Origin of the sequence: Cohnella thailandensis, assembly GCF_014212135.1 — a bacterium.
GTDB lineage: Bacteria > Bacillota > Bacilli > Paenibacillales > Paenibacillaceae > Cohnella > Cohnella thailandensis.
Window position 1 is genome coordinate 230,686 of record NZ_JACJVQ010000024.1, and the last position, 57,671, is coordinate 288,356.

Consider the following 57,671-nt stretch of genomic DNA (forward strand, 5'->3'; position numbering starts at 1 on the left):
GACAACGGAGCTCTCTACGTCGACCTGTCCGACCAGATGGTTCGCAAGGCCGGCGGCGCCTACAGCCACGTTCATACGCTGGGAACGCCGATCAACGGGCAGTTCACGTCCGCGCCGAGCTATATGCTGAATGCGTTCGTCGACCATGTCCGGCTCGATACGGTTCCGGAATCGGGGGCGGAAGCCGGCCTTCTCAACACGAAGCTGGTCGACGCCATTCACCGGTCGGTCGTCACCGGTCAACCGGAGAAGCTGTAATGGCGCTCCTGTCCGGGGAAGACGAGGCCGGCAGGATCCGGACGGAATATCTGGGACAGCCCGCCGTCCGGCTGGAGAACGGGAGCTGGATCGCTCTCGTCGTTCCCGGCTGGGGAGGGAGAGTCGTCTCCTTAAGGAACAAGGAAGCGCGGGAGATCGAGCTCCTGCGCGTTCCGCCGTCGCTCGAAGCCTACGAGGCATCGCCGCTTCTGTACGGCATTCCCGTCTTGTTTCCTCCCAACCGAATCGAGAACGGGACCTTCGTCTTCGGAGAGCGCACCTATCGGCTTGCGATCAACGATCCGTCGACGGGGAGCCATTCCCACGGATTCGTGCACGATAAGGAATGGACGGTCCTACAGGTAGAGAGTCGTGCCGGCACGGTCTCCCTGACGATGGAGTTCGATTCGTTCTTGCATCCGCAGGTGATGGAGCAGTTCCCTCACCGGTTCCTTCTGAAGATGAAGCTGACGCTGGAGGAATCCCGGGTAACGCAGACGATGGAGGTTCATAACGCGAGCTGGGCCGCTTTTCCTTGGGGGCTCGGGTATCACACGGCGTTCCGCTTCCCGTTCGGGGACTCCGCGTCGCTTCGTTCCTGCGAGCTTCAAGCGCCGGTCGGGCGTTCATGGAAGCTGGACGAGCGGTTCCTGCCGACGGGGGAGCTTGCCGAGAATGCCCTTGGCGAATCGCTTCGCGGCGGGATGCCGATGGAAGGCGTCCTGCTGGACGACGTATTCGAGTCGTACGCAGGGGCTGCCAACGAGGCGGTTCTGACCGACCGGGAGGCGGGGCTCCGCTTGAGATACCGGGCGGACGAAGCGTTCGGGCACTGGGTGTTTCACAACGGCGACGGGCGGGGAGGCTTTCTCTGCCCGGAGCCGTACAGCTGCGTGACCAACGCCTTCAACTCTCCGCTGGATCCTTCCGTTACCGGCATGAAAGTGCTCGAGCCGGGGGAATCCTTCTCCTTGACCTGCTCCATCGAGGTTGAAAGGCTCTAAGCCGCAATAGAACGAGAGCAGGCGCTCGCCTGCTCTCGTTGAGTTTATAGGGAACCGTCACAGATCGGCACCGCTCCTTCTCAAGGTGAAGAGATCCTTCAGCTCCTCCGTGGAGAGCTCGGTAATCCAGCCCTCGGAGGCGGAGATGACGTTGTCGCTCAGCTGCTGCTTGCTCTCCAGCATCTCGTCGATTCTTTCCTCCAGCGTGCCGAGGGCGATAAACTTGTGCACCTGCACGTCGCGGGTCTGTCCCATCCGGTAAGCGCGGTCGGTCGCCTGATTCTCGACGGCGGGGTTCCACCACCGGTCGAAGTGGAAGACGTGATTGGCCGCGGTCAGGTTGAGGCCGACTCCCCCGGCTTTAAGGGACAGGATGAAGACGTTCGGCTGTTCCTCCGGAGGGAGAGTGCGCGATTGGAAGCTGTCGATCATCCGGTCGCGCGCCGTCTTCGAGGTGCTGCCGTTCAAGTAAAGGACGGGCTCGCCGAGCTCCTGGGCCAGAATCTTCTGCAGCATCTCGCCCATTCCGATGTATTGGGTGAAAATAATGCAGCGTTCCTCCTCCTCGCGAACCTCCTTGACCATAGCGAGAAGGCGCTCCAGCTTGGAAGAGCGGGAAGCGAGCAGTTCTACGTCAAGCGCCGGTTGGAGGGAGTCTTCCGTGTCGAGCAGCGGGAGGGACTCCTTCAGCAAGAGGACCGGATGATCGCACAGCTGCTTCAGCCGGGTAAGGGCGGACAGGATCGCTCCCTTGCGCTGAATGCCCTCCAGCTTCTTCATTTGCTCCATCAGCTCGTTGACGGTCTGCTCGTAAAGGGCGCTTTGCTCGCCCGTCAGATTTACGTAGGTCTTCATCTCGTTCTTCTCGGGCAGATCCAGCTGGATGGCGGGATCCTTCTTCTTGCGCCTCAGCATGAACGGCTTGACCAGCTTCTGGAGATCGGCGGTGCGGCGGGCGTCCTTCTCCTTCTCGATGGGATTCGCGAAGCGCTCCTGGAAGCCCTTCGAGGTCCCGAGAAAACCGGGATTCATAAAGTCGTAGATCGACCACAGCTCGGACAACCGGTTCTCGATCGGGGTGCCGGTCAAGGCGACGCGGTGCTTAGCCGGGAAGCTGCGGACGGCGGCGGATTGCTTCGTCTGGGCGTTCTTGATGTTCTGGGCTTCGTCCAGGCAAAGGGAGGCCCATTGGTACCCGCTCAGAAGCTCTTGATCGAGCGACGCCGTCGAGAAGGAGGTCAGGACGATATCCGTCTCGTTCGCCGCGGCGTAAAAGGCTTCGTCCTCCAGTCTTCTGCTGCCGTAGTGGAGCATGACCCTTAGCGAAGGGGCGAACTTGCCGACCTCCTTCTGCCAGTTGCCGAGAACGGAAGTCGGGCACACGATGAGGGAAGGAGCTTTGATTCCGGCGTTTTCTTTCCGATAGAGCAGGTAAGAGATCAGCTGCACCGTCTTCCCGAGGCCCATATCGTCGGCAAGGCAGGCTCCGAGCCCGAAGCTGCCGAGGAAGACGAGCCAGGAGAAGCCGTCCCGCTGATAGCCGCGAAGCTCGGCCCGAAGGCCGGCCGGAGCTTCGAGCTTGGGCCATTCCGATTGCTGGCTGAGCTGCCGGAACAAGCCGAGCAGCTGCTCGTTCAGCACGACCTCGAGCTCGAAGCGCTGCGCCTTCGCCTCGGCCGACTCGCCGGCTTCGGCGGCTTCGGCTTCGCCGCCGGCTTGCGCTTCCTCCGCTTGGGATAGCAGGTGGAGCTGCAGCACGTCCTGGAAGCTGAGGCCCTCGGAGCGATCCATTCCCTCCATCGCCCGGCTTATCTGGGCGAGCAACGCCGGATCCAGGGGAATCCACTGATCGCGGAAGCGGACCAGGCGTTCGCCGCGCGCGACGAGCTCCTTGAATTCGGCCTCGGACAGGTCGGCGTCCCCGATGGCCACGCGCCAATCGAAGTCGATGATCGAGTCGAGACCGAACAGCGACCGGCCGGCGCGCCGCCCTTCCCCGCCTTCGCGAACCTGGGCGCGCAGGCGCGGCTTCTTCCGGCTGGCGGCTTCCCACCACGCCGGAAGAAGCACGACCCAGCCGGCCTCGAGCAGGTTCCGGCTGTCGGTCGTCAGGAATTGCCAGGCCGCCTTATCGTCTAGAGGGGCGGCCAGCACGTCCTCGCCGCGGGCGGAAATCCGCGGCAGCGGCAGGGTAGCCCGAAGCCGCTCCAGCCAGCTTGCGGAACGCTCCCTTACGAACGGCGTCCAGCTCTCCGGCCACGTGCCGTACGCTTCGCCGTTCTCCGATAGCTTGGCGCGGAAGACGGACGCTTCCTGCTGCTTGTCCTGCAGAACGAGCCGCAGCCGCCATTGCGTCTTGCCCTCCCACGGCTCGATCAGTTGAAGCGCCGGGCGGAAGGGAGCCGAATCCGCTCTCCATCCGATGGACAGGAGCCACGTCTCGGAGTCCATCCCCTTCGCGGAGCCGGCCCGGTTCGAGACGAACAGCGCCGGGAATTCCCGGCGCAGGTCGGCGTCCGACGCTTCCGTGCCGTAATGCCGCCGATAGACCGCGGCGGAGAACGCCGCGATCATTCCCTTCCGGAAGCCTTCGTCGCGGAATCGGTCCGCGAGCAGCGCTTGATCCTCGTCCTCCAGCGCGGATTCGTCCCAGGTCCACTCCAGCTCGCCCGCTTCGAACGCGTCCAGGCTGGGGGCATACTTCCTCTCTTCCAGACACCTCGCCAGAAGCGGGGCCAGCTCGATCAGGTCGGCGGCGTTCGCCTCCCACGCCCAGGAGATGTGCTTCGCGGCTTGGCTTCGATCCGCGAAGAAGGGGATGACCTGCTCGGCGGGCAGCAGCACCATCTCGATCTCGCCCGCCGTCTGAACGGCGAGCTCCGTTCCGTATAAGGAAGGCTCATGCCAAGCAAAAAGCCGCTGCTTCAGCTGAAGTCCGGGAACGTAGCTGAAGCTGTCGTTCGATCCGTAGATCAGGGCGTCTCCGTATTCCGTCAGCATCAGATTTACTTTTATCGTGTCCATAAGCCTGGTCATGGGATGAGTTTTCCTCTCCTGAGTTCCTCCTGAAGCGCGCGAAGCCGGCTGTGCCGGAAAGTAAAGGAGGCGATAAACAGCTCCCATCGCTCTTCCTGCTTCAGCTTCTTGTACAGCTTGGCGGCGCGCTTGAGCAGCTTGACCGCCTGCTTGTAGCCGTGGCGGTTCTTCTGAAGGATGTAACGCTCGACCGCTTGATGATAGAAAGGAAGAAGCAGCTCCGGCGCTTCCTTCTCGATCGGCGCAAGCTCGCTGACGCGGAATTCGAGAGGGTCGCTTCCCATGCTGAGCTGGCAATCCATCCACTCCCGCCATTTTCCATGGTCGATCAGCTTCTGCTCGTACATTCGGCGGGTTCCAGGAAGCATGCCGACGAGCATCTCCCACATCTCCTCCTCGGCTTCGGGAAGCTTCTTCGCGGCCGTCTCCCAGAATCCGAAGTAATTGTCGAAGACGCCTTGCGTTCGGCTGCCCAGAAGGGGGCCGATGACTTTGAGCCAAAGAACCATCCGCTCCCACTGCTCATGATGCTCCAGTTCGGCCGGGTAATAAAGCAGCTCGTAGTTCAGGTAACCCTCCAAAGCGGAAACCTGACGGAGCAGCACCCAAGCCTCTTGATCCTCGCCCAGGTAGAAGTGCATGCGGGCGCGGGCCAGCAGCCATGGCGTTCTCTGCAGCGATTCTCCCAGCGCGTCTTGGGCTTCCTTAAGAGAGTCCAATTCCTCCCGAAGAAGAGCGGAGTCGGAGCCGAGATGCGGGCTGATCCAACTGGCCCAAAGCTCATAGTAGCAGGGTCCGTAGCAGAGCCTGTCCTTCGGACGCTCCTTAAGCATGTTGACGCGCAGATGCTCAAGCGATTGCTTCACCCGCGTCCATTGCTCCGGTTCTTCGTCCAGCGGCAGCTTCTTATCGAAGTAATCGATGATAGACTTCTGCAGGTCGGAGGCCGCCAAATCCGTATTGTAAGGAAGATAAGAACCGAAATGATGCTCCGTCGACCGGTACGGATTCATCAGCTTCGCCAGCACGAACAGGCGGGCATGCAGCTGGTAGAGCATCTCCGTCGCGGGCGACAGCTCGGGCCTCGGATCGAGCACGGCGTTCAGGGAGCTGGCCGCGTATTGCGGATTGCGGTGCATGTTCTCGTAGGGCTGGACCGCCCGTTGGAACCACTCCTGCCACTCCTTCACGCTCATCTCGGGGATCCGCTGCGCCTCTTGCTCGACGGCGATTTGCTCTTCGCTTTTGCGGACGATCGAAAGCTTCGACGAGGCTTTTGCTTGCAGCGTCATCGCGGATCGGGCATTCACCAGCTCGTGCAGAGGCGCGTTATATTCGTCGGCGTAGTCGAGCAGCAGGGCGACCATGTGCTTGCAGCCTCCCTGTACGGGACAGGTGCATCGGCTGTTTCGCAAGTTGTCCAAAGTAAGAGCGACTTTATAGTCTTCGGCTCCGTGAACGATCGCTTGGATGAGGGCTTCGTCGTCCTGCTCATAGGCGCGAGAAACTTTCCCTTGTTTATAATATTGATAGCCGCGTTTAAGAGTCAGGTCGTCGAAAAACTCCGCGGCGCTCCGGACGAGCTTATGCCATTGTTGCTCGGTGATCGAATCGGAAGGTACCATCGTGCGTTCTCCTGATTTCATAGTGTTATCATTATATCATGTCTGGGCAGGAATCAATGGCAGTCGTTTGACGGGAAAAGGATCGGTTCGCGCAGAATGGATTTTTGGGGTTGACTCTGCCATTGATGTCAGGGTGTATCGTAGAATTATCAGAAGGGAAGGGGGTGCCGTCATGAGAATAGGGGAGCTGTCCAAGGCGACCGGAGCGAGCATTCGATCGCTAAGGTATTACGAGCAGAAAGGGCTGCTGACGGCCTCGCGCCAGGTCGGCAGCGGATATCGCGAGTACCATGCGCTGGCTGTCGAGCAGGTGAATACCATCAAGCTGTATTTGTCGCTGGGCCTCAGCACGGAGCAGATCGCGGGGTTCCTGCACTGCGTGATGAAGAGCAAGGAGGCGTTCTGCGCCGAGATTATGCCCGTATACGAGCAGAAGCTTGCCGAGATCGAAGAGCAGCTCGCCCTGCTCGGCGCCATCCGCTCCAATCTGATCGAACGAATCGCGTCGATTCGCGAAGAACAGAAGGAGGGCGTAAAGCATGTCGCTCACGGTATTGAACCAAACTGAGGATCTAAAAGCGGTGGCTTCTTCCGGCATAACGATAGTAGAGTTCGGAGCCGTATGGTGCCCGCCGTGCAAGGTGCTGCTGCCTCTGCTGGAGGAGCTGTCCGAGGAGTACGGGGACGCGGCCAGCTTCGCCAAGGTCGACTGCGACGACTCGCCGGATCTGGCGTCGAGCTTCGGCGTCATGAGCATGCCGACCGTCGTATTCTTTAAGAATGGAGAGCCGACCGACAAGCTCGTCGGCCTGCGCCCGAAGCAGGCGTACCGGGAGGTCATCGACCGGCTGGCTCGGGCTTAAGCCTAATGGGCGGGGGAGATGTGCGGAAAACCCGCACAACGAAGCCCGCGGACGGGCTAGAGCGAAGGAGATGTGCGGAAAACCCGCACAACGGAGCCCGCGGACGGGCTAGAGCGAAGGAGATGTGCGGAAAACCCGCACAACGGAGCCCGCGGACGGGCTAGAGCGAAGGAGATGTGCGGAAAACCCGCACAACGGAGCTCGCTGACGGGCTAAAGCGAAGGAGATGTGCGGAAAACCCGCACAACGGAGCCCGCGGACGGCTAGAGCGAAGGAGATGTGCGGAAAACCCGCACAACGGAGCCCGCGGACGGCCTAAAGCGGGGGAGATGTGCGGAAAAACCGCACAACGGAGCCCGCGGACGGGCTAGAGCGAAGGAGATGTGCGGAAAACCGGCACAACGGAGCCCGCGGACGGGCTAAAGCGAGGGAGATGTGCGGAAAAACCGCACATCTCCTTTTTGTCTGGCGCAGCGGCTATGACAGCCGAGTCCCGATCGCCGCGCGCACCTTGCGCCACTCGGCGAGCTGCTGCTCGAACTCGGCGATCAGCCGGTCGACGTCGTCGCCGAGGTTGGCGAGCTGGTCGTACCGCAGGCTGTCGAGGGCCGGCAGGTCGTCGCCTTCGAGAGCGGCCGCGGTCGGGAGCGTCCCAAGCAGGCGAGCGATCTCCTGCTCGACGAGGGCGACCGGCGACTGGCCGCGCTTCGCCGCAGCGCCGGAGCCCGAAGGCTCGCCCGCCGATTGCGCGGCGACTTGCGGAACCTCGGGCAGCGGCGCCAGAAGCGGGTCTGCCGCGGACGAGGCTGCGGCGGACGCGGAGTCCGCGCCTTGAGCCGTCGCCTCATCTGCATTCCGCCTCGCGGCCACCCCTTCCGCCTCCAGCTTAGCCGCTTCCTCCGCCTCCAGCCGGGCGGCTTCTTCCGCTTCCGCCCGCTCCTTCTCCCGCTTCGCGCGCTCCTTGCGGTTGTGCTCGAACGTAGACCATGTCTCCAGCAGCTCGTAGCCCGACTTGTAGAGCAGCTTGCTCTTCAAGCCGTCCGAAACGCCGGGGTCCTTGAACAGCTTCGCGATCCGCTTGATGTCGGGAACGGGGGTCTCGTCCCGCGCGAAGGTGAGCGCGAGCGTGTCGCGATACTCCATCGGCAGATCCTTCAGCGGCAGCAGCTGTTCCTCGGTCAGCTTGTCCTTGCGGATCTCGGAGCCGGCGACGATCAGCTTCTTGACGGCGTTCCCGAACTTCAGCAGCTCCAGCTTGTTCTTGATGTAATTCTCCGGCTTGCCCAGCTTGCCGGAGAGGAACTTGACCGAGCAGCTGAACCTCGGGTCGTTCAGCATCTTGTGGAACGCTTCCGCTTCCTCGATCGGAGAGAAGCCTTCGCGCGTCAGGTTCTCGGCGATCTGCTCCAGGTAAATTTCCGTCTCGTCCGTCACGGAAGAAACGATGCACGGAATCGTCGCGAGACCGAGCATCGTGCACGCCTTAAAACGGCGGTTTCCATAAATAATCTTGTAGCGTCCGTTAGGCGTCGTCCGGACCTTGATCGGGGAGAGCAGACCGAGCTCTCCGATGCTGTTCATCAGCTCCTGAAGAGCCTCGTCGTCGAACTGGTAACGGGGCTGTTCGGTATCCTCGTCGATGAGGTCGATTCGTAAGTTTACGATGTCCATGGGGCAGCGTCTCCTGTTCCGGCAGCGCCAACCGGGCGCTCGCTCATCATTAACCCTATAAATAAATTATAGCGTAATCCATTAACCCGTGAAAACATCTATCGAGCCGAATAGGAGTCCGCGCCGCTGCGCATACCAATGGAGTATTACTCATCCGACAGATCAAAGGGAGTGCGAGCGCGACAATGGCCAACGTAAAATTAGCGATCATCTACTATAGCTCGACGGGAACGAACTACCAGCTGTCCAAATGGGCGGAAGAAGCGGGCAAGGAGGCGGGGGCCGAGGTAAAGCTGCTTAAGGTGCAGGAGCTGGCCCCTCAAGCGGCGATCGATTCCAATCCGGGCTGGAAAGCGCACGCGGAGGCGACGAAGGACGTGCCGGTCGCGACTCCCGCCGATCTGGACTGGGCGGACGCGATTATTTTCAGCGTGCCGACCCGTTTCGGGAACGTGCCGAGCCAGATGAAGCAGTTCCTCGATACGACGGGCGGCTTGTGGGCTCAAGGCAAGCTGGCCAACAAGGTCGTCAGCGCGATGGCGAGCGCGGGCAACCCGCACGGCGGCCAAGAGGCGACGATCCTGGCACTGCACACGACGTTCTACCATTGGGGCGCCATCATCGCGGCTCCGGGCTTCACCGATCAATCGGCCTATCCGGCCGGCGGCAACCCGTACGGGACAAGCGTCACCCAGAAGCAGGACGGAACGATGGCCGAGGACGTTCAAGCGGCGGTCAAGCATCAGGCGAAGCGCACCGTCACGGTCGCGGGCTGGGTCAAAACGGGCCTGGGCAAGTAACCGAACGGCAAGCATAACGGGGGCAACGAAGGATCCCCCCAAGCCTCGCAAAAATCCCCCAAAAAGCCGGTGCCGCTTTCGGCGCCGGCTTTTTCCACTATAAGGAAGAATAGAACGATTTGATGTTGCGTCTCCGCTATCGCCCTACATTTTTATGCAAATAAAGCCATTGCGCTTCCAAAAGGGATCGGGATGCTATAATGGGAGCATCTTGGAGCAAAGGAGACGCGAACGATGCGGAGCTTCCTGTCCCATCTGGTCCCCCACTCGCTGAAATACCGGATTTTCGCCGTGTTCGCTCTGATCATTCTCATTCCTTTCAGCGTCCTGAATCTCTATAACTATCAGAAAATCGAATCGCTCGTCCAAAAGAAGATCAGCGAGCAAAGCCACGAGCAGCTCGACAACCTGCACCGTTCCCTGGACGATCAGCTGAGCATCGCGTTCAAGACGCTGATCTTCCTCGAGCAGGATTCCGACGTCCGGTCGATCCTGCAGGAGCCTGCGCGTAACACCGTGCTGACGAACAAAGAGCTTATCGAAGACAAGTTCAAGGGGCTGAACAACAGCTTTTTCCTCTATAACCCGTCCGTTTACTTTACGCTGCTCGACCTGAACGGGAACGTTTACACGTCCTACCAGCCCAGATATCCGCTCGACTACGATCGGATTCTGGACAATCCGAGCTTCGCCGAGATGAAAGAGACCGGCTCTTCTTATCTCTGGATTACCGACGACGAGAATTACGTGTCCCGCGACATTACGAGAAGCCCGACCTTGCTCTCGCTCTACTCGGAGCTGAGAGACAACCGCAACCGCGCGTACGGATTGGCCCGGGTCAGCATCGACTTCTCGTTCTGGTTCCAATCGAACTTGCAGAAATCCGCCAGCGAACAAGCCTACTTCATCCTGTCGCGCAAAGGCGAGACGATCGCCCGGTCCGAGCCCGACGCCGAGCTGTCCGCTCCCGCGATTGCCGAGGTGTCCAAGTCTCCGTCAAGCGGCTACTGGATCGACCGAGAACGGAAGGAGCTCGTGAACTACAGCTACCTGGCTTCGCTCGATTGGTACATGGTGAACAGTATTCCTCTTAACATCCTTTTTAATGAGATCGAGACGCTTAAGAAGCAATACTTCCTCACCTTCTACGGAATTACCGCCGCCTTCATCGCGGTCGCCTTCATGATCGCCCATGCGTTCACCCGTCCGCTCGCCCACATGATGAGGAAGATGAGGGAAGCGGTGCGCAAGGACCTGCGGACTCGCCTGCCGGAGAAGAACTACAAGGGCGAAATCCTGGAGCTGACGCGAACGTTCAACACGATGATGGTGGACATGAACGGGCTAATCGAGCGGTTGAAGGCCGAGGAGAGGCAGAAGGATGCCGTTCACTTCCAGATGCTTCTTGCGCAGATGAATCCTCATTTTCTGCTGAATACGCTCAATACGATGAAGTGGATCGGAATGAGGAACAAGAACGAGGAGATCGTGGAGATCTGTTTGTCCCTGGGCAAGCTGCTCGAGACGAGCCTCAATTCGGACGTGGACCTGATCCATTTGCAGGACGAGATCGACTTGACGAAGGCTTTTATCTATATTCAGCAGATTCGCTACGGCAACCGGTTCGAGGTCGAGTTCAGTTACGACGAAGGCATCCTGTACGCGCTCGTTCCGAAGCTGAGCCTGCAGCCGCTCGTGGACAACGCGATCCGGCACGGCATCGCCAATATGGCCGACGGAGGCAAGATCCGGATCCGGATCCGGCTCGGAGGAGAGCAGGAGGAGCTGCTCGTGCTCGAGGTCGAGGATAACGGCATCGGCATCGAGAAGTCGAGGCAGGCCCAACAGGGCCGCAAGCGCCCGGGCATCGGCCTGTCGAACGTAAGGGAGAGGCTGCGCCTGCTGTTCAAGGACAAGGGAGAGTTGGAGATCGTCTCCTTGGAGCAAGGAACGCTGTCCCGCATGTATCTGCCGCTGCTCATATCCGAACCGTATGAGGGCAACCGTCAGTTTATATCGTGATCATTTTTGCGGAAAAAGGGGAGAGGGTCATGTGGAAGGTACTGCTCGTGGAGGATGAGACGTTCGTTCGGGAATCGGTCCGGGAGAGCATCCGTTGGGAGGACATGGGCTTCACCCTGACGGGAGAGGCAAGCAACGGCGAAGAAGCGCTCGAGATGATCAGGAACGATCCGCCGGATCTCGTGCTGTGCGACATCGTGATGCCTCAGATGGACGGCTTGGCTCTGCTGAAGGAGACGAGGAAGGCAGGGATCGGGTCGAAGTTCGTCATGCTCACCTGCTTGGGAGACTTCGAATCGATGAGGCAGGCGATGGAGTACGGGGCTTCCAACTACATTCTGAAGCTCTCGATGAGCGTGAAGGATCTACGAGAGACGCTTGGGAAAATCGACGCGGAGCTGAAGAACGCCACTGCCGCGTCCTCCTCTCAGGGAATCGGACTATCCCGGCAGGACAAAATTACGCATCCCGAAGTGAACAAAATCATCCAGTATATAGAACAAAACTATGACCAGGACATCACGCTGAAGTCGTTATCCCGTTACGTCATGATGGGAGAGAACTACGTCAGCGCCCTGTTCAAAAAGAAAACCGGGGAGACGCTCATCCATTACCTGCACCGGGTGAGGGTCGAGAAGGCGATCGAGCAATTGAAGAACACGGAGCTGCCCGTGAACCGGATCGGCCAGAGCGTCGGGTTTATGAACGACAACTATTTTATCAAGATTTTTAAGCGGATGACGGGCACGACGCCAAGCCAGTACCGGTTGACCCGATAGAACGATTATTCGCGATAGGGCGTCGGGCGAGGCTGCGGAATTGCGTATTTCTGTTCCATATTCAGCATGATTCTGTTCCTTACGGCGCTCCCTCCCGGCTTGCTATTCTAAACTTGCAACAATCAAACCAAGATGGTCAGGGAGGTCGCTCTTGTGAAAAAGAAAAGCTTGGTCCTAGGAATGGCATCGCTCGTTCTCGCCTCGGGCGTCATCGCCGGATGCGGCAGCAATAACGGCAACAAGAATGTGGAAGCGTCTTCATCTTCTTCTCCATCCTCTTCGTCGGGAGCATCGGCTCCGGCTAAATCGGGCGAGGTCGTCAAGCTGAAGATGTGGGGCGGCGTTCCGCCGGAGTCCGGCCCTCAAGCCGTCGTCGACAACTGGAACAAGGAGCATCCGGAGATCCAAGTCGAATACGTTCGCTACGTCAACGACGACGAAGGCAACCTGAAGCTGGACACGGCGCTGATGACCGGACAGGACGTCGACATCTACGTCAACTACACGATGAGCCAAGCGCAGAAGCGCGTGGAATCCGGCTTCTCGATGGATCTGGGAACGTTCGGCGATTACAACATCGACGAGAAGATGGGCGCGGACGCGGCGAACTGGAAGATCGACGGCAAGTACTACGGCATGCCGACGACGATGAGCTCCTACTTCGTCGCCCTGAACAAGGACGCTCTCGACGCGGCCGGCCTTCCGGTTCCGAAGGAATGGACCTGGGACGAGCTTCGCGAATACGCCAACAAGCTGAAGAAAGGCGACGGCTACGGCTTCATCCAGAACACGGAGCCTTACTCCGACCCGCTCGACTCCGCGCTCTCGAAGAACGGCTACACCAAGGCGGACGGCACGTCCAACCTGGACGATCCGCTCGTGAGCAAGTGGCTGGAGACGCTGAACGCCATGATGTACGAAGACAAGACGACTCCTCCGCTCGGCGAGCAGCTCACCAGCAAGATGCCGGTCGAGCAAATGTTCCTCAGCGGCGAAGTGCCGATGCTGAACATCGGCGCATGGCTTCTCCGCAGCGCCAACAACTTCACCGATTACCCTCGCGACTTCAAGATCGCGTTCGCCCCGGTGCCTAGATTGATGGAAAATGAAGCCGACTACGTCACCCGCGGCGGGCTCGGCGACTTCATCTCGATCAACGCCAAGTCCAAGAACACGGCCGCGGCTTGGGAGTTCCTGAAGTGGTACGCGGACGGCGGCATGGCTCCGATGGCGGAGGGCGGACGGGTTCCGGCTTCGAAGGACGCCGACCGCGACGCCGCCCTGAAGAGCATGCTCGGCTCGAAGCCGGAGACGTATGACGAAGCGTCGCTGATGTACGTGACCTTCGAGGACGCTACTCCGAAGTTCGTTCGCTCCGTGCCTCAGGAGGTCGTCGACCTGCGCGCCCAAGAATACGAGAAGTATTTCCTCGGCTCGCAATCGCTGGAAGACACGCTTAAGGCGATGGTTTCCCGCCATAACGACTATTTAAAGCAGAACGCGAAGTAAGGACGGGATGGGAATAGAGAAAAGGGATTGCCGCTTTGGCGGCGGTCTCTTTTTTTGTCGTTTCGGCGGTTTCGAGGGTGCGGCAATTATCGACATTTCCCGTGCAATAGGAGAGGATTTCCCCATTTTATGGCGAATTAATAATCCTTTGGCAAGATTTACCCATTGGAATGGTCAATTTAAGGAGCGAATCCTCTTATGAAGAAACGAATCTCTATCGGATTATCGATGCTGCTGATTGTCTCGCTGTTGGCGGGGTTGTACGGGCCCGTGCCGCAAGCTGCCGCCGCGGACGAAGTGTGGATCGAGGTTGGTACCGCGACGGAGTTGAACAATATTAGGAACGACCTCGACGGCAATTATCGACTCACGGCGGATATCGATATGTCCTCGTTTGGCGATTGGGAGCCGATCGGAGACAATATCGATCCGTTTATTGGCAAACTGGATGGCAATGGTCATACGATTTCTCATCTGACCATCGATAAGCCGAATATGAACAATGTTGGCATGTTCCGCAACGTTAAAGAAGCGGAGATCTTCAATGTTCACTTTGCCGACATCCAAGTAAGCGGAGGCGACTATGTCGGAGGCATCGCCGGAGACTTGATGAGGTCTAATCTTGTCGGCTCGTCCGTCGAAGGGTCGGTGACGGGCAATGAAGCAGTCGGCCTGCTGGTTGGGTATAACAATACCAGTGCCCTAGAAGATAACTTCGCGGCGGGCCAGCTTCAATTCGGCAAGTTGCCTAATCAAAACTTCGGCGGTATTGTTGGCTACATGGCAGGAACAGGCTCCCAATTCGCAACGGTTACGCGTTCATATGCGGCCGTATCGATTCCGTCGGGCATGTCTTCCGGCGGTATGATCGGATACTTGGAAGCTAACGGAAGGGTCACTTCTTCCTATTGGGATACGGAAGCAAGCGGCGTGCCTGATCTCGGGGGCGCCAGCGACAAGACGACGGCCGAGATGAAGCTCAAATCCACCTATTCCGGATGGGACTTCGCGAACACTTGGGGGATGATCGAGAAGAGCACGTATCCTCTCCATCGCTCCGATTATCTGAAAGTGGCGCTGGATACGCTCTCGGTTCAGAATCCGGACGACGATACCGAGCTGACCCTGGATCGGCCCTTCTCAAGCGATTACGGCGTCTATTCCGCGCACGTGGAGAACAAGGTCGATCGGATCGACGTGAAAGGCATCGCCATGGATGGCAGCTCAACCGTTTCCGTAAATGGGGGAACCGGCTCGGAGCTAACGCTCGTTCCGGGACCTAATGACTTCGAGATAAAGGTTGTTGCCAAGAACGGATTGCAGGCGTCCTATCAGTTAACGGTCAATCGCGATGCTGGCACCGAGGAATATCCTCACCGCATTACGACCGCCGAGCAACTGGTGAAGATCGGAGATTCGGCAGAGGGCTACGGCTTGGATCAAGTCTACCGCCTCGACGCCGATCTCGACCTGTCCTCGTTCGGGGCCGGCGAAGGATGGGAGCCTATCGGCTCCGCCTCCGAGCCGTTCGCCGGGACCTTCGACGGCAACGGCCATGTTCTTCTGAACCTTGCAGCGAATCGATCGGGCAGCGACGACGTCGGCTTGTTCGGCTATGCCTCCGGCGCGGCCGTAAAGAACGTCGTCCTGGAGGACGCGCAACTGACGGGGAATCGTAACGTCGGCGCATTGATCGGACATGCGGTCGATTCCGACGTCAACTCAGTTTCGGCAAAAGGGGCGGTAAGCGGCAACGAAGCCGTAGGCGGTCTCGTTGGCAGCTTGGATTCGGACAGCTCAGTGGTCGAATCGCTCTCCGCCGTTTCGGTAGAGGGAGATACTTCGGCCGGCGGCCTCGTCGGAAGCGGTCCGGACGGAACGGTTTCCGCCTCCTTCTGGGATAAGGAGACGAGCGGACAGGCCGCTTCGGCCGGAGGCGGCCTTGGCAAGTCCACGGCCGAGATGATGGCGAAAACCACCTACACCGGAGCAGGCTGGTCGTTCGGCAGCGGGAGCTGGGGGCTGATCGAAGGAACCACGTATCCGATGCCGATGGCCGTCTTAAACAGCGTGCTTCTATCCGGCCTGACGGTTACCGCAACCGGAGCGAACGTATCGCCTAGTTTCGACCCGCTGAGCGGCACTCCTTTGTTCAGCTTAGATAGACCCGTCGGGAACGCGACGGTGTCCGCGACGGCGGCGAACGCGGGGGCGACCGTCACCTACAACGGAGACAGCGCGGGGAACGTTGCATTGTCGCTTGGCGAGAATAAGGTCGACATTCGGATCGTTGCGCCCGGCGGCTTCGGGCAAGCTGTATACCGCCTCGCGATTATCGTTCCGACGCCGAAACCGATCTCCGTGCAAGCTCCTTCTCCCGGGTCTTATCTTCTCGGAGATACGCTTGATTTTACCGTCATTTACGACCACCCCGTTGAGGTAGAAGGGACCCCGATCTTGCCGCTCTTCATCGGCATCGGGACCAGGATGGCCAAATTTATCGGGCAGCCGAGCGGCCAGCACGAGAAGCTGAACTTCCGCTATACGGTTCAGCCGGGCGATCTGGATACGAACGGAATCGGCCTAGATGCCGACATCGAATTAGGGGAGGACGGCTCGATTACCGCGCTCGGAAAAGCCGTTTTGTTAAGCCTTCCCGCGCCGCCAACTCTTACCAATGTAATAGTGAACGGCCTCGCCCCAATCATTACCTTGACGCCTTCGCCTATATCGCCTACGACCGGAGTCGTCACGGTGACCGTAGCCGCGACGGTCTCGAACAATGTCCCGAGCAACGCTCTTGCCGTCCTGAAGTGGGCGAAAGGCTCGCATACGGTTGCCGACTTCGCCGATTCGGCGTTCGGAACGGATATCCTGACGGCGCGCGCTTTCCAAGCAACGGAGAACGGTACCTATACGGTCTACGCGGCCGATTCGGCCGGCAACAAGAAGACCGAGACGATCGAGATCGCGAACATCGTGACCGGCGCGCCGTCGATTGCGCTAATCCCTAGCACGACAACGCTCGGCAACGCCGCCGTGCCCGTCTCCGTCGTCGCGTCCGTTCCCGGCGAAAGTTCCGGCAACGAGCTCGCCGCCCTGAAGTGGGCGAAAGGCTCCTATACGGCAAGCGACTTCGCGAATCCGGACTTCGGAACGGATATCCTAACGGCGCAGGCTTTCCAAGCGACGGGGAATGGTACCTATACGGTCTATGCGGCTGATTTAGCCGGCAACAAGACAGTCAAGACGATCACGATCTCGAACATCGTGACCGACTTGCCGACGATCGTATTGAACGTTAGCACGACTTCGCCTGTCAGTACCCCCGTGGAAGTTACCGTTTCTGCTTCCGTCTCCGGAGAAGACTTAGACAACAAGCTTACCGCCCTGAAGTGGGCGCCAGGTTCGCATACGGAGAGTGATTTCGCCGATCCGGACTTCGGAACGGATATCCTGACGGCGCAGGCTTTCCAAGCGACGGGGAATGGTACCTATACGGTCTATGCGGCTGATTTAGCCGGCAACAAAACAGTCAAGACGATCACGATCTCGAACATCGTGACCGACTTGCCGACGATTGCGCTAAGCCCGAGCGCAACGATGCCTGTCAACGACGCCATAACCGTCACGGTTACCGCGACAGTCTCCAGTGCTGCCTCCGGCAACGAGCTAACAGCCCTGAAGTGGGCGCCAGGTTCGCGTGCGGCGAGCGACTTCGCCGATCCGGACTTCGGAACGGATATCCTGACGGCACGTGCTTTCAAAGCAATGGAGAACGGCACATACACCGTGTTCGCGGCCGATTCTGCCGGCAACAAGACGGTCGAGACGATCGAGATCTCGAACATCGTAACCGATCAACTGACGATCTCGCTGACCCCGAGCGCGACTTCGCCTGTTAACGCCGCCGTGACCGTCACCGTTACGGCATCGGTACCCGGCGAAGCTTCGGGCAACGAGCTAACCGCCCTGAAGTGGGTCCAAGGCTCTTATGTGGTCGGCGATTTCGCCGACCCGGACTTGGGGACGGATATCCCGGGAACGAGAAAATTCCAAGCGACGGAAAACGGTACCTATACGGTCTATGCGGCCGATACCGCAGGCAACAAGAAGGCCGAGACGATCGAGATCAAGAACATCGTGACCGACTCGCCGACGATTGCGCTGATCCCGAGCGCAACGACGCCGGTCAACGACGTCGTACCCGTCACGGTTATCGCGACAGTCTCCGGTACTGCTTCCGGCAACGAGCTCATCGCCCTGAAGTGGGCGGAAGGCTCGTATGCGGCCAGCGATTTTGCCGATCCGTCCTTCGGCACGGATATCCGGGAAGCGGGCGCTTTCCAAGCGACGGAGAACGGCATTTACACGGTTTACGCAGCCGACGCCGCCGGCAACAAGAAAGTCGAGAGGATCGAGATCTTGAACATCCTGAGCGAGCTTCCGACGATCACGCTGAATCCTGGCACGACTTCGATCGTGAATACCCCGGTGGAGATTTCCGTTGCCGCAACCGTCTACGGCGAAGAAGCGGGCAACGAGCTTGCCGCATTGAAGTGGGCGGAAGGCTCTTATACGACCGGCGACTTTGCCGATCCGGCTTTCGGAACCGACATCAAGGAGGTTCGTACCTTCCAAGCGACGAGGAACGGCACGTACACCGTTTATGCGGCCGACTCGGCAGGCAACCGGAAAGCGGCTGTCCTCTCGATCTCGAACATCGTGACCGAACTGCCGACGATCTCTCTGGATTACAGTCCTAAGGAATCCAATCAGGCGAGAGTGGACATCTCCGTGTCGGCGGCAGTTTATGGCGAAGAAAACGGGAACAGAATTGCGGCCTTGAAGTGGGCTGAGGGAGAGCTCGGTGCGAGCGCCTTCGATGACACGGCCTTCGGGACGGACGTGCCGGAATCGGGCCTGATCAGCGTCTCCCGGAACGGCAAGTATACCGTTTATGCAGCCGATAGGGCGGGCAACAAACGGACGTCAACGATCGAGATCTCGAACATCGGTACGGCCGTGACGCCATCGATTCCTTCGTTGCCGGTGGATCCGTCCTTGTTGGATGATTATCGCTTCTACCTAGTACCCGGACAAGAATATACCTTGCGGATCAAGGGGATCACGCTGCAGATCCCTGCCGGAGCAATCACGCAGAGCATGTCGATTGCGATGAAGAAAGCAACGGGTGACGCGAAGAAGCTGCTTGGTTCCGATCAGACTCTGCTTAGCGACGCTTTCTCGCTAACGAAGGACGTGGAAGGCAGGTTTGCCCTTCCGGTTCGGATTAGCATTCAATGGACGGCCAGCGAGCTAGGCGCCGACGAGCGGCCGGGACTGTTCTATTATGACGAGACGGCCGGGCAATGGGTGGAGATTCCGAGCGAATACGACGGCAAAACCGTTACCGGACAGACCGATCACTTCACCTTGTTCGCCGTTCTTCCTGTTGCCAAGAACGAGCAACCGACCTTCGGCGATATCGCTGGCCACTGGGCGGAGAAGGAGATCCAAGACGGCTTGGCCCGCGGCTGGGTGAACGGATACCCGAACGGTACGTTCCTTCCGAACAAGGCCGTCTCCCGCGCGGAATTCGCGGTCATGCTGAGCCAAGCTCTGAATTTAGCGGACGGAGAGCCGCTTACGTTCGCCGACCGGGTGAGCATTCCGGCTTGGGCATCCCAAGCGGCGGCAAGCGTGGTGAAGGCGGGAATCCTCAGCGGCTATGGCGACCATACGTTCCGCCCGAACGAGAACATCACCCGGGAAGAAGCGACCGCAATGCTGGCAAGAGCGGCCGGGCTGGCCGCGGCCTCGACTCCTCGGACCTCGTTCGCGGACGATGCCGCCATCGGCAACTGGGCCAAATCTTACGTCCAGGCCGCGTTCGACGCCAAGCTGGTTCTGGGCCAAGCCGGCAATCGGTTCCAACCGCAGGCGTCCACCACTCGCGCGGAGGCGGTAGTGCTTCTGCTGCGGCTGGCCGCATACCTCAAGCTTTCTTAATTCGCCAGACGGCGGCTCCTATCGATAGCCCCTCTCAGACGAGACCCTTGGCAACAAGGCTCGTCTGCGAAGGGCTATTTTACTAGCCTGATGATTACTGAGCGAAGGGGAGAAGAAGCCTAAGTCAGGCAGACGTAAATCAAAGAGGTGCACCGGATGCACCACATATGCGAAACTAGCAGACAAAGAGTCAAAGAGGTGCACCGGATGCACCACATGCGTGAGCGCCGAAGCAACTTCACTCTCCCTGAGCGAAGGGGAGAAGCGGCCTAACGGAGCCCGATCGAGCCCGCTGAATCCATCGCGGCAACGACATTCTCCCGCAGTACGCAATAGAACAAAATGATGCATTTTCCTCTGAGGCTGCCTTACGGGCGGCTTTTTTTACATGGATTTGTAGCATGAAGTCGATGGTTTTGTTCCTTATTGGAACACGGCTCGCTTGATAGACTGGACGTATCCCAAGAAGAAGCGAGGATGAAACGATATGAGAAACAACTGGATGAGGAGACAGCGTCTGCTGGGATATGTATTCATCGGACCGAGCATGCTCGGCATTCTGCTCTTCTTCTTGATCCCCGCGGCTTACTCTTTCTACCTGATGTTCACGAATTACAAGTTCATGAGTCCGAACGTGGATTTCGTGGGTTTCGATAACATCAACCGGCTGCTGCACGACGATCTGTTCTACAAGTCCCTGAAGAATACGATCGTATTCCTGCTCGCCGTTCCGGTATCGGTCGCGCTCGGCTTTCTGGTCGCGGTCGTCCTGAACGAGAGAATCTACCTGAAGAAGCTGCTCCGCGGGTTGTACTTCATGCCTTACATCACGAGCGGTGTGGCGGTCGCCTTCGTCTGGATGCTGCTGTTCCAGCCGAAGCAAGGGCCGATCAACGGCCTGCTCCGAAGCATCGGCATCGATAATCCGCCGGGGTGGCTGTCGACGACGACTTCCTCGATGTACGCGATCGATATCATCTGGGTGTGGTTCATGCTCGGCTATAACATGATCATCTACCTGGCGGCGCTTCAAGAGGTGTCTCCGGAGCTGATGGAGGCGGCGAAGATCGACGGGGCGAGAAGAAGCCAAATCCTGCGCAAAATCATCTGGCCGCTGGTCAGCCCCACGACGTTCCTGCTGCTCGTCACCGGCCTCATCATGTCGATCAAGACGTTCGGCATCATTCAGGCGATCACCCAAGGCGGGCCGGGCAACAGCACGACGATCCTGTCCCTCTACGTCTACCAGAACGCCTTCCGCTATTACGATATGGGATACGCTTCGACGATCTCGTGGGCGCTGTTCGCGATTATCCTGATCATTACGGCGGTCCAATGGATCGGTCAGAAAAAATGGGTTCACTATTAAACGCCGAGACGAAGAAAGGAGGAACCCCGCATGGAGCTTAAACGACGCATGAACTGGGATGTGCCGAAGCGTCTGGTTATCACGGTCATTATGCTGGCTTTTGCGATCATCATGGTCGTTCCGTTCATTTGGATGCTGACGACTTCCCTTAAGACGCCTACCGAGGTGTTCGAATATCCGATCAAGTGGCTTCCCGCCCATCCGACCTGGGACCACCACGTCAAGGTGTGGACCGGCGCGAAGAGCTTCGGAACGTACTATCTCAACTCGCTCAAGATCGCCGTTATCGGCACGGTCGGGGCGACCTTCATCTCGGCCTTCGCCGCGTACGGGTTCTCCCGGATCGAGTTCAGGGGGCGCAACGCGCTCTTTATGGTCTACCTGTCGATGATGATGATTCCGCCGCAGGTGCTGTTCGTGCCGAAGTTCATCATGTTCGAGTGGGCGGGCATCTACAATACGCATTGGGCTCTGATTCTCCCGGGCTTCTTCACGATCTTCGGCGTGTTCATGATCCGGCAGTTCTTCCTGTCCATTCCGCACGAGATCTCCGAATCGGCCTTCATCGACGGAGCGGGCCACTTCCGCATCTTCCTGCGGCTTATTCTGCCGTTGGCGAAGCCGGCTCTCGCGACCCTGGCGATCATCGACTTCTCCTGGCAATGGAACGATTACGAGAACGCGCTGGTATTCCTTATCGACGAGAGGCTGTACACCGTGCCGCTGGGCCTGCAAAACTTCATTCTCGAGAACATGATCGATTACAACGGCATGATGGCGGCCGCTTCGGCGGGCATCGTTCCGATGATTCTGGTCTTCATTATCGGCCAGCGCTTCATCATACAAGGCTTGACCAATTCTGCTGTCAAAGGGTGAGTGCCAACATGCGTAGCGAGACGATTCAATCCGATATCACGGTCGTCGGAGGAGGCTTGTCCGGCGTCTGCGCCGCCGTCGCGGCCGCGCGGCTCGGCAGGAAGGTAGCGCTTGTCACCAACCGCCCCGTGCTCGGAGGCAACTCCAGCAGCGAGGTTCGGGTATGGGTGTGCGGCGCTACCGCCCACGGGACGAACCGGTACGCCCGGGAGACGGGCATCATGGGCGAGATGTTCGTGGAGAACCAGTACCGCAATCCGGAAGGCAACCCTTATCTATGGGACCTGGTCGTTCTGGAGACGGTGCGGGCGGAGCCGAACATCCGGCTGTTCCTGAACACCGACGTGCACGAGGTGGAAGCGGAAGGCGGCGAGGACGATCGCCGCATCCTGTCGGTGACGGGCTGGATGATGGGCTCGGAACGAAGAATTCGATACGAAAGCCCCATCTTCCTCGATTGCACGGGCGACGGACTCGTCGGGTTCCTGGCGGGCGCGAAGTATCGGCTGGGGCGCGAGGCGTCGCACGAGTACGGCGAGGAGTGGGCGCCGGAGACGGCGGACGACATCACGCTCGGCAGCACCTTGCTTTTCTACACGCAGGATGCCGGCAGGCCGGTCAAATTCGTGCCCCCTAGCTTTGCGAAGGACATCACTCAGACCCCGATCCCGATCAAGCGAGTTATCCGCAGCGGGGATTCCGGTTGTCATTATTGGTGGATCGAGTGGGGCGGCGAGCTGGACACGGTCCACGACAACGAGCGCATTCGCGACGAGCTCTGGTCGGTCATTTACGGCATCTGGGATTATATCAAGAACTCCGGCCAGTTCGACGCGGAGACGATGACGCTCGAGTGGGTCGGATCGATTCCCGGCAAAAGAGAGTATCGCCGCTTCGTCGGGGACTACGTGCTGAACCAGAACGACATCATCGGGCAGCAGCCGTTCCGCGACCGGATCGGCTTCGGAGGCTGGTCGATCGACCTGCACCCTCCGCAAGGAATGTACGCGGCGGAGAGCGGCTCGAAGCATATGCACGCCGACGGCATCTACCACATTCCGTACCGTTCGCTCTACTCGGCGAACGTCTCGAACATGCTGTTCGCCGGCCGGAACGTGAGCGCCACGCACGTGGCTTTCGGCACGACGCGGGTCATGGCGACCTGCGCCGTCATGGGCGAAGCGGCGGGCACGGCGGCTGCCATCTGCGCGGAGCTTGGCCTTACGCCTCGCCAGGTTCACGAGAAGGAGCTCGGCCGGCTGCAGCAGACGATGCTGAAGCAGGACGCTTCGATCGTAGGAGTGGCTAACGAGGATGCAGAGGATTTGGCTCGGCAGGCGAAGGTGCGGGCTTCCTCGACAAGGACCCGGATCGCGGTGGAGCAGGGCGCCGCTTCGTATCCGCTCACGCAGGACGCGGCCATTCTGTTCCCGGTCGATCCGGAGCTTAAGGGGTTGGAGCTGCTGGTCGACGCGGATTCGAACACCGAGCTGACCGTCGAGCTGTGGGACACGGGACGGCCGGAGAATTATGTTCCGCATCGGCCGGTAGCGAGCGCCGTCGCATCGGTGGCTGCCGGATCGAACCGATGGGTCGCGTTCGACCTGGAATGGAAGCCGGATCGGGCGCAGAACGCGTTCGTTATCGTAAGGGCTAACGAGAAGGTACGGCTGTACCAGTCGGAGGAGCCGTTCACGGGAGTGCTTGCCTTCGAGAACAAAGCCGTTCTTAACGCGGTTAAGGACCTGGAGGATAAGGACGACAGCCAGCTCGTCGTCGCTTGGAGCATGAAGAAGCTCGTGCGCAGGCCGTTCTGCTTCCGGACGGGCTCGGCAACGTCCGCCTATGAGCCGACCAAAGCCGTTGGCGGCTATAAGCGGCCTTACGGCGGCCCGCAAATGTGGGTGTCCGAGCCGCTTACCGACGGCGGCGAAGAGTGGTTGGAGCTGAGCTGGGATCGTCCGGTCGAGCTTCGGGACGTTCGGGTTACGTGGAACGACGACGTCAACGAGGACCTGATCAATCTGCATCACCACCGGACCCCGTTCGAGGTCATTCCGGAGCTGGCGAAGGCGTACCGGGTAGAAGCGAGAGTCGCCGGCGAGTGGAAGACGATCGCTTCGGCGGACGGCAACCGCCGCCGGACGGTGCGCCATGCGCTGGGCGAAGCCGTCGCCGCGGACGCCGTGCGCGTCGTCGTCGCGGAGACGAACGGAGCGGCCTGCGCGGAGCTGGTCGAGATTCGAGTTTATTCGTAAGACAACAGGCACGGAAGGTGGGGATAACGACCTTCCGTGCCTTGTCGTATTTTAACGGAACGTAGAGCCCTTATATGGCACAGAATGGTTCGTTTACGATTTTAACGGAACCTACAGCCCTTATTTCGATTAAAAACCATCCAATCGAGGCGATTACGAAAGAATAACGTCTCTAGCTTCCGTTAGAATTCAAAGCGACTCCATTTAGGGCAAATAAGGGCCGTCACTTCCGTAAGCCGCAGTTGTCGAAGGAGCTAGTCCGGCAACTTAATGTGCTAGCGCTTCGATCGGCCGGCGGATGAGCTCAGACAATCGTTCCGCTTCGGCGGCGAGGTAGTCGTCCGTCCCTTTATCGGCATTGTAGGTGACGAATACGGGGAGATAAGTCCCGTTGCACTTGGTAATCGTGCGCTGAATGGGCCTGAGCAGCTCGCTGATCGTAAACTCGTTATCTCCTCCCGACCGGTAGGATTCGGCCGTGCCTCCGGCCGCCGTTACGATCATGAACTCTTTTCCCCTCAAGCGGTCGCCCCCCGTTCCGTAAGCCCAACCGAAGGTAAACACGTCGTCGAACCATTTTTTCAGAAGCGGCGGGCAGCTATACCAGTACAAGGGGAATTGCAGCACAATCCGATCGTAAGCCAGCAGCAGCCGTTGTTCTTTCTGCGCATCGATATGCCAGTCCGGATATTCCGTATAGAGATCCCGGTACAGGAGGTTCTTTTCTTCCTTCAGCTTCTTCGCTAAGGTCCGGTTCGCCCGCGACCTGCTTAAATCGGGATGCGCGGAAATGACCATGATATTCATCGATGTACTCCTCCCTTACTTTTCGTAAGCCTTGATTCGTTTCCCATTATCGGGGAGATCCCGCCGATTGAGAAGTACGCATATTTATCGTACTAGTACGGAGAAACGTACTAGGTCCTTTTCAGGGGAGTACTCCTGGCGCCGAAGGATTTTTGGTAAAATGAAACCATCGATTACCGGACGGGAGATGAGAGCTTGGAGAGGGACAACGGCAAAACCGTCAGAACGCAGGGAATCCTATCGACGCTTCAGGTTATCGGTGGCAAGTGGAAGCCTCTTATCTTGTTTATTCTGCTGAATGAGGGGACCAAGCGGTTCGGGGAATTGCGAAGGAAACTTCCGAAGGTGACGCAGGGCATGCTGGCCAATCAGCTTCGGGAGTTGGAACAAGACGGGTTGATTATTCGTACGGTCTACCCCGAAGTTCCGCCCAAAGTCGAATATTCCCTATCCGAGCATGGGAGCACCCTCAGTTCGATCCTGACCGACATGTGCGGTTGGGGCTTCGGGCATATGGCTTTTATGGAGGAAGAGAACGGCAAGACGGATTCGAAGAAGGTTAAGGCTCGGGGCTGACCATGGCGGTTGCCCGCTTGGAGGCAGTCATTGATCTTAGGTGCGTCTAAACTCCCGATTTTGTCCAAGATAGTGGCAGAAAGAACCATTGAACCGAGACCCGAATTCCTCCGTCTAATGGTTAAATAAGCGTTACTGCAAAGGGAGATGGATGAGGATGCGCGCTGTCATCGGAGATCAATGGGCAAACAAGAAAAAAGCGGCTAAAAAGGCGATTCCATTCGCATTGGCTCTATCGTTATCGGCAACCTTATGGATGGGCGCGATGGGCCAGGCTTCGGCGGATGCTCCTTACAAAACCTTGAAACAGTCGTTCGTCATAGGCGGCGTCTCGTCCAATATTTCGGTATTGAACTCTTACGATACGACCTATGTCGGGCTTAGAATGCTGAACGATAAGCTCGGGCTTCGCACGGCATGGAACAAAGCGGACGATTCGGTCACGGTAGAAGGCAACGGAAGAAAGCTCGTTCTCGGGCTCAAGTCGGGGGATATGACGCTTAACGGACAGAAGATCTACGGGCTTCCTCCGATCGTCAACAACGACTCGACTTATCTTCCTTTGCGTTTTCTGCTGGAGCGCATGGGGTACGAGATCGTTTATAATTCCACGAGCAAGGGAATCGAGATCACGAAGCTCGAAGAGAACGCCGTCGGAATCGAGACGGGGAGCATCTCGTATAACGACGCGGCGAAGCGGCTCGAGCTGTCCGTGAACTATCCGCGCGTGACGGGCCTGGCAAGCGAAGCCGCCCAGCGGAAGATCAACGACTATCTGAAGCAAGAAGCGGAGTCCCAAGCGGAGGCGGGCAAGAAGCAGCTCCTGGAGGCGGCTAGCCAAACCGGCGAATGGGCCGTGGAGTTCAGCGGCACCTACACGGTATCCTATAACGAGCAGGGGCTCCTCAGCCTCTATGTGGACTACTATGTCTACTCGGGAGGGGCGCATGGAGGTACCCTCAGAGTGCCCTATACGTTCGATTTGGCCACCGGCAGCCTACTGACTTTGAAGGAAGCGGCGAAGGGCAACCCGAATTACGTGTCGATTATCAATAACGCCATCAAAGCCCAGTTGAAGTCGAGAGGGCTGGATCAAGACCTGATCGCTCCGTTCGAGACGATCGAACCGGATCGTCCGTTCTATCTCAATCATAACGGTCTCGTCATCGCGTTCCAGCAATATGAATATTTGCCGTATGCGGCGGGCATTCAGGAATTCGTCATTCCGTTGAAATCCTTCGAATAATAGGCCCCGGACAGAGGGAGCGGACAGCCTGACGGTTGTCGGCTCTCTTTGTGTTATAATGACGGCAACCAATCGATTCCCGTTCATCGGGACAATGGAGGACTGGAATGCTTAGTTTCGAAGAGAAGCTCGCCATCGCGGATTCGTTCGCCGAGCTCGCGCGCAAGGACGTGTCCATGGGACGCGTGAATTATCATTATGAAGGCAGCGCTTTCGAAAAGAAAACGGTCGTGTATCATCTGCATCGGAACGGGAACGGGTTCGTCTACGTCGGGCGGCTTCGGGAGTTCGACGGCAAGGCCGACGACAAGGGAATGGTCAGCATCCGGGACTACGGGGCGGAGGAATTCCGCGAGCTCGTCGCGAAGTCGATCGCTTCCCTGTCTCTCGGAGGAGAGGCGGCGGCTTCTACGGCCAAGCCTTCCAAGGAAGAGCGCTGGATCAACGACAAGAAGCAGACGCTGGAGCTGAAGCTCGAAGACGAGGAAGAGGGGCTGGGCGGCATGTGGTACGTTTACGCGGGCCTCAATCTCGACGGCGTCTTCGATTCGTATCGGGAAGCGGTCGAGTACCTGGAGGAGGAAGGCTTCACCCGAGCGTGAGGCCGTTAGGAGGATTCGCCGATGCCAATGGAGACAACCGCCCAGCAGGTGGCGGAATGGATGGTTAACGAGATCCGCGAGCGCGGAATGCTGCGCCAGGAGGAGGCCATCGCTTACGTGAAGGAGAACTTCGGCGAGCAATTCGTGTTCGTGAACGAGGCGGGCAACGCCTCCCTCGAGAAGGAAGTGAAGAAGGCGTTCCGCAAGCTGCACCGCGGCCGGATCGCTTGGGACCGGGACGGGTTCTTCTGGGGCTGGACGTAGTTCGATTTCGCATGACGAGCTTAAAGGACCGATGAGCGATCATCGGTCTTTTTTGCTGCACGCATAGTTCTTTTATATCGTTCGATTCAATTCTTCTATAACCAATCGGCTTCCGCATCCCTTATAGTAGCAATTAAATAAATATAATTCATACCAGAATACAGGGAATTAACTAACGATAAGGGATGAGGAGTGGGACATATGACGGTAAAACGCAAGCTGAGATTGGGAGCGGTCATTCACGGGGTAGGGTCCAGCGTATCGGCATGGAGGCATCCCGAGATCCAGTCGGACGCCAGCATCAACTTTTCCTATTACCAAGGTCAGGCTCGGAAAGCGGAGGAGGGCAAGTTCGACTTCGTCTTCATCGCGGACGGCTTATTCATCAACGAGAAGGCGATCCCGCACTTCCTGAATCGCTTCGAGCCGGTCACTCTTCTGTCTTCCCTGGCTGCGATCACCTCCAACATCGGGCTGGTGGGCACGCTGTCCACCTCCTACAGCGAACCGTTCACGGTAGCCCGGCAATTCGCTTCCTTGGATCATATAAGCGGAGGCCGCGCCGGGTGGAACGTCGTCACTTCTCCGGGCGAAGGCGCCGCGTCCAACTTCAACAAGGGAGCGCATCCCGACCATTCGACCCGGTACGAGATCGCCGAGGAGTACCTCGAGGTCGCGAAGGGCTTGTGGGATTCCTGGGAGGACGACGCGTTCGTACGAGACAAGGAGAGCGGAGTGTTCTTCGATCCGGAGAAGCTCCATCGCCTTAATCATAAGGGCAAGCACTTCTCCGTGGCGGGCCCGCTGAATATCGCCCGCTCGAAGCAGGGCCATCCGATCGTGTTCCAGGCCGGCTCCTCGGATTCCGGGAAGAACCTGGCGGCCAAGACGGCGGACGCGGTGTTCACCGGCCACGAAACGCTGGAAGAAGCGAAGCGGTTCTACGCGGACGTGAAGCGCCGGGCCGCGGAATACGGCCGTTCTCCGGACAGCGTCCTGATCTTCCCGGGCATCGGGCCGATCGTCGGCCGGACGGCGGAAGAAGCGGAGCGCAAGTACGAGGAGACGGCGAACCTCGGGTCCATCGAGGACGCGCTGCAATACCTGGGCCGTTTCTTCGACCATCACGACTTTACGCAGTATCCGCTCGACGAGCCGTTCCCGGAGCTCGGCGAACTCGGCTCGAACGGCTTCCGCAGCACGACGGACCGGATCAAGGCGAAGGCGAAGGAGCATAATCTGACGCTTCGCCAGGTCGCGATCCGCTCCACGACGCCGAGAGGCGACTTCATCGGCACGCCGGAGCAGGTCGCCGACCGGATCCAGGAATGGTTCGAGGCGGGAGCGGCGGACGGCTTCATCATCGGCTCGAACGTTCCGAACGGGCTGAACGACTTCGTCGAGCTCGTCGTTCCGATCCTGCAAGAGCGCGGGCTTTACCGCACCGAATACGAGCATGACACGCTGCGCGGCAATCTGGGGCTGAGCTTCCCGGTCAACCGCTACGCCAAGCAGCCGGTCGCGAGCGGCGGATCGGAGAGTGCTAAGCGATGAGACGAAGGAATTCCTATTCGGGCGCCGCGACATTACTGCTCGCGGTCGCGCTGGTCCTGTCGGCTTGCGCCGGCGGCGGCAATAACGGAAGCGGCGGCAACAATAACGGCGCTTCGGGAGGGGAGGCGGAGGCGTCTTCGGCCGCTCCCTCCGCCGGGCAGGCTTCGGCGGAGACGCCGGTTCAGGGAGGAGAGCTGACGTACGCGCTCGCCACCTCTCCCGATACGCTCGATCCGGGCCGGAGCGGCCTTGCGGTCGCGTCCCGGGTTTACCGGACGATCTTCGACAACCTGGTCGTCAAGGACGAGAACAACGAGATCAAGCCATGGCTGGCCACGGAGTGGACCGTGTCCGACGACGGGCTCAGCTATACGTTCAAGCTTCGGCAGGACGTGAAATTCCAGGACGACACCCCGTTCAACGCGGAAGCGGTCAAGTTCACGTTCGACCGCATTCTGGATCCGAGCACGGCGGCGGGCAATTCCGCCGCAGCGCTGTCGCCGTATACCTCCTCCGAGATTATCGACGACTATACGATCAAGCTCAACCTTGCCTCTCCCTCCCGGGCGTTCCTCGTCAACTTGACCCAATCGACGCTGGCGATCGTCTCGCCGACGGCGGCGAAGAAGTACGGCGATCAGTTCGGCAAGAACCCGGTCGGCACCGGTCCGTTCAGGTTCGTCAAGTGGGAGGAGAACGCCGAGATCGCGGTCGAACGCAACCCCGACTACCATTGGGGGCCGGAGACCGTCAGCAACCAAGGACCCGCCTATCTGGATAAGATCACGTTCAAGATCGTTCCGGAGGAAGCGACGCGGATCGGAAGCGTCCAGAGCAAGCAGGTGCTGGCCGCCGAGACCGTCCCGCCGCAGAATATCGTCGCGCTGAAGAGCGATCCGAACTTCCAGCTGCTGCAAGCCGACACCGGCGGCCTGCCGTACACGCTGTTCATCAATCAGAACAAAGAGCCTTGGAACGAGTTGAAAGCCCGTCAAGCGCTTCAATACGGCGTCGACGTGGGAACGATCGTCAAGACGCTGTATCTGGGTACTTACCAGCAGGCTTGGTCCGCGCTGACGCCGGGCATCTTCGGCTACGACGCTTCGCTGGAGAACTCGGTTCAGCCGGACGCGGCCAAAGCGGGCCAACTGCTCGACGAGCTGGGCTGGACCGTCGGCGCGGACGGAATCCGGGAGAAGGACGGCAAGAAGCTCACGCTTCATTACGTCGACGGATCCCCGAACCGCGAGAAACGCAACGACATCGCCGTTATCGTTCAACAGCAGCTGAAGAAGATCGGCATCCAAGTCGATGTCGAAATCACGAAAGACGTTCTGACGAAAGTATTCAAGAACGACGACTACGATATCTACGGCAACAGCCAAGTGAACGTCGATCCGAACGCCTTATACCAGTTCTACCATACCGCCGCTCCCGGGGCGCTCGGCAACCTGGCGCACGTGTCCGATCCGCAGCTCGACCAATGGCTGGAACAAGGGGCCGTCGAGAAGGACGAAGCGAAGCGGGCGGAGATTTACAAGAACGTTCAGCAGTTCATCAAGGACAATGTCGTTATCCTTCCGATCTACGTGTTCCCGTATACGGTAGCGGCTTCCAACTCGGTGAAGGGCCTTGCGTTCGACTCGGTGGGCTATCCGCAGTTCGGCGGCGTGTACATTCAGAAATAAGGACGGAAAAGAGGTGGCAGCCATGGTTCGAGCGATCCTCGGCAGGGCGCTGTCTTCGCTGCTCGTCGTCGCGGGTTCCTCCCTGCTTGTCTTCGTCATCATGTATTTGCTTCCCGGGGATCCGGTCGACTCCTTGATCGATCCCTCCTCCGCCACTCCCGAGCAGATCGCGAGCCTTCGCCATCAGCTTGGGGTCGATCGGCCCCTGTACGTACAGCTTGCCGACTATTTCGGCAAGCTGCTGCAGGGCGATTTCGGCAAGTCGCTGCTCAACTCCGAGCCGGTGCTTCCGAAGATCGTCGAGCATTTTCCGGCCACGTTAGCCCTTGCCGCCGCCAGCGCCCTCCTGTCCGTCGTCGCCGGGGTGCTGCTTGCCGTTCTGTCCGCCGTTCACCGGAACCGATGGATCGACGTCGTCGCCCGGATCGTGGGCTTGCTGGGAATCTCGATGCCGACGTTCTGGTCGGGAATTCTGCTGCTGCTGATCTTCTCGGTCCATCTCGGCTGGCTGCCGGCGATGGGGTCGGACGGCTGGAGAACGCTCGTGCTGCCCGCGGCGACGCTCGGGCTGATCGGCGCGGGGTTCATCGTCCGGATGGTTCGCAACAGCATGCTGGAAGTGGTGAACGAGCATTTTATCGTGACGCTTCGTTCCAAGGGATTGTCCGAGAGGTCGGTCATGTACCGGCACGCCTTGCGCAATGCGCTTATCCCGGCCGTGACGATGATCGGAATGCTGGTCGGGGAGATGCTCGCGGGCGCGGTCGTCATCGAGACGGTCTTCTCCAGGCAAGGGATCGGCCGCATTGTCGCGGACGCCATCCTGGCGAAGGATTTGCCGGTCGTGCAAGGCGTTATCGTGTTCTCGGCTATCGTCTATGTTCTAGTGAACCTGCTTGTCGATATCTCGTATTCGTACATCGATCCGCGCGTCAGGCGCGCTGCGTAAGGAGGAGTTTTGGATGAGGGAATCGGCAACGGCGAAGGCCGTGCTGCAGAAGCGGAAGTGGGAGCTGCCCGCGCTTCGTTCGTCCGGGCGGCGGTTCGAATTATCCCGGCTATTCGTGGCGGGAGCCGTTGCCGTTATCGCGTTTATCGCGTTATGCGCCATCGCCCCGCAGTGGATCGCGCCCTATTCCCCTACGGAGATGCTGGCGGACAGCCTGATGCAGGCACCAAGCGCCGCCCATCCGTTCGGCACGGACTACTTCGGAAGAGACGTGTTCAGCCTGGTCGTCTACGGAAGCCGCGATTCGCTGTTCATCGGCTTGATGTCGGTCGTGGTCGGAGGGCTCGTCGGCGGGACGATCGGCGCTCTGTCGGGGTATATCGGGGGATGGTTCGATACGATTCTGATGAGAATTATCGATACGCTGATGACGATTCCGGGCATTCTGCTGGCGCTGGCCATCGCCGCCGCCATGGGTCCGAGCTTGACGAACATCGTCTTAGCCGTCGCAAGCAGCGCCATTCCCGGCTATGCCAGGGTCATGCGGGGGCAAACGATGAGCATTAACGGAAGGCCGTACATTACGGCGGCCCGCTCGATCGGAGTGTCGCGCTTCGGGATTTTTCGGCGTCACGTGCTTCCCAATTCCCTGTCCCCGCTGCTCGTGATGGCGACGCTCGGAATCGGAAGCTCCATTCTGGCGGGATCGGGACTCAGCTTTCTCGGACTCGGCCTGCTCAAGGAGATTCCGGATTGGGGCACCCTTCTCTCCCAAGGGAGGGGCTATCTGACGGTAGCTTGGTGGATCTGCACGTTCCCGGGACTGGCGATTACGCTGCTTGTCCTGGCCGTCAACATTCTCGGAGATTGGCTGCGGGACCGCTTGGATCCGAAGAGGAAGGAAGCTTAACAGCATTGGGGAAAAGAGGGATCGGACGTGGAGCGACTTCTGGAGATCAACGATCTGTCTGTCGACTTTCATACGAGGAGAGGGCTGCTGCGGGCGCTCAGCGAGGTGTCCCTGACGATACGCAGAGGGGAGACCGTCTGTCTCGTCGGAGAATCGGGGAGCGGGAAGACCATCACCTCCAAAGCGGTCATGAGGCTGCTCGACTACGAGAACGGCCGCATCGCGGGCGGCCGCATCCGGCTGGACGGTCTCGATCTGACCGCCCTGTCCCAGAACGAGCTTCGTTCCCTTCGCGGCAAGAAGATGGCAATGGTATTTCAGGAGCCGATGGCCGCTTTCGACCCGGTGTACACGATCGGTTATCAGCTCGTCGAGACGATTCGCCGGCATGAAACGAGATCCAAGAAGGAGGCATGGGAGCATGCCGTATCGCTGCTGGCCCGGGTCGGCATTCCGGAGCCGCGCATCCGGATGAAGCAGTACCCGGGCGAGCTGTCCGGCGGGATGCTCCAGCGCGCGATGATCGCGCTCGCCTTGTCCTGCGGCCCGGAGCTGCTCATCGCGGACGAGCCGACGACCGCCCTCGACGTCACGATCCAGGCGCAGATTCTGCAGCTGCTGCAGGAGCTGAAGGAAGAGTTCCGCATGTCCATTCTGCTGATTACGCACGATCTGGGCATCGCCGCGGAGATCGCGGACCGGGTCGTCGTCTTGTACGCAGGAAGGGTGGCGGAGCAGGCGCCCGCGGCGGAGCTGTTCGCGCGGCCCCATCATCCTTATACGCGGGGATTGCTGGACTCCGTCGCCGCGTTGGACACGGAGAAAGGGGAGAAGCTGCGTTCCATCGCCGGTTCGATCCCGAGCCTGTCCGCGCTGCCGGACGGATGCCTGTTCCACCCGAGATGCCCGTTCGCTTCGGACAAGTGCCGGAACGAAGCCCCTCCGCTCATCTCCCGGAACGGCAGAGCGGCGGCATGCTGGCATACGGATAAGCTGCTGACGGCGACGAATGCGGAGAAAGGATCGGCCAGGCAGGAAATCGAGTTGCTCTCGGAGAAGTTGATCCTCGCAGAGAAGAATCCGTCGGCGTCTCCATTCGAATCGCCGGAAGCATCGCCCGACCTCTTCCAGGTAAGCGGCTTGCGCAAGTTTTACCGGCTCAAGGGCAGCTTGCCCGGCCGTGCGCGCGCCCATATTCGGGCCGTGGACGACGTGAGCTTCGCGATCCGCCGGGGAGAGACGTTCGGTCTCGTGGGCGAATCGGGAAGCGGCAAGTCGACCTTGGGCCGGGTGCTGCTGCAGCTGGAGAAGGCGACGGCCGGCCGGATCCGCTTCGGCGACCGGGAGCTGACCGGGCTGAGGGGGGCGGCCCTTCGCGAGGTCCGCAAGGACATGCAGATGATTTTCCAGGATCCGTACGGCTCGCTTGACCCGCGATGGAACGTCGGCGACATTATCGGAGAACCGCTGCGCGTCCACGAGAGGCTGACCGCATCCGAGAAGAAGGAGCGCGTCGCCCGGCTCCTCGAATCCGTCGGTCTTGACGCTTCCTATGCGAACCGCTATCCCCACGAATTCTCGGGAGGGCAGCGTCAGCGCATCGGCATCGCCCGGGCGATCGCGCTGAGCCCGAAGTTCGTTCTGGCCGACGAAGCGGTATCGGCGCTCGACGTCTCGGTGCAGGCGCAGGTCGTCAACCTGCTTCAGGAGCTGCAGGAGAAGCTTGGGCTGACCTACCTGTTCATCGCCCACGGCCTCCAAGTCGTTCGCCATCTGTCGGATCGAATCGGCGTCATGTACCTGGGCAAGCTCGTCGAGATCGCGCCGAGCCGCGAGCTGTTCCTTCGTCCGGCGCATCCGTATACGAAGGCGCTCATCGCCTCCATTCCGAGCGCGGACATCGGGGCGAAGCGAGAGAGGATCGCGCTGCAAGGGGAGATCCCGTCTCCGGCCCGTCCTCCGTCCGGCTGCCGCTTCCACACGCGCTGTCCGCTGGCCACGGCCAGGTGCAAGGAGGAGGAGCCGGAGCTTAGAACGATCGGCTCGGAGCACGTCGCGGCCTGTCATTACCCGCTCTGATTTATGCAAGCGATGAAGGAGGCAAGGATATGTCCGCAAGTCTGCTGGATACGTGGATTGAAGAACTGGAGAAGGAAGAAAGCGAGCTTATCGGTGTGCGCAGGTATCTGCATCAGCACCCCGAGCTGTCATTCGAGGAGCGGAAAACGTCGGCGTTCATCGCGGATCGCCTTCGCTCCCTGGAGGGAATCGAAGTGAGGACGAACGTGGGAGGCGGCGGCGTTCTTGGTTTTCTTCGGGGAAGAGCGCCGGGACCGACCCTCGCCTTCCGCGCCGACTTCGACGCCCTGCCGATCCAGGACGAGAAGGAGACGCCGTACAAGTCGACGGTGCCGGGCGTCATGCACGCTTGCGGGCATGACGGCCATACCTCGACGCTGCTCGGCGTAGCGAAGGTGCTCAGCCGGTTCCGGCAAGAGCTGAACGGGAATATCGTTTTTATTTTCCAGCATGCGGAAGAGAAGCCCCCCGGAGGGGCTAAATTCATGATCGAGGACGGAGCTCTGGACGGAGTCGACGAGGTGTACGGCATCCACGTTTCGTCCGAGGTTCCTTACGGCCGGATCGGCCTGAAGGAAGGCTCCGCGATGGCGGCCGTCGACGCGTTCGGGATTACGATCCGCGGCAAAGGCGGGCACGGGGCGCGGCCGCACGATGCGATCGACTCGATCGTCGTCGGCAGCCAAGTCGTTAGCGGCCTCCAGCAGATCGTCAGCCGCAGGGTCAATCCGCTTCAGCCCGTCGTGATCACCGTGGGCGTGTTCCAGGCGGGAACGGCGTTTAACGTCATCGCCGATACGGCCAAGCTCGAAGGAACGGTCCGGACCTTCGACAAGCAGGTGAGGAGCCAGGTGGAGAAGGAGATCCGCCATGCTGTTCAAGGGATTTGCGAATCCGCCCACGCCCGGGCGGAGATCGATTACTTGAACGGCTACCCGCCGCTCGTGAATCCGAAGGAAGGGGCTGCCCGCGTGCGCGAGACGGTCGGCCGCCTGTTCGGAGCCGAGGCTTTCGTCGAGCTTCCGGCCGTGATGGGCGCGGAGGACTTCGCTTATTATTTGGAGCGCAAGCCGGGAGCGTTCATTCACGTCGGAGCCCGCAACGACGAGGAACGGACGCATTACCCTCATCACCACCCCCGGTTCGACTTCGACGAGAGAGCGCTGCTCGATGCCGGCAAGGTGTTTCTGGCGCTCGCCGCGGAATCGCTGCTGGAGTAGAAAGGAAAGGCGGAATGAGTCTATTTAGGCATCCCCGGTTATTGGCTGAAGCGATTATTCATTAGACTATCACTGCCGTATAAGGCTTATCGCATTTTCTCATTGCTAGTTTCCTTGCTCCGCCAAATAAGAGGCGGGGCTTTTCTATATACACAACAGTTGGAACGCGGCACGTTTCTCAGTGTAACGGAACGCAGAGCCCTTATTTCAAGCAAAATGGCGCTTTTACGATTTTAACGGAACCTGAAGCCCTTATTCAGGTCAAAACCGTCCAATTCGAGCGATTGCGAAAAAATAACGTCTCGTGGTTCCGTTAGAATTCAAAACGGTTCCATTTCAGGAAAATAAGGGCTGTGAGTTCCGTTAGCCGCAGCTGTCATACGGTTGGGACAAGAAGGATGACAACCGTCTACCCAAGGACGAGTCGTGAAGGCAATACTTCAGGCTAGGATATCTGCTTCGCTATTGCAAATGTAAGCTGCTTAATATGGTTTGTAAATACATATATGAGTCATAAAAACTTCTTATCAGCCGATATATTGCGTTATAAATGAGTAATAATTATAATTATGACATACTATTTAAGGAGGAGGCGGATCGTGAACGCAGGGATCGGAGGAACCGGAAGAACCGGAAAAAGCGGAAGAATCCGCGTCGCAAGACCGAATACGCTAACCATGAGGAGGACAAAACATGCTTAACTATCACGGCGTGACCGATGCCGCTCCGGCGGCGAACGAGCTGGGAGTCGTCATCTGCAAGGTGTGCGGCGAAGTCATGCATACGCTTCCGACGAACGGTTACAAGAAGATTTCGGGGATTTGCGGCAAGCCGGAATGCCGGGGGGCAGATCGTGAGGACGAGCGCGAATAGAATCGGATAGAATCGGATGACGATCGAATGCGTTCGACTCCCCGGCGGCGAAAGTGGTGTGAAAGCAGGTCCATTTCGGTTACAATGGAGAGAAATGGATGGCCGCAACGGGCGCAACGGGAGGGAACAACGATCGAACTGTCATCCCGTCAATTGGAGATTGTCGATCTGGTACGGAAGCATGCTCCGATAACGGGGGAGCAGATCGCGGAGCAGCTCGGGGTAACCCGTCCTACGATCCGCTCCGATCTCGGTTTATTGGTCATGCTGGGTTATATCGATGCCAAGCCGAAGGTAGGGTATTTTCTAGGAAGCATGGTCAAGAAGGAGCATTCGGAAGCGGATTCGATCGCAGGGATCAAGGTTCGCGAGGTCATGGGAATTCCGGTCGTCCTGCGCGAAACGGCCACCGTCAGCGATGCGGTCGTCGCCATGTTCCTGGAGAACGTCGGCAGTCTCTTCGTCGTCGATTCCGCCAAAGCCCTGGTCGGGGTCGTTTCCCGCAAGGATCTGCTTAAGGTGACCTTGGGGAACGCGCAGGCGGGGAACGTGCTGCTCGGCATGGTCATGACCCGGTACCCGAACGTGGTGACGGCGTTTCCAGAGGATACGATTCGCGAGGCCTTGAGGAAGATGATCGCGCACGAAGTGGACAGCTTGCCGGTCGTTCAACCGATGAGCGCGGAGGAGGCGGCAGCCGGCGCGGAAGCCGGAGCGTCCAAGCTGGAGGTCGTCGGGAGAATGACGAAGACGACCCTGGCCAAGCTGTTATTCGACAGAATGGAGCAGCCGTAGCGATAAGGGTTAACCAAGACAGACGAGATTCGGTCCGCCGATCTCGATCTGTCTTTTTTAATTCATATTCAGTTAATAATCGAACGATAGGATTCCTCCATAACCGGTTAACGAATAGAGAGTGTGGAGGGAACGGAATGACAAATGGCGAATGGGCCGTGGAGGCCAACGGGCTAGTCAAGCTGTTCGGGGAAAACCGGGCCGTGGACGGAGTGGACCTGAAGGTTCGGGCGGGAACGATTTACGGAGTGCTGGGGCCGAACGGAGCGGGCAAAACGACGACGATCCGAATGCTCGCCACCTTGCTGAGACCGGACGGAGGCTCGGCCCGGATTTTCGGCCATGACGTGATGAAGGAATCGCAGATCGTCCGGCAGCTGATCGGCGTGACGGGGCAATACGCTTCGGTCGACGAGTCGCTGAGCGCGACGGAGAACCTGATTATCTTCTCCCGGCTGCTCGGCTTGGGGCGAGCCGAATCGAAGCGGAAGGCGGCGGAGCTGCTGGAGGAATTCGGCCTAACCGAAGCGGCGAAGCGGCCGCTGAAGAACTTCTCCGGCGGGATGCGCCGCCGGCTCGACCTGGCGGCCAGCCTGATCGCGCAGCCGCCGCTGATCTTCCTCGACGAACCGACGACCGGACTCGATCCGCGCACGCGGAACCAGATGTGGGACACGATTCGCCGTCTGGTGAAGACCGGCTCGACCGTGCTGTTGACGACGCAATATCTCGACGAAGCCGACCAATTGGCCGACCGGATCGCGGTCATCGACCGCGGGCGCGTCGTCGCCGAAGGGACCGCGGACGAACTGAAGGCTTCCGTCGGCACCTCGTCGCTGCACTTGCGGCCTCAGAAGCCGCTCGACATCGAGCGCGCGCGCCAAATCGTCGAGAGAGTGCTGCAGGTTCCGTCCAGCGTCTCCCCGGAAGCGAGCAAAATCACCGCGCCGATGGACGACGCCGACCGCGTGACCGATCTGCTGATCGCCCTGCGCGAATCGGGCATCCGCCTGGCCGAGATGAGCGTTCAGAAGCCGACCTTGGACGAAGTGTTCCTCACGATCACGGGGCACGGAGTGCCGGAGGAAGAAGAACCGGAAGCAGGCGGCTTGGCTAAGAAGAAGGAGGCGGCAGGATGAGCGCGGGAACCACTTATCAAACGGGGCGGAAGCTGAGAAACCGCACGAGTCTCATGCAATCGATCCGCAACTCGCTGACGATGGCCTATCGAGGATTGTTGAAAATCCGGCGCACCCCGGAGCAGCTGTTCGACGTTACGCTTCAACCGATCATTTTCACCTTGATGTTCACTTATATTTTCGGCGGGGCGATCTCGGGAGACGTGGCTTCGTACCTGCCGGTCATCATTCCGGGCATTCTGGTCCAGACGGTCATCACGACTTCCATCGTCACGGGAGTCCAACTGAGAGAGGACATGGACAAAGGCGTCTTCGACCGCTTCAAGTCGTTGCCGATCGCCCGGATCGCGCCGCTCGCGGGAGCGCTGCTGGCGGATACGATCCGCTATACGATCGCGACGGTGCTGACGTTCTCGATGGGGTATATCATGGGCTATCGTCCGGACGGCGGTTTAGGCAACGTGGTTCTGGCCGCGCTTCTCGTCATCGGCTGCTCCTGGGCGATAAGCTGGATTTTCGCTTTCTTCGGGGTCATTGCCCGGACCGCTTCCAGCGTGCAGGGCATCTCGATGCTCGTGCTGTTCCCGCTCACCTTCCTATCCAATGCCTTCGTTCCGGTCGACACGCTGCCGAATTGGCTGCAGTGGTTCGCCAAGATCAATCCGATCTCGCATCTGATTACGGCCGTCCGCGATCTGACGAATTCGGGCACGGCGGGCAGCGATCTCGTCATCTCGCTTATCGGGGCGGCGGTTATCGTGCTCGTCTTCGCTCCGCTGACGGTTAAAGCGTACATGCGCCGGACTTAAGTCGGCCAAGACATGCGGATCTTGGGACGGGAATGGCGAACCTCGGCCATGAGCTCCGCCAGGCTCCGGCCGCGCTCCCGGATCTCGTCCATGTAGACGTCCGCTCCAACGAGGCCTTTGTCCAGAATGACCGCCCGGTCGATGACGTTCTCGATCTCGTCGATCAGGTGGGTGGACAGAAGCACGGTCTCGCCGCCGTTCAGGCTGGAGATCAGCCGCTTGATCGACTCCTGCCGGATGAAAATATCCTTGCCGACGAAGGGTTCGTCGAGAATCAGGTAATCGGCTCTCTTGGCCAGGCCGGCGCAGATCTCGAGCTGCAGCTTCTGGCCCTTGGAGAAAGTCCGCATCTTCCGGCTGACCGGGAGCTCGTAGTCATAGAGAAGTTCCGCGTAATAAGCAGGATCGAACCGAGGGAAGAATTCCCCGAGCCAGCGTCCGTACTGCACCGGATTCAGGTTCGGCAGGAAGCTTCCCTCTTCCGTTATGAACGCGATCCGATCGAACTGCTCCGTCACGGGCCTCCCGTCGATTCTAACCTCGCCGCCTTGAATCTCTCCCAGCCCCATGATCGTCTTGAGCAGGGTCGTTTTGCCGCTGCCGTTCTCCCCGAGGATGCCGACGATTTCCCCGGCAGGAATCGCGAGCTCGTTGACGTACAGCTTGGACGGGCTAGCGGGGTAGCGTTTATCGACATATTTGAGTTCGAGCATGCGGGTTTCTCCCTTCTTGCGCCATTAATCAATTGCGAGGTTGCGGAAGGCCCGGTATCTCATCGGATCCTCCGAGATCCCGCGCGACGGATCGGGCCGGGTCGCAAGCTCGATGGAATCGTCGTTCAGATCGGTGACGAATTCGCCTTGGTAAATCAACCTCGAGTCTTCATAAACGTAGATGTAGGCGTGCAGAGGAAGCATTAAGCGGTAGAAACCGGGGAGATCCTCGTTGATCTCCCGCACCGTTTTCACGACATACAGCTTTCCGTTTCGTTCTCTCGCATAGGTAAAACCTTGGAAGGAGTCCTCTTCCTGTTCGTCTCCTAGCTCCATCCGAACAGCGGTCTCCACTTCCGCGCCGTCGGTTAGGTTCACGCTAAGCAGCAGAGGGCGAGTCAAGGAGAGATTCTGAAAGTGAAGGAGCAACCGATTCGATTGTTCTTCCGCATCCGATAGGTAACTCGCCCTATAGAAGCTTTTGTTGGTGGGAAGGATATCCGCGCGGAAGTCCGGCAGCCGGGCGTCTCCAAGCAGGCTCCCGCTTGCGCTGTCATAGCTTCGGATGCGCAATGTCTCGTCTTCTTCGGTCAGAAGGACAAGCTTGTCGCCCACGGCCTCGAGGCCGAGCACGCTGATGCCGCGATCGGAATCTTTCTCAGAGATCAGGCTATACTCGACGACGGCGCGGGACGCGAATTCACCGGACTGCATCCCGTTCGAACCGAACCAGTCGTAGAAGTTCACCTCGTAAATGATGCCTTTCCCTTTAACTCCGGCGGCTGCGGGCACCGTGTAGAAGACCCGCTCTCCTATAACGGCAACTCCGTAATTAAGCGGATTGGAATAAAGGACTCCTTCAGGAAAAGAGAGGGGGGGACTCACGCGAGCCACTTTGAAAAATCCGATGCTCGAGCCGCTCTCATCCGAATCATGGGACGATAGGCTGAAGGCTCCTCCCTCGTTCTGAACATTATAGAAGCGTCCAGGGATCGTCTTGCTTCCGGTTCTCATCGTCCATGAAGTCCCTAGCCACTCCGGCTGCCCGTTCCAGCTCGCGTGCGTATCCAATCGGCCATCCGTAAGCTTAAACTCCGTCCGCTGATAACCGTCGCTCAGTTCCCCTCTGATGGTCACGCCGTCCAGAGCTTTGCGGCTGCCGGAGATATCCTTCAAGGAGAAGATTCCGCCGTTCTTGCTCGCGTCGACGTCGATGGCAGCGCCCAGCACGAGAATGACCGCGACGGCGAGCGCGAGCAGGGCGGCGTGTTTTTTGACGAAAGGCATGGTCGTTCCTCCTCTCTAAGCGATAGCTCCGCGGCGAATGATCCGGCTGCCGTGAACGATAAAGAAAACGGCGAACGCCAGCAGCAGCAGGCTGCTCGGGTACAAGCCGGTCGGATTCAAGGCATGCGAGGCTTCGTTCATCCGGTAGAGGAGCACGCGAACGACGAGGTACGCCGAGATTCCGACGGGGACAAACCCATAGAATTTACGGCTGCGCTCGCATAGCGCTCCGTAATAAAGCCCCGTGGAGATGACCATGAACAGGCATAGAGACGAAAGAAGCCGGCTAAAGCCCAAGGGAAGCAGGATGCGGCAGAATTCCGAACGAACGTGAGCGAGATAAAAGCCGTTGTTCATGAGGAAGTTAATGTCCTCGGAAGTTAGACCGCTGTTCAACAGCCGGATTCCGCTTAATCGACCGGCCATTATCGAATAGCCTAACCGATAGACGAGGAATTGCTCGCCGATAAGAAGAAGCAAGCTGATGGCGAAAACGGCCAACTTGCTCCAGTAGAGAGAAAGCCGTCCGACGGGAAGCGTAAGATACGTATAAATGCTTTTGCTGCCCCAATAGCGAGCATAGATCGTTACCAGAAAGTACAGGCAGAGCAAAACGAACGCGATCAGAAAAACGAGCTCGCTGCCCGAAGCGGCATATAAGTCTTCGTAACGCTGAAGGTAGGAGCTGCGGAATTCGTCCGTTATAGCTGAATTTATGAGCATGATCGGCAAAATAAGCGAACCTGCCAGCAGGCAAGCCAAGAATGGGGTCCAAGAGACGAACTCCCTATTGAGAAGACGATAGAAGCCCTTCAGAATGTCCACCTCGCTCGCAAAATAATGATGTCCCCGCTAGTCCCAATATTCCTGGATCAGATCGACGACGTTCCGCAAGGACATGCGGCTCTCCTTGGCCGATTCGACGAACGACCGAACCAGCTCGCGGGTCAGTTCCTCCTCGATGCGGCGGTAGATCGCTTCATCCACGTAAAGAACGCTGCCGGAGGTGCTGCTCGTGTGGACGAAGCCTTCGTCCTCCATGGCTTTGAAAGCTTTTTGCGCGGTATTAGGATTGATGTTCAGCAGAGAGGCGATTTCCCTGCGGGAAGGCATCCGGTCTCCCGATTGAACGGCGCGCAGCAGGATCTGCCGCTTCACGTATTTAACGACCTGCAGATAGACGGGATCCCGGTTGTTCAGCTTTAGCTCCTGGATATTCAGCACGCGATTTTTCACCCGCTTTTTGTTGCGTAATTGTATTATGGTAGTAATACAATTGGCTGTCAATGAGTGGATAAACAGGAAATAGGAAAAACCTAAGATCGAATAGATAATTTCGATTGGGCGTCTCGTTGACTGGGGGGACGACAGCCTCTATAATCGGCTTAACCAATAGGACCCGCCGGACCGCCGGAGGTCAAGACGCAGGCCGATTCCCGGAATCGTGCGCCTGTTTCTTGGCCTCTTTTTTGCATTTGGGGAGCGGGTCGCAAGATGAAGGGAGCGAGGATGGAGAAAATGCCGACTATTCATGCTGCCGCGGAGGATGTCCGCAGCGCGGACTCGGAGCAATTGATCAAGGAACTGAGCGCGGAGCTGGCCGCGCTTTATCAAGTAGAGGACGGAGGCGCCGGCTTCCATCCGGAGGATGTGGAGCGGCCGAGAGCGGCGTTCGTCGTCGCGCGCGCGGACGGGCATCCCGTCGGCTGCGGGGCGCTTCGTCCTCTGGATGCCTCCACTGCCGAAGTGAAACGAATGTACACGCGGTCCGATTATCGGCGTCAAGGCGTGGCCCAAGCCATCTTGGCGGAGATCGAGCGCTTGGCGTTGGAATTCGGTTATACGAGCCTTCAGTTGCAGACGGGCCCGCTTCAGCCGGAGGCGGTCAAGCTGTACGAGCGAGTCGGCTACTACCCGATTCCTCGGTTCGAAGGCGATTGGGAGCTCGTCCATGCTTTTCGGAAGGATCTGGTTGCCGCCGAGACGCTCGGTTAGAAGATTGCGATAATGCTGCGCACCCGCAGGCTCAAGGCTGGGCGAACGCCTCTCCTTGAGCTTGTTTGTTTTTCGCTCGAACTCGGCTATGCCGCCTCTCCCCCTGGCTCAGGAATGGAGAATCGCCCCGGTATCCCATTTTCGCGTGCGCGTCGCTATGCCTCTTCTCCCATTCACTCAGGAATGGAAAATTGCCCCGGTTTCCTAATTTCGCGAGCGCGTCGCTATGCCTCTTCTCCCATTCACTCAGGAGGTCAAATCCGTGCCCCTTTTTCGGCTCCGGATCTTACCTGAATCCCAATGACCTGAGTGAAGGGGATAGGCGGAATAGCGGCGACAAGCGTAGCAACGTCCTGAGCGAAGGGGAGGAGCGAGATAACGGGAGAAAACAGAACGTCGCGGTTAGGCGGCAGCCTGGGCGATCGTCCTAATCGAAGGGGCGGCGAGCGCCCCCGCGGCGGTTATCCTATCATCTCGACGAAACGGCTGGCGGCGCTGGAGAGGGGCATGTTGCGCATGGTCATGGTGCCGAGGTGGGACGGGGGGATGTCCACGTCCAGTTTGATCTCGAAGAGCGAGCCGTCCTCCAGCTCCTGGGATACGAATTCCCGGGTGACGTAAGAGATGCCGAGTCCTCTGCGCGCGAACTCGATCAGCAGGTCGACGCTGCCGACCTCGATCTCCGGCTTCAGCTTGTAGCCGTAGCTCTGGAACAGCTCCGTGATGGTCATTCGGGCGCGGCTGTTGCGCGAGAACAGGATGACGGGATATTCCAAAAGCTCGCGAAGCGACAGGGTTTGATCCCGCAAGGAAGCATAACGGGCGCCCGCCACGAAGCAGTCCTGAAGCTGCAGGCTCTCGCGGACCTCCAGTTGGGGGTCGACGATCGGCAAGCGCACGACGCCGAGATCGATCCGGCCTTCCTTCAGAAAGGTGATGACCTCCGGCGTCGTCCCGTGATTCAGATGGAGCCGGATGCCGGGATACTTCGCGTGGTACTCCTCCAAGTAAGGCAACAGGTAGTGCTTGAACAAGGAATCGCTGCCCCCGATGCGCAACTCTCCGCTGTCCAGATTTTTAAGAGCGGCCATTTTCTCCTCCGCGAGGGAGATGAAGATTTGGGATTGCTCGATATAGGAGTATAGAAGCGAGCCCTCCCGAGTCAACGAGACTCCCTTGGAAGTCCGATAGAACAACGTAATACCGAAGCTGTCCTCCAATTGTTTAATGGCGTGGCTTACGCTCGGCTGCGTGATATAGAGAGCCTTGGCCGCTTGGGATAAACTGCCCGTTTTGGCCGCCCAATAGAAAACTTTGTAAAGCTCGTAGTTATTGGTCATAGACATGGTCTATATCTCCTGTGAAATATATTAATTACACTTATATCGACAATTCGTATTATAGTGGAATTACAAATGAGAAGCCATATCAGTCATCTAAGAAACAGAGAGCCGCAAGGCACTGGAAGGAGACGGAGAGAACCATGGAGGCAACCACCATTGTCCTGTTCGGAGCGACAGGAGATTTGGCCAAGAGAAAGATATACCCTGCCTTATATAATTTGTTCGTCGACGGCAAGCTGCCGGAGCCGTTCTCGGTCTTCGGCCTCGGCCGAAGAGAGTGGTCCGACGCGAAGCTTCAGGAGAACGTCGAGCAGTCGATCCTGACATTCTCGAGACGCAAGCCGGAGGATACGGACAAGCTGCAAGCTTTCCTTAGCGCGTTCCGTTACAGCGTGTTGGATGTCGACCGCGAAGAGGATTACAAGAAGCTGCTGGACATGGTCGAGAGCCGCGAAGAGGAGCTCGGCATTCCGCAGAATCGCTTGTTCTACCTGTCGGTCGGTCCCGAGTACTTCAAGACGATCGCGTACAACATCAAGTCGAGCGGCCTTGGCACGACGAAGGGCTGGAAGCGGCTCGTCATCGAGAAGCCGTTCGGGCACGATCTCGCATCGGCTCGCGACCTTAACGAGAAGTTGAGCGCCGCCTTTACGGAGGACGAGATTTTCCGGATCGACCATTATCTCGGCAAGCCGGTCGTTCAGAAGATGGAGATGCTGCAGCACGCGAACCCGGTTCTTCAGGCGTTCTGGACGAACCGTTATATCGCCAACGTTCAAATTACGGCGAACGAGACCGTCGGCGTCGAGGAGAGAGCGGGCTATTACGACAAGTCCGGCGCTATCCGCGACATGTTCCAGAACCACATGCTCCAACTGCTGATGATGCTGGCGATCCACCTTCCGAGCGACAGCGGCCCCGGGGACGTTCGCGCCAGGAAGAAGGAAGTCGTGGAAGCTCTGGTGCCGGTTCAAGCCGGAAATATCGCTTCCCAGGTCGTCCGCGGCCAGTACGCGGAGGGGTCCATCAACGGCAAGCCGGTCGCCGGCTACACTTCCGAACCGGGAATCGCAGCCGATTCGCGGAACGATACGTTCGTCGCGGCCCGGCTTGAGATCGACAACTACTTCTGGCGCGGAGTTCCGATTTATATCCGCACGGGCAAGCGCCTGAAGGAGAAGTCGACGCGCATCGTCATCGAGTTCAAGGAGCCGCTGAAATCCGCCGCTTCCAAGGAATCCGGCATCGCCCCGAACCTGCTCGTGTTCGAGATGGCTCCTAACGAGAGCATCACGCTTCAACTGAACACCAGGGATCCGGGAGGCAGCGGCGAGTTCAAGCCGATGAACGTGGATCTTCACACCCATCGCGACAACACCGCGGAAGCTTACGAGAACCTGATCCATGACGCGTTCCGCGGCGACGCCACCTTCTTCGCCCACTGGGACGAAGTCGAGCGGAGCTGGCAGTGGGTCGAGCCGATCCTGAACGCTTTTGCCAATAACGAAGTACCGCTCCGCCTCTATGAAGCAGGCTCCTACGGACCGAAGGAATCCGACGAGCTTCTCGCCGGGGACGGCTTCCACTGGTGGTTCGATGATATAGATGCCAAAGCGAAACAAGAAAATCAAGAAGGAGAGCAACAATATGCCTATCACGCAAACCATTGATCAACTGGCGATCGACACGATCCGCACCCTGTCTATCGACGCCATCAACGCCGCGAACTCCGGTCATCCGGGCTTGCCGATGGGGGCCGCGCCGATGGCGTACACCCTCTGGTCGCAATCTCTGAACCACAACCCGGGCAACTCCAAGTGGTTCAACCGCGACCGGTTCGTTCTGTCCGCGGGTCATGGCTCGGCGCTGCTTTACAGCCTGCTGCACCTGTTCGGTTATAAGGTTACGCTCGATGACGTCAAGCAATTCCGCAAGCTGAACAGCAAAACCCCGGGTCACCCCGAATTCGGCCATACGGACGGCGTAGACGCGACGACGGGGCCTCTGGGACAAGGGATCGCGAACGCGGTAGGCATGGCGATGGCGGAGGCCCACCTGGCTGCGAAGTTCAACCAGGAAGGCTATCCGGTCGTGGATCATTACACGTACGCGCTGGTCGGCGACGGCTGCTTGATGGAAGGCATCTCCTACGAAGCCATGTCGATGGCCGGTCACATGAAGCTCGGCAAGCTGATCGTCCTGTACGATTCGAACGACATCTCCTTGGACGGAGACCTGAATCTCAGCTTCGGGGAAAATATCCAAAAGAGAGCGGAATCCGCGCAATGGCAGTACCTGAGAGTAGAGGACGGCAACGACACGGCGGCTATCGCCAAGGCGATCGAAGCGGCCAAGCTGAACTCGCAGCAGCCGACCCTGATCGAAGTTCGCACGATCATCGGCTTCGGAAGCAAGGTTGCCGGAACGAACAAGGCGCACGGCGCTCCTCTCGGCAAGGACGAAGCGAAGGCGACGAAGGAAGTATACGGCTGGAACTACGAGGAAGAGTTCACGGTTCCCGCGGAGGTTCGCGCTCACTTCGAAGGGCTGAAGAAGAAGGGCGAAGAGAAGGAAGCGGCTTGGAACGAGCTGTTCGCTTCTTATAAGAAGCAATTCCCCGAGCTCGGCCAAGAGCTGGATCAAGCGATCCAAGGCAAAGTGCTGATCGAAGCCAAGGACATTCTGACGTTCGATACGTCCAAGAGCGTCTCGACTCGCGTCGCCAGCGGCAACGCGATCAATCACTTCGTGAAGCGAGTGCCGACGATCTTCGGCGGAAGCGCGGACCTGTCCCACTCGACGATGACCGATATCGGCGGCGAAGCGACCTTCGCGATCGAATCGTACGCGGGACGCAACGTATACTTCGGCGTCCGCGAGCATGCGATGGGCGCGGCCGGCAACGGCATGGCGCAGCACGGCGGGGTTCAGCCGTTCGTCAGCACGTTCTTCGTCTTCAGCGATTACCTGCGTCCGTCCATTCGCTTGGCCGCGCTGCAGAAGCTGCCCGTGATCTACGTGTTCACGCATGACTCCATCGCGGTCGGCGAAGACGGACCGACCCACGAGCCGGTCGAGCATCTGGCCGCCCTGCGCACGATTCCGGGCCTCACGGTCATCCGCCCGTCCGACGCGAACGAGACGGCTGCCGCATGGGCTTACGCGCTGCAGCAGAAGGAAGGTCCTGTCGCCCTGATCCTGAGCCGCCAGAACCTTCCGATTTACGAAGCGACGAAAGCGAATGTCGAAGGCGTCGCTAAGGGAGCCTATATCCTGTCGGAGACGAACGCGAATCCGGACGTCATCCTGATCGGAACCGGCTCGGAAGTATCCCTGGCCGTAGGCGCGAAGGCGGAGCTGGAGAAGATGAACCTGTCCGTCCGCGTCGTCGCCATGCCGAGCCGCGAGCTGTTCGATCGCCAAGACGCCGCCTACAAGGAATCGGTTCTTCCGGCATCCGTCACGAAGCGCCTGACGCTCGAAGCGGGCATCTCGCTCGGCTGGGATCGCTATGCGGGACCATCCGGCCAAGTTCTGTCGATCGACACGTTCGGAGCTTCCGGCCCCGGCGGAGAAGTCATGGAGCACTTCGGATTCTCGGTCTCCAACGTCGTTCGTTTGGTTAAAGGTTTGCTGAATTAATCATTAACATAAATAAGAATAAGCGGAGGTCGTTAACCATGAAATTCTTCATCGACACAGCCAATCTGGCGGATATCAAGAAAGCTTACAAAATCGGCGTCCTGTCCGGCGTAACCACGAATCCTTCCCTGGTTGCCAAGGAAGGCGTCAAGTTCGAAGACCGCATCGCGGAAATCCTGCGCGAGGTGCCGGAAGTGGAATCCGTATCCGCGGAGGTAACTCCTAACGCCCTTACGGCGGAAGACATGATCGCGGAAGCGGAAGAGCTGATCAAGATCAACAACTACGACAAGAACATCACGATCAAGCTGCCGATGACGCTGGCCGGCCTGGAAGCCTGCCGTTACCTGACGAAGAAGGGCGTCAAGACGAACGTTACCCTGATTTTCACCGTGAACCAAGCTCTTCTCGCCGCCCGCGCGGGAGCGACCTACGTATCCCCGTTCCTGGGCCGCTTGGACGACATCTCGGAAGACGGCGTCCTGCTCGTCTCCAAGATCGCCGAGCTGTTCCGCGTGCACAACCTGGACTCCCAGATCATCGCGGCTTCCGTTCGCCATCCGGACCATGTTACCCGCGTAGCGATGGCCGGCGCCCATATCGCCACCATTCCGTTCTCGGTCATCGAGCAGCTTTCCAAGCACCCTCTGACGGAGCAAGGAATGGAGAAGTTCGCGGCCGACTGGAAAAAAACCGAGAAGTAAGACGCAAGCATAGCGGATCATAGAGAGAAGGAGACGAAACCGGTGGCTATTCGATTCGATTACAGCGATGCCTTATCGTTCATTCAGCAGCATGAGGTGGATTACTTCGGCGACTTCGTCAAGACCGCCCACGACAGGCTTCACAATAAGAAAGGCCCCGGCTCGGATTATCTCGGCTGGGTGGACCTTCCCTTTAATTACGACAAAGAAGAATTCGCTCGCATTAAAGCGGCGGCCAAGCGTATCCGCGAAGGCTCCGAAGCCTTGATCGTCATCGGAATCGGCGGCTCCTACCTGGGAGCCCGTTCCGCGATCGAATCGCTGTCGCACACGTTCCACAATCAGATCGCGGGCAACACGCAGGTTTATTTTGCCGGACAGAACATCAGCTCGACCTACGTCAAGCATCTGCTGGAACTGCTCGAAGGCAAGGACATCTCCTTGAACGTCATCTCGAAGTCGGGGACGACGACCGAGCCGGCGATCGCCTTCCGCATCCTGCGCGATTACATGGAGAAGAAGTACGGCAAGGAAGAAGCGCGCAAGCGCATCTACGCGACGACCGACGCTTCCAAGGGCGCGCTCAAGAAGCTGTCCGACGAAGAAGGCTACGAGACGTTCGTCATTCCGGACGACGTCGGCGGACGCTATTCCGTGCTGACGGCCGTAGGCCTGCTGCCGATCGCCGTAGCGGGACTCGACATCGACAAGATGATGGAAGGCGCGGCGGCTGCAGCTAAGAAGTACAACAATTCCGATCTCTCGACCAACGAGAGCTATCAATATGCCGCCGTTCGCAACGCCCTGTACCGCAAGGGATACACGATCGAGCTGCTGGCGAACTTCGAGCCTTCCTTGCACTACGTCTCCGAATGGTGGAAGCAGCTGTTCGGCGAGAGCGAAGGGAAGGATCAGAAGGGCTTGTATCCGGCTTCCGTCGACTTCACGACCGATCTTCACTCGATGGGTCAATACGTGCAAGAAGGACGCCGAGACCTGATCGAGACGGTTCTGTCCGTGAAGAAGCCGAAGATCGAACTGACCATCGAGAGCGATGCCGCCAACCTGGACGGCCTCAACTTCCTCGCCGGCATGACGATGGACGAAGTGAACAAGCAAGCCGCGATCGGCACGCGCCTCGCTCACGTGGACGGCGGCGTTCCGAACCTGATCGTCGAGCTCGACGAGCTTAACGAGTACACGTACGGCGAGATGGTTTACTTCTTCGAGAAGGCAGTCGGAATCAGCGGACACCTGCTCGGCGTGAATCCGTTCGATCAACCGGGCGTCGAAGCGTATAAGGTCAACATGTTCGCGCTGCTCGGCAAGCCGGGCTTCGAGGCTCAGAAGGCGGAATTGCAGAAGCGTCTGTCCAAATAAGAAAATCAATTCATAGAGGTTAAAGAGATAGAAGCGGAGGAGAAACCATATGAGCAAGCAACAGATCGGCGTCGTCGGTTTGGCCGTCATGGGCAAGAACCTGGCCCTGAACATCGAAAGCAGGGGATTCTCGGTCTCCCTTTACAACCGTTCCCCGGGGAAAACGAAGGAGCTGCTGGAAGAGGCGGCCGGCCGCAACTTCGTCGGAACGTACAGCGTGGAAGAGTTCGTGCAATCGCTGGAAACGCCGCGTCGAATCCTGATCATGGTCCAAGCCGGAGCGGCGACGGACGATACGATCAACCAGCTCGTTCCTCACCTGAGCAAGGGAGACATCCTGATCGACGGCGGCAACGCCTACTTCCCGGACACGCAGCGCCGCAACGAGGAGCTGGAAGCCAAGGGCATCCGCTTCATCGGAGCCGGCGTCTCCGGCGGGGAAGAAGGGGCGCTTAAAGGCCCCGCGATCATGCCGGGCGGCCAGAAGGACGCTTACGAGCTGGTCGAGCCGATCCTGACGGCGATCTCCGCGAAGGTGAACGGCGACCCTTGCTCGACTTACATCGGCGAAGGCGGATCCGGCCACTACGTCAAGATGGTTCACAACGGCATCGAGTACGGCGACATGCAGCTGATCGGCGAAGCGTACCATCTGTTAAAGGACGTTCTGGGCCTGTCCACGGACGAGCTGCACAAGATCTTCACGGAATGGAACAAGGGCGAGCTTGACAGCTACCTGATCGAGATCACGGCCGACATCTTCGGCAAGACCGATCCGGATACCGGCAAGCCTATGGTCGACGTCATTCTGGACTCCGCCGGGCAGAAGGGTACCGGCAAGTGGACCAGCCAAAGCGCGCTCGATCTGGGAGTACCGCTGTCCATCATTACGGAGTCCGTCTTCGCGCGCTTCCTGTCCGCGATGAAGGAAGAGCGCGTCGCGGCCAGCAAGAAGCTGAGCGGCCCGGCTCAAGTTCCGTTCGACGGCGACCGCGCCGCGTTCATCGAATCCGTCCGCAAGGCGCTGTTCGCGAGCAAGATCGCCTCTTATGCCCAAGGCTTTGCTCAGATGAGAGCCGCTTCCGAAGCTTACGACTGGAAGCTGAACTACGGCAACATCGCGATGATCTTCCGCGGCGGCTGCATCATCCGCGCCGGCTTCCTGCAGAACATCAAGGACGCATACGACAAGAATCCGGAGCTCAAGAACCTGTTCCTGGACGACTACTTCGGCGGCATCGTCGAGAACTACCAGGAAGCTTGGAGAAGCGTCGTGGCAACGGCCGTTACTCGCGGCATTCCGGTGCCGGCGTTCGCTTCCGCCCTGGCTTACTACGATAGCTACCGTTCGGAGCGTCTCCCGGCGAACCTGCTGCAAGCGCAGCGCGATTACTTCGGCGCGCACACGTTCCAACGCTTGGATAAGGAAGGCGTCTTCCACTTCCAATGGATGCAGAACAACTAAATAAAAGGTATTCGGATTTTAGGTGGAGAAGGGCGTTTATGACGCCCTTTTTCAATTTTCTAAGAGGCAAGTTCTTTTGTGGGTTTAGAAGGAGCGCTCAATATACCGCTTAATACAAAAGATAACAAGGAACCGGCAAAGCAAATGGCCGCAAAAACGCCTACGGCGGAAAAACCGTTAAAAGCCCCATAAATCATGCCCGCGATCCAAGATCCGAGCGTCGTTGCCGCGTACATGATCGAATTGGCCAAGCTGGAGATCGTGCCGCGGATGGTCGGATTCAACGAATTCAGCAGTCCCAATATCATCGGAAAAGCGATTCCCATATTCACGAAAATTAAAATGTATACACCTGCAAAAGCCGAGACCGATGGCAAGTGAGGCAATACTATGAAACATGCAATAGAGACGAGGAAGCCCGCAAACAGCGTGTTGAAGCGGTTCAACTTTTTGATTACATAAGCCCCGCAAACGCTCCCGACCATGTTGCCAAGGCCGAGAAAAAACATCGCGTACCCCACTTGATCGACCGAAAGATAATAGCGTTCCGTCATCCATTTTCCAATGAAGGAAAAGGCGGCGAAGAATCCGCACTGAAATAAGAAATGAGCCAGGAAAGCCCTTCTCGCCATTCGGCTTGTCAATAGCGGGGTATATCTTCTGAATATTGAAATGCGGTTTATTTGGTCTTGATTCGGTTTCATTTCGGGCATTGCAAAATAGATAAATAACGCGACCGACAACGAGCATGCGCCGATTGCAAAGAAAGGAAAAGACCAATGGGTTGCGGCAAGCAGGCTTCCGATAGGGATTCCGAACGCCTGGGAGGAGGCCAAGCCCGCCATTACGATTCCCGAGGCTTTAGCGATCTTCGGCGCAGGAAACAGGGCGGGAATGGCTGCCCAGACCTGAGGCGCCGTAAATGCCGCGCTGACTCCGGCTAAAAAACGGAATAAAAACATCGACCAGAAACCCGTGGCAAACCCGCATAACATGGTTGAAACCGAGAAGCAAACCATGCCTGCGAGCATGACTTTTTTGCGGTCCCATCCATCGGATAGCGGTCCGGCGATCAGCGCAAATACGGCATAACCTAAAGCGTAGGCCCCCACCATCCAACCGGCGTACTCGGTCGAGATATGAAACAATTCCTGAAGAGTAGGGATAAGCGGAGAAATCAAAAAGGTATCGGTTCCGATCACGAATAGGATGAGGAAAAACAATGCCGTTAATTTTCCCATGGTATGTACCTTCCTTCGAAATTTTTGTTCTGTAGTTAAACAACTATTGAACTAAAGGGCAAAAAAAGAGATTTCCTTCTACAGCGTATCCAGAAATCCGGGCAAGTAAGTTTGAAAAGTATCTATTTCGATACTCATATACTTTGCTTGAGCTTCTTTACGGACCTTGATCAATTTCGCCTCCTTTAAAGCGCGTAAATGGTACGAAGTGTTCGATTTTGAAGTGTCGCGAATGCCCATCACTTCTCCGCAATTCATCTCCTTCTTGTTGACGTAGAGAGTACGAATGATATCCAGCCTTGTCTCGTCGGACAATGCCTTGAAGATTTTGACCCTTAGCTCATCGTTTGCCATTATTTGAGTTGTCATAAAACCATTGTACTAAAATATCGCTATAAATCAACTCTGCGAATACAAGAAAAAGTCCCGCAAAAGAGGGAGCTCCTCTCCTGCAGGACTTTTTATCTTACTTCGCCGTTACGCCGCCGTCGACCGGCAGCTCGATTCCCGTGACGTACGAAGAGTCGTCGGAAGCCAGGAACAGGACGGCCGAGGCGACCTCGGACGCTTCCCCGACTCGAGGAAGAGCGGTCTGCGACAGGAACCATTGAAGCATCTGCTCGTTCTTGATCAAGTCGGAGCTCATCGGCGTCTCGATAAAGCCGGGATGAACGGAATTGACGCGGATGTTGTGCTTGCCGTAGTCGACCGCCGCGGCCTTCGTCAGAATGCGAACCGCTCCTTTGGAGGCGGTATAGGCGCCCGCTCCGCTGCCTCCGGTAAGGCCCGCGATGGAGGAAATATTGATGACGGAGCCGCCGTTGTTCTCGATCATGTTCGGAACGACGTGCTTCATGCCGAGAAACGTGCCGGTTACGTTGATGCCCATGACCCGATTCCATTGGTCGATCGTCGTATCCAACAGGCCGACGGCGAGCGAGACCCCCGCATTGTTGACGAGGACGTCGATTTTGCCGTAGGTCTCGACCGTCTTGGCGACGATGGAGATCCAATCCTCTTCGGAAGCGACGTTATGAGCGAAGCCTTGAGCTTGTCCGCCCGCTTCCCGGATTTCCTTCACGACGGCTTGCACCGCCGCTTCGTTGATGTCCGTCGCGACGATCTTCGCTCCCTCGCGCGCGAACAGCAGCGCCTCTTCGCGGCCCATTCCGCTGCCTGCGCCGGTTATGATAGCTACCTTGTCCTGAAGTCTATTCATCGTTAGATCTCCCCTATCGGTAGAATTGTGTAGATGATTGCTGGTTTGATAGTTAAACTATCACTACGAGATAAAGTATATCACGACAATGCTGCGATCTCAATCGCCAGTCTTTCTTGCGCGCTCCCGTCCGATCCTCAAGCATATTTTTCTGTCGAAGTGGCACTCTATAGGCATTACGACCGCAAGGCAGGGTGAACAATGAAGAGATTACTGATCGCAGCGTCGGCCGTGCTCCTCGCGACGGGATGCGGCCACAGACAGGAGAGCGCCGCTCCTTCTTCTACGACCTCCGCTTCCGGAATGAAAGCATCTTCTATCTATAGCGCGGCGAATCCCGACCCGGTGTACCGGGCAAGAGAAGCGACGAACGACACGAACGGCCTATTGAACAGGCTGCTCGATCAACTGCCTCCAGGCTACGGCAGCAATCGCCCCGCGGTACCTCCGGGACAGACGGCTTACCCTCAGACCGGCACGAATCCCGCGCAGCCCGCGAATCCCGGTTGGACGGGGAATCCGGGACAGAATGCCGGCCAGGCCGGGAATGCCGGTCAAACGGGAAATGCCGGGCAAACGACGAACCCCGGCCAAATCGCGAACCCGCCAAACTCGGCCAACGTGTCCGCCTTCGAGCAGCAGGTGTTCGAGCTGGTAAACAAGGAGAGGCAGAATGCCGGGCTGGGCGCGCTGACCATGGATAGCAAGCTTGTCCAGGTAGCCCGGGTAAAGGCGCAGGACATGCACGACAAAAATTATTTCGACCATCAATCCCCTACCTATGGATCTCCTTTTGACATGATGAGGACGTTCGGCGTTCCCTTTCAATCCGCCGGGGAGAATATCGCCAAGGGGCAAACGAGTCCTCAGCAGGTCATGAGCCAATGGATGAACAGTCCGGGCCACAGGGCGAACATCCTTAACGGGAGCTTCACCCGCATCGGCGTCGGCTACGTGAGTACCGGAGAGTGGGTACAGGAATTTATCGGATAATAAGCGCGAACCGAAACGAACTCCGCTATCGTCGAAGCAAGACGGGAAGCGGAGTTTTTTTACCCATGATGACCATGATGAAGCCGCAGTTCAACCGACGAACTCTTGCACCCACTTGCCGTTATAATAAGCGATCCCGACCAGGGAATAGCTTCGGTTCAAAATATTGGAGCGGTGCTGCGGGCTGCTCATCCACTGTTCCACGACCTCGGCCGGACTGGCTTGTCCTTGCGCGATATTTTCGCCTGCTGAACGATAATCAATGCCGAAGGACGCCATCATGTCGAACGGAGAACCGAAGGTAGGCGAGTAATGGGAAAAATAGTTGCGGGAGTCCATCTCCTGAGCTTTGGTTAGAGCCATGTCCGTCAAACGAGAACTCTCGCTTAACGGCGGCAGCCCGGCGTTCGCTCTGGCCATGTTCACGAGATTCAATACTTGATTTTCATTATCGGCAGTCTCCGCGAACGTTCTAGGCTTAGGGGATGGAGGCGACGATTGGGAACGGTAGGGAACATGGTCGCGAATGAAGCGATCGAGCCAGCTGGAATTTTCCTCGGGAATGTTGCGGGCGTTCTGAAGAGTTTGATAGGAGGAGCCCTCGGCGCCCTCCAAGGTGGACACGGAAGAGGCTTGCTTCGGAATGGCGGCGGGGATATGATGCCTGGCGATCGGCGCTAGCCGACTCTGGTTGTCCGTCATTTGCTCTGTCGTCAGGTTCGGATTGCTGGCGCAGCCGGAAGCCAGAAGCATAATTGCCGCGCATCCGATATAGGGTTTCATGCGGCGCCCCTCCTCTATTCGTCCAAGGTAATGTTGCCCACGATAAGGTTCTGCAATATCGATTTTATTTATGTAGGTCATAACGATTCGCCGTCAGCCTCCTGCCTATTTCTTCCTTATGAATCCCTATTGGTCAGGCTTCAGCGGAGTGATATGATAATGGAGCAAAGTGAAGCCATTGAACGGATCTTCCGCATGCGCCAATAGCAAGAGACACATATAGGGGGGCGCTTCTTGGAACTTAACCGGTGGATGTCGGTCTTGCTTTTTCTCGTAGCCATTTATGGCTCGTACATCTTGGCGTTGACTTATCGCAAGCGTCGGATGCCGATTGCCAGGACGATGTTCTTGACCATGCTAGGCTCGGCTTTCTATTCGGTGGGTTACGGCTTCGAGCTTCTAAGCTGCACTTTGCCGGGTATCAAGCTGAGCTTGCAAATCGAATATTTAGGAATTCCTTTCGTTTCGGCGCTGTGGCTCTACCTGGTCATCCAATTCACCGGTACGGCGCCCGGGTATCGGAAACGCCTGGCCGTTCTGCTGTTCATAATGCCTTTTACGATCTATTTCCTTCATTTAACGAACGACTGGCACCATCTTATTTACGCCGATTATGTCCCGAATGCGGGTTCGTTGGGTCCCGTTTATTTGACGGTCAAAGGGCCTTGGTATTGGGTGCATATTTTCTATAGTTATGTCGTTCTTCTGGGCGGATTTCTGCTGTTTATTCCGATGTACTTTCGCTCGGCGCCCGTCGTGCGGAAGCAGATTCTTATCCTCCTGTTCGGCGCCGCCGTGCCCATGCTCAGCAATGTCGCTTATCTGTTCGGGAGCAATCTGGATCTGACGCCCTTCGGCTTCACCGTCTCCGGAATCACGTATATCTGGGGGATCTTTCGCTTTAATTTGCTTCGGCTCACCCCGATTGCCTTGGCGAAGGCGTTCGAAACGATCCGAGACGGCGTCGTCATTCTGGACGAGGAGGACCGGGTGGTCAAGTTTAACCCGGCGGCACACCAGGTATTTCCCGAATGGAGGAAGAGGAGGTCTCCGGTTCCGGCAAGCGAGGCTTTCAAGGACGACGAGCGGCTGTTGGAACGGATCTTCTCCGCCGCGCGCGACGATCATTTTACTTACCGGCGCATGGCGAATGACCGCACTCTGTTTTATCATTGCAGATTATACGTTCTTTACGACAATACGGAAGCTCTTATCGGCAAAATACTGCTTTTCAGCGATGTGACCGGAAGGATGGAGGACGAAGCCAGGCTGAGAGAGAACGCGCGTCAGCTCTCGGAGCTGAACGCGTTCAA

Annotated in this window: 47 protein-coding genes (2 of these 47 only partly in view); 34 read left to right on the forward strand and 13 right to left on the reverse strand. The window is 58.3% G+C overall.

Going from position 1 to position 57,671, the window contains the following annotated elements:
- Both H7B67_RS26655 and H7B67_RS26660 read left to right on the forward strand, forming a co-directional pair.
- On the forward strand, positions 1–258 hold the end of the coding sequence (locus H7B67_RS26655; protein WP_185122927.1) for a Gfo/Idh/MocA family protein. It extends 753 nt beyond the left edge of the window; the window shows 258 of its 1,011 coding nt (coding positions 754–1,011); the start codon falls outside the window, past its left edge; the stop codon is at positions 256–258.
- The gene (locus H7B67_RS26660) at positions 258–1,262 is read left to right on the forward strand and encodes an aldose 1-epimerase (RefSeq protein ID WP_185122928.1); all 1,005 of its coding nucleotides are present in this window, start codon (positions 258–260) and stop codon (positions 1,260–1,262) included. Before H7B67_RS26655 ends, H7B67_RS26660 begins: the two co-directional genes overlap by 1 nt.
- A 57-nt stretch (positions 1,263–1,319) precedes the next feature.
- Here the strand turns inward: H7B67_RS26660 and H7B67_RS26665 are convergent, their stop codons facing one another.
- Positions 1,320–4,298 (reverse strand): DEAD/DEAH box helicase, encoded by a 2,979-nt coding sequence (locus H7B67_RS26665; RefSeq protein WP_185122929.1) that lies wholly within the window; start codon positions 4,296–4,298, stop codon positions 1,320–1,322.
- On the reverse strand, positions 4,295–5,923 hold the full coding sequence (locus H7B67_RS26670; RefSeq protein ID WP_185122930.1) for an SWIM zinc finger family protein: 1,629 nt from the start codon (positions 5,921–5,923) through the stop codon (positions 4,295–4,297). The genes H7B67_RS26665 and H7B67_RS26670 overlap by 4 nt, the downstream gene beginning before the upstream one ends.
- 172 nt (positions 5,924–6,095) lie before the next feature.
- Between H7B67_RS26670 and H7B67_RS26675 the strand changes: the two genes are divergently transcribed.
- Positions 6,096–6,491, forward strand: a complete 396-nt coding sequence (locus H7B67_RS26675; RefSeq protein ID WP_185122931.1) for a MerR family transcriptional regulator — start codon at positions 6,096–6,098, stop codon at positions 6,489–6,491.
- Positions 6,463–6,786 carry a thioredoxin family protein gene (locus H7B67_RS26680; RefSeq protein ID WP_185122932.1) on the forward strand — a complete coding sequence of 108 codons (324 nt, stop codon included), beginning with the start codon at positions 6,463–6,465 and terminating at the stop codon, positions 6,784–6,786. The genes H7B67_RS26675 and H7B67_RS26680 overlap by 29 nt, the downstream gene beginning before the upstream one ends.
- A gap of 477 nt (positions 6,787–7,263) precedes the next feature.
- Here the strand turns inward: H7B67_RS26680 and H7B67_RS26685 are convergent, their stop codons facing one another.
- The gene (locus tag H7B67_RS26685) at positions 7,264–8,457 is read right to left on the reverse strand and encodes a ParB/RepB/Spo0J family partition protein (RefSeq protein WP_185122933.1); all 1,194 of its coding nucleotides are present in this window, start codon (positions 8,455–8,457) and stop codon (positions 7,264–7,266) included.
- Between the two features lie 185 nt (positions 8,458–8,642).
- On the opposite strand from H7B67_RS26685, the gene wrbA reads away from it, so the two are divergent.
- From wrbA to H7B67_RS26725, 8 genes are all read left to right on the forward strand, one after another.
- Positions 8,643–9,257 (forward strand): NAD(P)H:quinone oxidoreductase, encoded by a 615-nt coding sequence (gene wrbA / locus H7B67_RS26690; RefSeq protein ID WP_185122934.1) that lies wholly within the window; start codon positions 8,643–8,645, stop codon positions 9,255–9,257.
- Positions 9,258–9,491: 234 nt separating this feature from the next.
- Positions 9,492–11,279, forward strand: a complete 1,788-nt coding sequence (locus H7B67_RS26695; RefSeq protein ID WP_185122935.1) for a sensor histidine kinase — start codon at positions 9,492–9,494, stop codon at positions 11,277–11,279.
- Positions 11,280–11,308: 29 nt separating this feature from the next.
- Entirely contained in the window at positions 11,309–12,058 is a 750-nt protein-coding gene (locus tag H7B67_RS26700) for a response regulator (RefSeq protein ID WP_185122936.1), read from the forward strand.
- Between the two features lie 153 nt (positions 12,059–12,211).
- Complete coding sequence (locus H7B67_RS26705) at positions 12,212–13,567, forward strand: ABC transporter substrate-binding protein (protein ID WP_342592485.1); 1,356 nt, start codon at positions 12,212–12,214, stop codon at positions 13,565–13,567.
- Between the two features lie 198 nt (positions 13,568–13,765).
- Positions 13,766–19,579 carry an S-layer homology domain-containing protein gene (locus H7B67_RS26710; protein WP_185122937.1) on the forward strand — a complete coding sequence of 1,938 codons (5,814 nt, stop codon included), beginning with the start codon at positions 13,766–13,768 and terminating at the stop codon, positions 19,577–19,579.
- Between the two features lie 487 nt (positions 19,580–20,066).
- The gene (locus tag H7B67_RS26715; protein WP_185122938.1) at positions 20,067–20,948 is read left to right on the forward strand and encodes a carbohydrate ABC transporter permease; all 882 of its coding nucleotides are present in this window, start codon (positions 20,067–20,069) and stop codon (positions 20,946–20,948) included.
- 30 nt (positions 20,949–20,978) lie between these two features.
- A complete protein-coding gene (locus tag H7B67_RS26720; RefSeq protein WP_245363546.1) occupies positions 20,979–21,824 on the forward strand; it encodes a carbohydrate ABC transporter permease in 846 nt (281 codons plus the stop codon).
- Between the two features lie 8 nt (positions 21,825–21,832).
- Complete coding sequence (locus tag H7B67_RS26725; RefSeq protein ID WP_185122939.1) at positions 21,833–24,082, forward strand: FAD-dependent oxidoreductase; 2,250 nt, start codon at positions 21,833–21,835, stop codon at positions 24,080–24,082.
- Positions 24,083–24,349: 267 nt separating this feature from the next.
- Here the strand turns inward: H7B67_RS26725 and H7B67_RS26730 are convergent, their stop codons facing one another.
- On the reverse strand, positions 24,350–24,889 hold the full coding sequence (locus H7B67_RS26730) for an NAD(P)H-dependent oxidoreductase (protein ID WP_185122940.1): 540 nt from the start codon (positions 24,887–24,889) through the stop codon (positions 24,350–24,352).
- A 195-nt stretch (positions 24,890–25,084) separates the two neighbouring features.
- Between H7B67_RS26730 and H7B67_RS26735 the strand changes: the two genes are divergently transcribed.
- The 14 genes from H7B67_RS26735 (at position 25,085) to H7B67_RS26800 (ending at position 39,593) form a co-directional block, all read left to right on the forward strand.
- Positions 25,085–25,465, forward strand: a complete 381-nt coding sequence (locus tag H7B67_RS26735) for a winged helix-turn-helix transcriptional regulator (RefSeq protein WP_185122941.1) — start codon at positions 25,085–25,087, stop codon at positions 25,463–25,465.
- A 157-nt stretch (positions 25,466–25,622) separates the two neighbouring features.
- Complete coding sequence (locus tag H7B67_RS26740) at positions 25,623–26,711, forward strand: stalk domain-containing protein (protein WP_185122942.1); 1,089 nt, start codon at positions 25,623–25,625, stop codon at positions 26,709–26,711.
- 107 nt (positions 26,712–26,818) lie between these two features.
- Positions 26,819–27,313, forward strand: coding sequence for a hypothetical protein (locus H7B67_RS26745; RefSeq protein ID WP_185122943.1), 495 nt, complete (start codon positions 26,819–26,821; stop codon positions 27,311–27,313).
- A 27-nt stretch (positions 27,314–27,340) separates the two neighbouring features.
- A complete protein-coding gene (locus H7B67_RS26750; RefSeq protein WP_185123035.1) occupies positions 27,341–27,577 on the forward strand; it encodes a DUF6953 family protein in 237 nt (78 codons plus the stop codon).
- Between the two features lie 201 nt (positions 27,578–27,778).
- Positions 27,779–29,131 (forward strand): LLM class flavin-dependent oxidoreductase, encoded by a 1,353-nt coding sequence (locus tag H7B67_RS26755; RefSeq protein ID WP_185122944.1) that lies wholly within the window; start codon positions 27,779–27,781, stop codon positions 29,129–29,131.
- Positions 29,128–30,819: an ABC transporter substrate-binding protein gene (locus H7B67_RS26760; RefSeq protein WP_185122945.1), complete on the forward strand. Its 1,692-nt coding sequence runs from the start codon at positions 29,128–29,130 to the stop codon at positions 30,817–30,819. Before H7B67_RS26755 ends, H7B67_RS26760 begins: the two co-directional genes overlap by 4 nt.
- A gap of 22 nt (positions 30,820–30,841) precedes the next feature.
- The gene (locus tag H7B67_RS26765) at positions 30,842–31,768 is read left to right on the forward strand and encodes an ABC transporter permease (protein ID WP_185122946.1); all 927 of its coding nucleotides are present in this window, start codon (positions 30,842–30,844) and stop codon (positions 31,766–31,768) included.
- Positions 31,769–31,781: 13 nt separating this feature from the next.
- A complete protein-coding gene (locus H7B67_RS26770; protein ID WP_185122947.1) occupies positions 31,782–32,678 on the forward strand; it encodes an ABC transporter permease in 897 nt (298 codons plus the stop codon).
- 27 nt (positions 32,679–32,705) lie between these two features.
- Entirely contained in the window at positions 32,706–34,757 is a 2,052-nt protein-coding gene (locus tag H7B67_RS31180) for a dipeptide ABC transporter ATP-binding protein (RefSeq protein ID WP_185122948.1), read from the forward strand.
- Positions 34,758–34,786: 29 nt separating this feature from the next.
- Positions 34,787–35,977, forward strand: a complete 1,191-nt coding sequence (locus H7B67_RS26780) for an amidohydrolase (protein WP_185122949.1) — start codon at positions 34,787–34,789, stop codon at positions 35,975–35,977.
- Positions 35,978–36,670: 693 nt separating this feature from the next.
- Entirely contained in the window at positions 36,671–36,850 is a 180-nt protein-coding gene (locus tag H7B67_RS26785; protein WP_185122950.1) for a GapA-binding peptide SR1P, read from the forward strand.
- A gap of 84 nt (positions 36,851–36,934) precedes the next feature.
- A complete protein-coding gene (locus tag H7B67_RS26790) occupies positions 36,935–37,645 on the forward strand; it encodes a helix-turn-helix transcriptional regulator (RefSeq protein WP_185122951.1) in 711 nt (236 codons plus the stop codon).
- 137 nt (positions 37,646–37,782) lie between these two features.
- Positions 37,783–38,784: an ATP-binding cassette domain-containing protein gene (locus H7B67_RS26795; protein WP_185122952.1), complete on the forward strand. Its 1,002-nt coding sequence runs from the start codon at positions 37,783–37,785 to the stop codon at positions 38,782–38,784.
- On the forward strand, positions 38,781–39,593 hold the full coding sequence (locus H7B67_RS26800; protein WP_185122953.1) for an ABC transporter permease: 813 nt from the start codon (positions 38,781–38,783) through the stop codon (positions 39,591–39,593). The genes H7B67_RS26795 and H7B67_RS26800 overlap by 4 nt, the downstream gene beginning before the upstream one ends.
- Here H7B67_RS26800 and H7B67_RS26805 read toward each other — a convergent pair.
- From H7B67_RS26805 to H7B67_RS26820, 4 genes are read right to left on the reverse strand one after another with little or no spacing between them, the layout of a single operon-like run.
- A complete protein-coding gene (locus H7B67_RS26805) occupies positions 39,590–40,306 on the reverse strand; it encodes an ATP-binding cassette domain-containing protein (protein ID WP_185122954.1) in 717 nt (238 codons plus the stop codon). The genes H7B67_RS26800 and H7B67_RS26805 overlap by 4 nt on opposite strands.
- Before the next feature lie 24 nt (positions 40,307–40,330).
- Positions 40,331–41,593, reverse strand: a complete 1,263-nt coding sequence (locus tag H7B67_RS26810; RefSeq protein WP_185122955.1) for a hypothetical protein — start codon at positions 41,591–41,593, stop codon at positions 40,331–40,333.
- A gap of 15 nt (positions 41,594–41,608) precedes the next feature.
- Positions 41,609–42,418 (reverse strand): hypothetical protein, encoded by an 810-nt coding sequence (locus H7B67_RS26815; RefSeq protein WP_185122956.1) that lies wholly within the window; start codon positions 42,416–42,418, stop codon positions 41,609–41,611.
- A gap of 27 nt (positions 42,419–42,445) precedes the next feature.
- On the reverse strand, positions 42,446–42,817 hold the full coding sequence (locus tag H7B67_RS26820; protein ID WP_185122957.1) for a GntR family transcriptional regulator: 372 nt from the start codon (positions 42,815–42,817) through the stop codon (positions 42,446–42,448).
- A gap of 270 nt (positions 42,818–43,087) precedes the next feature.
- Between H7B67_RS26820 and H7B67_RS26825 the strand changes: the two genes are divergently transcribed.
- Entirely contained in the window at positions 43,088–43,588 is a 501-nt protein-coding gene (locus tag H7B67_RS26825; RefSeq protein WP_185122958.1) for a GNAT family N-acetyltransferase, read from the forward strand.
- Positions 43,589–44,049: 461 nt separating this feature from the next.
- On the opposite strand, the gene H7B67_RS26830 is transcribed toward H7B67_RS26825, so the two are convergent.
- The gene (locus tag H7B67_RS26830; RefSeq protein ID WP_185123036.1) at positions 44,050–44,928 is read right to left on the reverse strand and encodes a LysR family transcriptional regulator; all 879 of its coding nucleotides are present in this window, start codon (positions 44,926–44,928) and stop codon (positions 44,050–44,052) included.
- A gap of 143 nt (positions 44,929–45,071) precedes the next feature.
- Here H7B67_RS26830 and zwf point away from each other — a divergent pair, with 143 nt between their 5' ends.
- The 5 genes from zwf to gndA are packed head-to-tail and all read left to right on the forward strand — an operon-like array spanning position 45,072 to position 52,122.
- A complete protein-coding gene (gene zwf, locus H7B67_RS26835; RefSeq protein ID WP_185122959.1) occupies positions 45,072–46,601 on the forward strand; it encodes a glucose-6-phosphate dehydrogenase in 1,530 nt (509 codons plus the stop codon).
- Positions 46,585–48,573, forward strand: coding sequence for a transketolase (gene tkt, locus H7B67_RS26840; RefSeq protein WP_185123037.1), 1,989 nt, complete (start codon positions 46,585–46,587; stop codon positions 48,571–48,573). The genes zwf and tkt overlap by 17 nt, the downstream gene beginning before the upstream one ends.
- Before the next feature lie 38 nt (positions 48,574–48,611).
- Entirely contained in the window at positions 48,612–49,277 is a 666-nt protein-coding gene (fsa, locus tag H7B67_RS26845; RefSeq protein ID WP_185122960.1) for a fructose-6-phosphate aldolase, read from the forward strand.
- 42 nt (positions 49,278–49,319) lie between these two features.
- Positions 49,320–50,657 (forward strand): glucose-6-phosphate isomerase, encoded by a 1,338-nt coding sequence (locus tag H7B67_RS26850; RefSeq protein ID WP_185122961.1) that lies wholly within the window; start codon positions 49,320–49,322, stop codon positions 50,655–50,657.
- Between the two features lie 49 nt (positions 50,658–50,706).
- Positions 50,707–52,122, forward strand: a complete 1,416-nt coding sequence (gene gndA, locus H7B67_RS26855) for an NADP-dependent phosphogluconate dehydrogenase (protein ID WP_185122962.1) — start codon at positions 50,707–50,709, stop codon at positions 52,120–52,122.
- A gap of 59 nt (positions 52,123–52,181) precedes the next feature.
- On the opposite strand, the gene H7B67_RS26860 is transcribed toward gndA, so the two are convergent.
- The 3 genes from H7B67_RS26860 to H7B67_RS26870 all read right to left on the reverse strand — a co-directional run bounded on the left by H7B67_RS26860 (position 52,182) and on the right by H7B67_RS26870 (position 54,582).
- A complete protein-coding gene (locus H7B67_RS26860; protein WP_185122963.1) occupies positions 52,182–53,363 on the reverse strand; it encodes an MFS transporter in 1,182 nt (393 codons plus the stop codon).
- Positions 53,364–53,441: 78 nt separating this feature from the next.
- On the reverse strand, positions 53,442–53,732 hold the full coding sequence (locus H7B67_RS26865) for an ArsR/SmtB family transcription factor (RefSeq protein WP_185122964.1): 291 nt from the start codon (positions 53,730–53,732) through the stop codon (positions 53,442–53,444).
- 97 nt (positions 53,733–53,829) lie between these two features.
- Positions 53,830–54,582, reverse strand: a complete 753-nt coding sequence (locus H7B67_RS26870; RefSeq protein WP_185122965.1) for an SDR family NAD(P)-dependent oxidoreductase — start codon at positions 54,580–54,582, stop codon at positions 53,830–53,832.
- Positions 54,583–54,783: 201 nt separating this feature from the next.
- Between H7B67_RS26870 and H7B67_RS26875 the strand changes: the two genes are divergently transcribed.
- Complete coding sequence (locus H7B67_RS26875) at positions 54,784–55,575, forward strand: CAP domain-containing protein (protein WP_245363543.1); 792 nt, start codon at positions 54,784–54,786, stop codon at positions 55,573–55,575.
- Between the two features lie 90 nt (positions 55,576–55,665).
- Here the strand turns inward: H7B67_RS26875 and H7B67_RS26880 are convergent, their stop codons facing one another.
- On the reverse strand, positions 55,666–56,358 hold the full coding sequence (locus tag H7B67_RS26880) for a CAP domain-containing protein (protein WP_245363541.1): 693 nt from the start codon (positions 56,356–56,358) through the stop codon (positions 55,666–55,668).
- A gap of 234 nt (positions 56,359–56,592) precedes the next feature.
- On the opposite strand from H7B67_RS26880, the gene H7B67_RS26885 reads away from it, so the two are divergent.
- Positions 56,593–57,671: the 5' portion of a sensor histidine kinase gene (locus H7B67_RS26885; RefSeq protein ID WP_185122966.1), read on the forward strand. Its footprint extends 706 nt past the window's final position; the window shows 1,079 of its 1,785 coding nt (coding positions 1–1,079); the start codon lies at positions 56,593–56,595; the stop codon falls past the right edge of the window.

Coding starts and splice junctions, on each gene's coding strand:
- H7B67_RS26665 (WP_185122929.1), bottom strand. CDS start 4,298: ATGACCAGGCTTATGGACACGATAAAAGTAAATCTGATGCTGACGGAA.
- H7B67_RS26770 (WP_185122947.1), top strand. CDS start 31,782: ATGAGGGAATCGGCAACGGCGAAGGCCGTGCTGCAGAAGCGGAAGTGG.
- H7B67_RS26780 (WP_185122949.1), top strand. CDS start 34,787: ATGTCCGCAAGTCTGCTGGATACGTGGATTGAAGAACTGGAGAAGGAA.
- H7B67_RS26785 (WP_185122950.1), top strand. CDS start 36,671: ATGCTTAACTATCACGGCGTGACCGATGCCGCTCCGGCGGCGAACGAG.
- H7B67_RS26695 (WP_185122935.1), top strand. CDS start 9,492: ATGCGGAGCTTCCTGTCCCATCTGGTCCCCCACTCGCTGAAATACCGG.
- H7B67_RS26765 (WP_185122946.1), top strand. CDS start 30,842: ATGGTTCGAGCGATCCTCGGCAGGGCGCTGTCTTCGCTGCTCGTCGTC.
- H7B67_RS26830 (WP_185123036.1), bottom strand. CDS start 44,928: ATGACCAATAACTACGAGCTTTACAAAGTTTTCTATTGGGCGGCCAAA.
- gndA (WP_185122962.1), top strand. CDS start 50,707: ATGAGCAAGCAACAGATCGGCGTCGTCGGTTTGGCCGTCATGGGCAAG.
- H7B67_RS26700 (WP_185122936.1), top strand. CDS start 11,309: ATGTGGAAGGTACTGCTCGTGGAGGATGAGACGTTCGTTCGGGAATCG.
- H7B67_RS26805 (WP_185122954.1), bottom strand. CDS start 40,306: ATGCTCGAACTCAAATATGTCGATAAACGCTACCCCGCTAGCCCGTCC.
- H7B67_RS26800 (WP_185122953.1), top strand. CDS start 38,781: ATGAGCGCGGGAACCACTTATCAAACGGGGCGGAAGCTGAGAAACCGC.
- H7B67_RS26710 (WP_185122937.1), top strand. CDS start 13,766: ATGAAGAAACGAATCTCTATCGGATTATCGATGCTGCTGATTGTCTCG.
- fsa (WP_185122960.1), top strand. CDS start 48,612: ATGAAATTCTTCATCGACACAGCCAATCTGGCGGATATCAAGAAAGCT.
- H7B67_RS26720 (WP_245363546.1), top strand. CDS start 20,979: ATGGAGCTTAAACGACGCATGAACTGGGATGTGCCGAAGCGTCTGGTT.
- H7B67_RS26750 (WP_185123035.1), top strand. CDS start 27,341: ATGGAGACAACCGCCCAGCAGGTGGCGGAATGGATGGTTAACGAGATC.
- H7B67_RS26685 (WP_185122933.1), bottom strand. CDS start 8,457: ATGGACATCGTAAACTTACGAATCGACCTCATCGACGAGGATACCGAA.
- H7B67_RS26660 (WP_185122928.1), top strand. CDS start 258: ATGGCGCTCCTGTCCGGGGAAGACGAGGCCGGCAGGATCCGGACGGAA.
- H7B67_RS26760 (WP_185122945.1), top strand. CDS start 29,128: ATGAGACGAAGGAATTCCTATTCGGGCGCCGCGACATTACTGCTCGCG.
- H7B67_RS26795 (WP_185122952.1), top strand. CDS start 37,783: ATGACAAATGGCGAATGGGCCGTGGAGGCCAACGGGCTAGTCAAGCTG.
- H7B67_RS26745 (WP_185122943.1), top strand. CDS start 26,819: ATGCTTAGTTTCGAAGAGAAGCTCGCCATCGCGGATTCGTTCGCCGAG.
- H7B67_RS26725 (WP_185122939.1), top strand. CDS start 21,833: ATGCGTAGCGAGACGATTCAATCCGATATCACGGTCGTCGGAGGAGGC.
- H7B67_RS26810 (WP_185122955.1), bottom strand. CDS start 41,593: ATGCCTTTCGTCAAAAAACACGCCGCCCTGCTCGCGCTCGCCGTCGCG.
- H7B67_RS26670 (WP_185122930.1), bottom strand. CDS start 5,923: ATGGTACCTTCCGATTCGATCACCGAGCAACAATGGCATAAGCTCGTC.
- H7B67_RS26730 (WP_185122940.1), bottom strand. CDS start 24,889: ATGAATATCATGGTCATTTCCGCGCATCCCGATTTAAGCAGGTCGCGG.
- H7B67_RS26860 (WP_185122963.1), bottom strand. CDS start 53,363: ATGGGAAAATTAACGGCATTGTTTTTCCTCATCCTATTCGTGATCGGA.
- H7B67_RS26880 (WP_245363541.1), bottom strand. CDS start 56,358: ATGAAACCCTATATCGGATGCGCGGCAATTATGCTTCTGGCTTCCGGC.
- H7B67_RS26865 (WP_185122964.1), bottom strand. CDS start 53,732: ATGACAACTCAAATAATGGCAAACGATGAGCTAAGGGTCAAAATCTTC.
- H7B67_RS26825 (WP_185122958.1), top strand. CDS start 43,088: ATGAAGGGAGCGAGGATGGAGAAAATGCCGACTATTCATGCTGCCGCG.
- wrbA (WP_185122934.1), top strand. CDS start 8,643: ATGGCCAACGTAAAATTAGCGATCATCTACTATAGCTCGACGGGAACG.
- zwf (WP_185122959.1), top strand. CDS start 45,072: ATGGAGGCAACCACCATTGTCCTGTTCGGAGCGACAGGAGATTTGGCC.
- H7B67_RS26715 (WP_185122938.1), top strand. CDS start 20,067: ATGAGAAACAACTGGATGAGGAGACAGCGTCTGCTGGGATATGTATTC.
- H7B67_RS26875 (WP_245363543.1), top strand. CDS start 54,784: ATGAAGAGATTACTGATCGCAGCGTCGGCCGTGCTCCTCGCGACGGGA.
- H7B67_RS26680 (WP_185122932.1), top strand. CDS start 6,463: ATGTCGCTCACGGTATTGAACCAAACTGAGGATCTAAAAGCGGTGGCT.
- H7B67_RS26675 (WP_185122931.1), top strand. CDS start 6,096: ATGAGAATAGGGGAGCTGTCCAAGGCGACCGGAGCGAGCATTCGATCG.
- H7B67_RS26740 (WP_185122942.1), top strand. CDS start 25,623: ATGCGCGCTGTCATCGGAGATCAATGGGCAAACAAGAAAAAAGCGGCT.
- H7B67_RS26755 (WP_185122944.1), top strand. CDS start 27,779: ATGACGGTAAAACGCAAGCTGAGATTGGGAGCGGTCATTCACGGGGTA.
- H7B67_RS26790 (WP_185122951.1), top strand. CDS start 36,935: ATGGAGAGAAATGGATGGCCGCAACGGGCGCAACGGGAGGGAACAACG.
- H7B67_RS26870 (WP_185122965.1), bottom strand. CDS start 54,582: ATGAATAGACTTCAGGACAAGGTAGCTATCATAACCGGCGCAGGCAGC.